The following is a 45,952-nucleotide window of genomic DNA, read 5'->3' as shown; positions in this document are numbered from 1 at the left end:
CGTTACTTTTTTAAATTATGTAAACAACTATTTTTATGCAGGCACGGGAGAAAACGGATACCTATTTAAGGTAGATAAAAAAGGCAAAGGAATATGCATACTTGATGCGAACGAAAAAGAAATCAAGGAAGTTGTTTCATTAGATACTTTGTTGTTGGTAGCAGCGACCGAAGACAGCGCAGGGGCTGTTTATTGCATATACAAGGATAATAAAGTCGAAAGATTGTGGTCGATTAGCGCTCCTATCCGTGGATTAGAATGGATTGCCAAAGATAAAAGTATGCTTGTTGCCGCCGGAAAAAGATTATATAAAATAAAATTAGACGGAACGGCGGTTGTTTTGAATGAGTTTCCTGCAAATATATCCTGCATTAAAGATAATTTTGTATGCACGTCCGAGATGGGGAAACTTTATTCCGTATCAGACGATTTTGCGGAAGAAGGGACTATTGAATCCGAAACTTATGACACTGATGGGATATCCGAATGGGGCAAACTTGATTTTTCTGCAGACAAACAAGTCAAGTTTTTTACCCGTTCAGGGAATTTAAACAATCCTGATAAAACATATAGCGAGTGGGAAGCTGTGGGAGAAGAGGGGGAGATAAATAGCCCGAACGCAAGATTTATACAATGGAAGGCAGAGTTACAAAACGATAATACGAAACTCACAAGCGTAAAGATAGCTTATCTCCCGCAAAACAGGAAACCGGAAATTATATCACTGAAAGTTACTCCGAAAATCGGGAGAGAAAATATACGAAAAATTGTATGGTCAACTAAAGACGCAAATAATGATAGTTTGGTGTTTGAAGTATATTTTAAGCTAACAGGGGAACAGAAGTGGTCTTTATTAAAAGCCGAACTCAGGGATACATTTTATTCTATAGACCCTCTGGTTTTCCCGGACGGGAAATACGAATTTAAAATGATATGTTCGGATATTATTTCCAATCCTAAAACAAAAGAATTGAAGAACGAAAAAGTTTCCCTACCTGAACTTATAGATAACACTGCTCCCGAAATCCGGAATATAAGAATGGAGGGGGATAAACTTGTATTTTCTGCAGTAGATGAACTTAATTATATAAAATCCTGTGAATATACTGTTGATGGAGGGGACTGGACTATTTTATTTCCAGTGGATAAAATATTTGATTCAAAAGAGGAAGCGTTTAGCGTTGACATTGGAACTGCCCGTAAAGTAGTTATAAGGGCAAAAGATTCATTTGACAATACGGGACTAAAAAGTAAAGTATTACGATAAATTATGGAACTTGAAGCGAATTTATATCTTGTAGCTACGCCAATAGGCAATCTTGAGGATATTACTTTTCGCGCCATAAATATATTTAAGGAAGTAGATTTCGTCATTGCCGAAGACAGCCGTCGCACGGGTTTATTATTACACCATTACGGGATAAAGAAACAGCTTATAATTTTCCACGACCACAATAGAGAGATGCGTACCGCTCAAATTATTGCCGAAATGAAATTAGGCAAGAAGTTTGCAATGGTATCGGATTCGGGAACACCCAGTATTTCCGACCCCGGATTTTACCTTGTAAGAGCCGCAATAGAATCGGGGTTTAAGGTGTCCCCCATACCGGGACCAAGCGCAGCGATTTCCGCGCTTATTATATCGGGTATGGCTACACATAATTTTGTTTTTGAAGGTTTTTTGCCGAATACGCAGTTGAAACGCCAGCATAAGCTGCAAACGCTCATCAATGAACAACGGACGATTATATTTTTTGAGTCACCGCATAGATTACTGAAAATGTTAGAGGATTGCAAAGAAATATTGGGAGACAGAAAGATAGCAGTCGCTCACGAATTGACCAAAAAATTCGAGTCCGTTATCAGGGGAAACGTTTCCGAATTAATATTGCATTACTCCTCTAATAATCCAAAAGGGGAATTTGTAGTAGTCATAGAAGGGAACAAACAAACAAATTGAATTTTTTATAAAAATCCGTTGACAAGCAATGATAATTAATTCATATCTATAATAATGTTTAGTAATCCAAATTATAAAAAGGGGGAAGTATGAAAAAGTTTATTTTGCCGTTTCTTTTTTTAGCAATTTCTTCTGTGGTTTCAGCTGAAGAAGAAATTGTTTATGATAACGATAAACCAACATACGCCGTTGTATATTGTCCTACCTGACATAAGCCCGGATTCTGGGCAGTGAGGTTCACTCCCACACAAAAAGGTGTTTGCAGAGTAAAAGGATTAAAAATTTTTTCCCGTGTTTTTGTAAATGCTCATAACCAAAAATGTTCTGCGTATGTAAAAGATGATTCTTCCGATTGCCCGGGAGCAACAAGAACAAGCACAACTTATACCCCATCAACTAGAGCGTGGGATAGAGTCGATTTTAATACTCCCGTAGATTATACCTCTGATTTCTGGTTAGCTATTTATTTACCTGAGGTAATAACTCCTACAGATAGCGTAGCGCTGGTAACGGATAATAATTTAGACTATCCCGGGAAGGTAAAAGCATTGGGCGTAGAATCGGGCAGTGGTTGGCAAGCTCCGCCAACACAGGCAGGCGATTTTATGATAAGAGCGATTGTTGATTATACGGGAGTTGAGGAAACATCTTCAAATCCGGTATTTGCTTTAAACCAGAATTATCCAAATCCCGTAATTAAAAGCACAAACATTTCTTATGCGTTACCGGCAGAGACAAAAGTAAAACTTGAAATCTATGATGCTATGGGAAGAATTGTTAAGACGCTTGCAAATGAAGTGCAATCATCCGGAAATAAAGTAATGGAATGGAATAAAAGGAATGCAACCGGAGAAATCGTAAGTTCGGGAATCTATTTTTACAGACTGACAACCGGCAGCAAAACCATTACGAAAACAATGATTGTTTTATAGAACAATCTTATAAACTAAAAGGAGGTATGTATGAAAAAGATGTTGTTTTTTGCTATGTTGATTTTATCAGCCTCTGCGCTCTTTGCCGCAGATAGCGAACTCTCTTTTGATGACGGGGCTTATTCGCATGCAATTTACTACTGCCCCAGTTGAGCAGGTGGGGGACCATATCCATATTGGGCCGTGAGGTTCACGCCCACAAAGACCTGTAACTTAAAATCCAGTAAAATTTATTCCCGCGCAGTAGCACGCCAGACCGATACAAGATGCACTATGTATGTCTGGGATGATGCAGGAGGAAATCCGGGAACATTAAGAGCACAAAAAGATTATATCCCTTCTACAAGAGATTGGGATGTCATAAATTTAGATTCTCCTATTCAATTTAGCAGCGATTTCTGGGTCGGATACAGAATACCAATGAGAGAACCGGGAGATAGCATATATGTAACGCTTGACACACAAAGCAATTACCCGGGTATCAATAAAGCCAGTGTAGATTTAAGCAGTTGGACAACTCCCACAAGTATGCCGGGAGACATTATGATAAGGGCAATAGTTGAATATCAGGCAGTGGAAGAAGAGGCTTCAAGTACTAAAGTCTTAACGCTTAACCAGAATTATCCAAATCCCGTAATTAAAAACACGAATATTTCTTATACATTGCCGTCAGAGACAAAAGTGAAACTTGAAATCTATGATGCTATGGGAAGAGTTGTTAAGACTCTTGCAAATGAAGTACAATCATCCGGAAATAAAGTAATGAAATGGAATAAAAGGAATGCAACCGGAGAAATCGTAAGTTCAGGAATCTATTTTTACAGACTGACAACCGGCAGCAAAACTATTACAAAAACGATGATTGTTTTATAGAAGATTGAAGAAAAATACTTTGTAGGGGCGAGTTTATAACTCGCCCTTTTTTATTATTAGCGGTTTGGTAGAGATTTGTTTTTTGGCGGAGGTGTGTAGGAATCGAACCTACCTACCTGACGCAGTCAGGAAAGCTGGATTTGAAGTCCAGTAGAGACACCAGCCCCTATCCACCTCCACCCCTTATTTATCAACTATTTTGAGGATTCTGAATTTACTGATTTTTCCTCGCGTGCCAAATTTGTGCCTTATTTTAGATTTTTGTCAAGAGAATTTACAGCATACTTAAAAATGTGAATTTCTTGTCTATATTACCAATAAAAAGAGTCCTTCAGGAAAACCTGAAGGACTCTTTTTATTACTTGCATTATTATTGCGATAGTATTCTGAATTCCATTCTTCTGTTCTGTTGACGTCCCGGTTCAGTTGCGTTGTCTGCAATTGGCTGAGTTATTCCGTATCCTTTTGCAGTAAGTTTATCTCCTAAAATTCCGGCAGTCATAAGATAACTTCTTACGGATTCTGCTCGTAATTGAGATAAAGTTAAATTGTGGGCTACGCCGCCTTCTGAGCTTGCGTGTCCGCCAATTTCTACTCTTACGTCAGGATGTTTCTTAAGCAATTCTGCCGCGTCATTGAGTACAGGGAAAGATTCAGGTCTAATTACTGCACTGTTAACTTTGAAAGTAATCCCGTGAAGCACTATTCTTTCGTCTTTCTTGAATAATTCAAAATCCTTTAGTAAAGTTGCATTTGGTTCACATACGATTACTACGCCTTCAGTAACGTATTTATCCGCTTCTATTTTCACGGTATAAGTTCCTGCCGGGATTTTTGCTTTGTAAGTTCCGGTCGAGGCATCCGTCATAATAGAGGGTAATTGTGTCGATGGGAAACTAATTTTAGCGTTTCCTATCCCTGCGCGAGAAGCATAATCCAATACTTTGCCGGCAATAGTTGTTGACTGAGAAGACGGAGAAAGTTCTATGTTTAATACTGTAGTTTCTCCTGCTTTACAGGTTACCGGTTGCGCCCATGATATGTAACCATCTTTTTCTGCTTTTAAAACATACGTACCTGCAGATATTTCTACCCTGTATATTCCCTCATTATTAGTTATTGTTGATAACTCTTTAGTCTCAGGTAGAGAGATATTTGCAACACAAAGTTTACGAGAAACTTTGTCCGTAATCTTTCCCGTAATAATAGCGGGTTTTTCTATGGGTTTGCTTTCCAATCTAAAATTCACAACCTGTTTTTTCCCTTCCGTTATTAAAACAGTCTGGTCCTCTGACGGTTTGTATTTTCCTTTTTCAACGGGAGATGCGCTTACAACCGTTTTACCCGCAGAAAGTGTAACTTCATAACGGCCATCTTCATCCGTAGTTACCGTACTATCATTTAAAGAAATAACCGCTCTAACTCCTTTTTCATCTTCTTTGTCCATGACTTTTCCGACAAGTGTCCCGGTAGAACAAACTGCAACCGGTTTTATAAAGCTGAATCCGTGAGCGAAAAGTAAATTGACTTTCCATGGAGGAGTTGCTCCAAATCCGTCCAATTCGTATCTGGTATTAAAGCTGCCTTCCGGTAAATTGTTGGCAAAATCCCATGAACTCTCATCATTTCCCGTTACTTTGAAATCCACCGAAAGTGTAACCCAATTGTTTGGCATCATTTCAAATCTTAACCCGGGAGTAACAAACATCCCACCATCATTGTATTTTTGTTGATCCTCAGGAACTATTCTATCTTCACCATACATTTCAATAAATGGGGAGAATGCGCCGTACTGTCCTTCCACACCAAAGCCATAAGTGTACTTGCTGTCTCCATAAGGATAATGCATATATCCTACATTAAGGTGCGCTATAAGGGCTGCCGGAGCCTTAACCATTACATTACTGATTAATAATTTTCCTCCGTAAGATACTCCATCGTTGGTATAAAATCTATGAATACCGCCGTCACTTTTTCTACAGGCATAGCCTAATACCGTATCCTGACCACATACTTCCGGAATCGCTGATTTTAACGCTCCCGTCGGGAATACGATTAAAGGGTAAATACCAATATTGAAGCTTTTTGCGGCTTCAGAAGAAAATAGCTGTGGTAGTTGAGTTGGAGTAAATTTTACACCTACTTCAGTATCACTAAATCCATAACTTACGCAACCCGAACCTGTTTCATCATCTGCAAGACTTGCGCCCTGCTCGTTCATTAAATCCATAAGAAATGAAGCACCAACGTTTACTTCAAAACAATTACTAACAGAAAACCCTAATCCAAAAGGTATGTCCGCTGTTCCACAATTTCCTTTTGTTATGTTGTATGTAGTATCAGAACCGGTAGATATAGATGTCAAAGATATGATCTCCGAACTTCTATCCTGACTCAATTTTCCACCCCATACAAAATAAAGTTTGCCTATATGTCCAGGCGTAGCAGATAACACTCTGTTTAGTCCACTTACTCCTGTCGAAGTAGGCACTGCGAATAAATGCGAGCACATTAAAATCGCACTTATTATTATTCCAAGTTTCTTCATCTTACCTCCTTTAGGTAACATTTTTGTTTAGTCCCTCTAATCACGGCTGATAGGTACGAACATATAAAAATCGCACCTGTTGTTATTCCCACTTTCTCCCTCCTTTGTTCGAACTTTTTTCGAACGATAAAAAATTATTTGTTCTTTCCGTGGTTCCCTTTAGCTTGGCCCGGAGAATACTTCCCCCTATACTCCGAATGTCTAAGCCACGGTTTATTCGTCTCGGATTCAATAACTACATACGAGCCAAGTGCCCTTCCCGGAGCGTTTACAACAACCCAGTTGCCGCCATCAATTACCGCATATGTTCTGGATTCCGATAAATAGTAAACTTCCTCGTTAGGGTAATACCAACAAGTATGTTTAGCGCGATATCCATAAGCCTTAGCGTGAGAAGGTGGCCCGGAATTCGCGGGGACAAAAACGCACCCGGTAATAAAACCAAGCATAATAAATAGAACTGCCGTCTTCTTCATTTTTACCTCCATCCTAAAAAAATTATTCTTCATTGCAATTTTTTGTGAAATAATCTACTTCAAATAATAGTGCATTCCTACTATAGGCGCAAAGCCGAATCCAAATTCCCCAACTACTAAACCTATCCCTAACTCAAAAGAAAGGGGAGCAGGATTAATAAAAAACTCGCATTCATAAAAACCTTCTCCTAAAACATAAGCGCCTGATTCATAGTATATGTCATGATGCCAAGAATGATTGTAACTATGGACACCGGCACCTACACCTAAAAAATGGGTATATTGAACTGAATTTGAATTTCCACCACTGCTTATTCCAAAAAGCGCCCTGCCACCCAGCGCCATTTCACTTGTGTATCTATCATAGTAACTGCCCCAGCCACCAAACCCTGCCGTGATCTGAAAAACTGTTATTGGAGCAGAGTGAAACTTGAGACTAAGTGTTCCATTAGGATAACTTCCCACGCCAATCCCCAAACTATGGGAAGTATTTAAAAGCATTAAAAGTATCAACATTCGTCCCTCCCTCGAAAAATCATTCTGAGTAATGATTCTTATCAATCATTATCCTGATTCCTGCTAATAACGAGAACAACTGGAGTCTCCTTTTCCCTCAGAAATATACTTTTCAATTGTTTCCTTCATGTTAAACCGATTCTCCATTTTTGCTACCTTTCCGGCTAGTGTCGTTTCATTAAAAACATCTTTTATCCAATTTGAAAAATCGTTTCTTTCCGTAGTCACATGATGTTTAAATACAGAATTATCCATATTTCCCAGCGCATTTTGCAGTTCCATTATCGTCCCTAAACTCCTGCCATCATTCAAAAAGAATCTTTTGCCCGTAGATGCTTCAAGGGCTAAAGATTTATTCGTGTTCTTTGTTGCAGTTTCTCTCTCGTCCCTTGTTGCATTTCCTGTCGTGTTTCTTGATACAGTATCCGTCATTTTTCTTACTGTAGCATCTTTCATATTCCTTGCTGCAGTTTCTTTTATGTTTCTTGCTACAATTCCTTTTTCCATATTTCCCCCTTTTCTATTTACGAAATTTCACCTTATTAAAATCTGAAAGTCTTATCCTATTACCGATACCACTACTACAACGATAGCAACAAGTCCTATAAGCGCTAAAAGTGACATATCCCCTCCTTTTTCCTTTTTAAGAAAACTTACCTTTTAAAATATTACTGCTATTACTGCCTTGGTTACAATAACAACGACAGCTCCTAAAAGTGCCAAAACTGACATATCCCCTCCTTAGAAACTCTTTCCCGCCATGGCGGGATTAGAGATTCCTATCCAGCTCAGCTGGGTTTTTAACATACGCCTACTTCTAAACCGGCCAATCTATTATATATATTTATACATTCTGAAGCAGGTTTTTCCCAGGTTAAACCTTTTGCTTCTTTATAACCATTATTCGATAGCTCTTCTTTGAGAGGTCTGTATTCAAGAACCTCCAGTATCATTCCTGCCAATGCTTTTACATCCCAGAAATTTACTTTCAGGCAGTGATTTAAAACCTCGGAAACTCCCGTTTGTTTTGATATTATTGTGGGCACTCCCTTTCTTTGTGCTTCAAGCGGTGTTATCCCGAAAGGCTCAGATACGGAGGGCATAACAAAAACATCTGCCATGCCAAATAGTTTCTCTGCTTCCTTCCGTGTGTAAAAACCGGTAAATACAAATTTATCTCCTATACCGCATGCTGCTGTTTTCTCTATTATTTTTGGAAGCATATCTCCTGTTCCTGCCATTACAAATAAAACTTCAGGATTCTTTGTTAACACTATTTTAGCTGCTTCAACAAAATAATCAGGTCCTTTTTGTAGGGTCATCCTGCCTGCAAAAAGTACTATCTTCCGTTTTCTTGAAGATGCTTTCTTCACAACAAATTTAGACATTCTGGGCGAAACAGCCGCATTATATACTACGGAAATCTTATCCGCCGAAATATAATATTTGTCCACACACATCTGTTTTACTCTATTGCTAACTGCTATAACGGCATCCGCAGCTTCCATTCCCTCACGCTCTATACGGTATATATCCGGGTTTGCATGCAACCCTCCGGATTTGTCAAATTCCGTTATGTGCATATGTGCCACTAATGGTTTCTTAAATATATTTTTTAGTTCCCTACTTGCCGGAAACGTAGTCCAATCATGCGCGTGTATTACGTCGAATTTTTCTTTTTTCCCAACTTCTACAATCCTCGCGGCAAAATTATAAACCTCTCCCATCAAGTTCCTGCCATATAATTCTCCCGTATTTTTTCCAATCACTTTCTCTGCTTCAGTATATTGTTTTTCATATTCTCCTACCGTTACATAAGGAGTCAGGAGAGTTGATATTTTTTTAAACTTTATTTTTCCATCTATTCCCAATTTATCGGCTATTATCATTTTGAGATGTTCAGGTCTCAGTTCGGAAGGTCCCGAAGGCATAACAAACGTGATTTCTTCTCCCTTCTTAACAAGCGCTTTGCTCAATTCGTCGCATACTACTCCAACTCCGCCTGCATAAAGAGGAGGAAATTCCCAACCTAACATTAAGATTTTCATTATTAGACTTCCTTGTGAAACAATATCACTTTTACTTCAAGTTGCTCTTTGTATAGGTAGACACCTGTTATTTTAACAAACTCCTGGTCAATAATTTCTTTGAAGATGTAGCGAAATCTCCCAAACGTACTGGGGAAATATCACTTGATAACAGTTTCGCATTAGACTTCCATAAGCCATGAACATTGCAATACTCTCTTGCCTTTATTACGCTTACGCTAACGTTTATTTCAAGCAATGCTTCCGGTATCCCACCCGGTTTTAGAAACTGGCGATAACTTTTTCCGTTCGTTATTAACTGAACCCATTCAATATAATGTTCCTGTTCCATCGGATGAGGAGCGCTTCCAACTTTTATTTTGATGCCGTTGCTTGTTCTTTCAATAACAGGAACGTGTTTCTCTTGTGATGCATCTACTGCATTCTCTTCCATCGTTTTCATCGGCTTTTTACAGCACACTAATTCCCCAACACCTTCATGCAGAATTTCTACAACATTTCCGCATATTTCACATTTGTAAATCTGCAGTTTCTTTGTCACTTTGTTATCCTCCTCTTCTTTTAAATTTTGTTTCTTCTGATTTCTATACTATTATGTGAAGTTTGGAATTTGAAACAGCGCCAACGGTAAAACCCACTAAAGGACTTAAGAAAAAAGACAGAAAAAAACCGAGAACATAAGACAATCCTTTATTTTCCCAAAAAGATCCAACTAAAAAGCATAAAATAATCCATGTAATAGCAATACTACCACCTATTATCATCTTTTCCCCCTTCCCTATTTGTTAAATTAAATTCTCGAGTTTCTCTTGCAAATCTTCCATTTTCCACCTCTTCTACAACCCTTATAAGTTTAGGGGTTCTACTCTCTGCAAAATCTAAAAGCATGTTACGGACATCTTCTTTGCTCAAATTGTATTCCCTGCTCGTCCCATCAACTATTCTTCTTACCTCATTCCTGACATCATAATTGCTTAAACTTTTAATAATTTGAACCTTTCTCTGGATTTCCATCCATACACTATCAAAAACGTTTTCCATTTTATCTCCTTAAAGACTTAAGCTCTTTTTATTGTATGGGCTATTAATGAAATTATAAAAAGAACTACAAAAACCATTGCGAACCATCTTGCTATCGTAAATGAAGCTCCTGCAATATTTCCAAATCCAAATATTCCAGCAACTACGGCTACTATTAAAAATACTACTGCTAAACCCAACCAATTCATTTTATCCATCATTTTTTCTCCTATTATAATATTAAATTAAGACTTTTGCTCTATATAAACTTATTATACACAAGCAATTTCCGTGCCAAAGAAACCCAAAAATCTGTATAACCAATTCAATCAATGGAAATAAAGGTGCCGATACTTTTGCTCGTAGTTGCACACCACTGCCATTTTGGCAGGCAAAAAATATGCCGCTATTCGGGGAAACCCACTTAAAAAAGGAGAATAAGAGATATTATTATTTTGGCAGGACTTATGGCAGGTTGAAAGCTCGACAAAATTTTTAGTTGAATTGCTTCTTTTTCGGAGTTTACCCTGCCCTAAGCGGGGTGGTGAAATTCCAAGCCTGAGAAGTTAACTTATGTTATACTCTTTAATTTTTCGGTATAAGCTTCTTTCGGAAATACCGAGCGCATTTGCCGCTTGTTCACGGTTGTCGTTGTGTTCACGCAAGGCTTTTATTATTTGTTCTTTCTCTAATTCAGTCATAGAAAGAGATTTTTTAGATGAACCTGTCTTTATTCTCAAACTTTCAGGAGTAATTAATTTGTCTTTGGAAACAATTAACGCCTGCTCAATTACGTTTTGAAGTTCCCTCACATTGCCGGGCCAGTCATAATTCAGAAGAACCTTGGATGCTTCACTGCTTAATGATTTGTCTTTTCCTGACTCTCCGGTACTTAAAAAATGCTGGGCTAAAAGTAAAATATCTTCCTTCCGTTCCCTGAGAGGCGGTATGTATATGTTAAATACATTTAAACGATAAAGCAAATCTTTTCTGAATCCTGCGCCTTCAATATCCTTGTTAGTCGCAGAAATTAACCTTACATTAACTTTTATGTTGCTGTTCCCGCCAACTCTCCTGAACTCACCGCTCTCGGTAAACCTCAAAAGTTTTGCCTGGATGGCAGGACTAAGGTCTCCAACTTCATCAAGGAATAACGTCCCGCCGTTAACCATTTCCACCAGGCCATATTTCAAATTGCCCGCCCCTGTAAATGCTCCCTTTTCATATCCAAAAAGCTCACTCTCAAGAAGCGTATCCTGGAAAGCTGCGCAATTGGTAGTTATAAAAGGCTTACCTTTCCGAAGGCTACTCTTGTGAATTGCTTTAGCTATCAACTCTTTTCCTGTTCCGCTTTCCCCCTGTATCAAAACTGCAGAGTCACTCCCGGCAACTTGAGTTACGGAATTCATCACGGCATCTATTGCCTTACTTCTCCATATAATATTAGGAAACGACTGGTATTTATCCAACGCGCTTCTAAGAAGATTGTTCTCATATACGGTATTTACATACTCGGAAGCCCTTTTAATCAAAGATAAGAGCTCATTTAAATCGTAAGGTTTGGTTATATAATCATACGCGCCTAATTTCATTGCATCTATAGCAGTTTTTATCGTACCGTGAGCCGTAAGCATTATGACTTGTATTGAAGAATGGTTTTGCTTTATTAGCGTCAAAATCTCTATGCCGCCTAAGCCCGGTAAAATCATATCAAGAAGAACAATATGATAAGTTTTCTTTTCCAACAGCTTCAAAATTTTATTTCCATCAGGCGCAGTATCAACCAAATAGCCTTCGTCGCTTAAAAGGTTTTGAAGCCTTTCACGTTGATACTTTTCGTCTTCTACCACAAGAACGTTTATTTCCACAATTTACCCCTCTTTAAGATTCTTCTTCTATTGGTAACGTTACGGTAAATATAGCTCCTTTTTTACTGCTGCTAACTTCTATTTTACCGTTATGCGTTTCTATTATACTTTGAACCATACTTAGCCCTAAACCGGTTCCTTTTTCTTTGGTTGTAAAAAATGGCTTAAATAAATTTCCAAGTATTTCCTTTGGAATGCCGGGCCCCGTATCTGATATATATGCTTTTATTTCATTGTCGTTACACAACTCTGTGCCGTAAGTCAAAACTCCCTCGTTAGCCATTGCTTCTATGCCGTTTAACATTATATTCACAAAACAATTAAGAATTTGATGAAAATCAACTTCTACGTACGGAAGATTCGCAGTAAGGTGTTTTTCAAATTTTATACCATGTGTCTCGTAATTACTTAATATGGAATATGCCGTAAGAAGAATTTTGTTTATATCGATTTTTTCTTTCTTATTTCCCTCTAATCTGGCAAGCGAAAGCAAACTTTTTATACTATTGTTCATTAAATTCGTTTGAGTTAATAATCCCTCGGAATAAGAATATACTCTTGAATATGTAGAAGATAAAATTTTCTCTCTTTGCTCTGTGTATTTTTGTTTCATATCAAAGGTTTTATCCTCAAAAATCTTATTCAATTGCTCCGTATATTTTGACCTTATGGCTGAAAATTCTTTACTTATGGTCTTGTACCGTTCATATATTTCATCGGGGGAATATTTTTTTTCAAAGAGCGTATCAAGCTTCCGGATATATTTCAACTTGTCTATTTCTTCAATATTACCCGAAGAAGAAGCGATTAAATTGGTCATCATATTGCCGATTGTATGTGAAATGTCGGCCGTAAGTGCGCCAACGGTCGCCATTCTTTCCACCTGCACAAGCTTTTTGTGAGTCTCTTTCATATTGTTCAAATCATTCATAAGTCCTTCTACTTCTCGCATATCCCTTATCACGCCAACTAACCCTACTGTATTCCCGTCATCATCCGCCATAATCGAACCGCAGAAATTAACGGGGATAAACTCGCCTGTCTTTGTCTTGCAGGTCATATAATGGTCGGCAATATATCTTTTTTTCAGCAGTTCTTCTAACCCTTTTCCATGAAAAAACATTTCAATGTCAATGTTGAGCATTTTATCCACTTGTTTACCAATAAGTTCGTCTTCGCGATAGCCTAAAATATCTTCGGTCGCTTTGTTGACTGTCTGTATTGTGCCTTCGGGAGTTATTACAATCAACATATCTTTCATTGACTTGATAATATTTTCGGTATAATCTTTCAACACGATTGTCGCATTCCTTCTTTCCCTACGTTCTGTTATATCTTGTACGATTCCGAGCATCCGGATTACACGATTGTCTTTGCCTCGTATAACGTTACCGTTTTCAGAAACCCAGCGTACTGAACCGTTGGGCCAAACAATACGATGCTCAATGTCATATTTCTTGTCTCCCTGGATGCAAGCATTTAACAAGTCAACCACATACTTACGGTCTTCAGGATGAACACACTCAATAAAAGCTTCGTAAGTTTTTCGGAATTTACCCGGGGCAAACCCAAATAAAGATTCTATCTTATTAGACCAGTGTAATTCGCCTGTTAAAATGTTCCAATCCCAGCTGGCTATATTTGCAGACCTCTGGGCAAGATCACAATGTGCTTCGCTCCGCATTAACGCAAATTTATCTTCCGTATGTTCCGAAATCTCACCGATTAAACGTGCGGAAGTCCGTAAATTCCGTTTGGCTATATCTGTTATAAGAGGAAGATGCAACTCGTAAGATTGAGAAAGCTTGATAAGCTTATCCACGCTGACATTGTACCTGCTTGCAATTTCGGATAGCTCCCGGACATCTTTTGGAGGGGTGCCGTATCCAACATTTATTGCCCCCACTATTTTGTTCTCGGATTTTACGGGAACGGCATATATGTGAATTCCACCGGAACAGACACCCTCAAAAGGTTTGCCTGTTTCTATGGCAATTTGGGAAGCATTCGTCCAGCAGGACTCGTGACAAAGCCACTTGCCGCATTTCATAGCTTCCATACTGTCATCCGTCTTGCATAACTTGCGGGAAGCTTCATTTAAAAAACGACACCAATCGGAATTAAAGACAGCAAGGGCATACTCTCCGTTTTTTTCATAAATTGCAGCACACGTATCAAATAAATAAAGAGAGTCATATACAATCTCCAGAAGCGTATCCCTGCCTATAGAATGCAGTAAAACCCCGTCAGTATTATATTTTGTTATATCGCTGTCCGTTACTAAAACTTTATCTACAAGTAGTCTATCCCTCTTTTTCATAAGTTGCGCCTGTAGTTAAATCTAATTCGTAAGTGAGCATTTGTCAAGGCTAAGTTTTTGTCTGTTTTTGTTTACGTATCATTTGTAAAGTTATTTTTCAAAATATTCCGATTATATTATCGGGAATGAAAAACGCAGAAAAAACATTGACTTTTCTTGTCAATACTTTACAATGCGGATAGATATATGAACGAAAATTTACATCGTCCATTAACTCTACAAGAGCTAAAAAAGCTTAGCCCTCCGGCACGGAATGTCAACATTGAACACAAAGAAAAGCTTAGTCGTCTTGAAAAATTTGCCATCTGGATTACTAATCGTGTTGGGACAATGAGATTTTTCCTTATTATCTTCTGCTGGACATTAATTTAGTTCAGCTGGAATACCATCGGCCAAAAGACTTGAGATTTGACCCGTTCCCGGCTTTTGTTTTATGGCTTTTTATTTCCAATATGATTCAGATCTTTCTGATGCCTTTAATTATGGTAGGACAAAATCTTCAAGGCCGTCATGCCAGCAAAAGAGCAAAAGCAGACTTCAAAGTAAATACCAAAGCGGAAAGAGAAATAGAAACCATCCTTATGCATCTGGAAAACCAAAACGAACTCATTCTAAAAATATTAGACGATTTGGAAAAAGAAAAAACGAAATAAAGAAGTCCCTATCAGAACAATACCCTTACATCTCCGGTTCTTTTTGTGAATTTGATTTCGTCCAAATATTCTGCTACGGCAACGGTATGTTTTCGCGAAAGGCCAAAAAGTTTTTTTATGTCTCCAATAACCATTGACTTATTTGTTTCTATATGATTTTTTAGAACCTGTTTCCATCCTTCAAAAATATCCATATGAATAAAAAACTCATTTTTTACGTTTACTACCTTCTTCTCCTGCAATAATATATTTATTGTTTCCCTTTCAAATTCTGCTAAAGAACAAGGTCCCGAGCGGGAGAGTTGTTCCACTCTTTCCAATTCTTTTAGCTGAGTATCGCTCAATGTCAGCTTCCATGTTTTAAGTCTTAGTTTATCTTTTACGATTTCAATTTCAGGTAATTCATAAATAAGCGCATCAAAAAATTCCGCTTCCAAACGTAATTTTTTTCTTAATTCATCTTTTAAGATACCCAATTTTATAGCAGCGCTTGACTTGTAAAAACTTTCTAACTCTTGTAGAATGTCATTTTTTATTTTCGCAAAAGTCGATTCGTCAGTTAAATATTTTGAGATTAGTTTAACTTCACCCGAGTTTAACATTGTCTGCAATGTTTTATCAAATTCGTTATTCGGGGAAAACAAAGTTTTTTTCAGGTCTTCCATTTTCCAGTTTTTGTTTTTTATTTCTTCCAGTATTATTTCTTTCATATTATGGTTTTCCCTGATTTCAAGCAGTTTCACGACGTCACTGTCTTTTCTTTTATGCCTAACCGGGACAGGATTTAAAACCATTCCCCCGCCTATCAAGTATTCGGGAGAGTAATTTCTTATTATAACTTTATTTTTAAACCAGGTTACGGTTTCTCTTTCCAGTAGTATCTGGCAATATTTACCATCCCCGAGTAAAGCCACTCTCCCCAGAATTTCATCCGTAAGAATATGAACTTTTACCCGCATCCATTCTTTCAAGACTATTTTTGACTTTGGTTGTATTTTTACGTCAATTATTTTTGTAGGCAGGAAAGCATTCTCGTACGATATTATATCCCCTATGTTAATGTCTTCCGTTTTTATGTTAGCGGGATTTAATCCTACTCTATGTCCTGTATCCACTTCATTTTTCAAGTCATTATGAACCTGTATTTGTTTTACTTTTGAGACTAAGTTTCGCGGGTAGATAGAAATTTTATCACCAAGTTTTAATGTTCCGTTAATCAAAGTTCCGGTAGCAACTGCACCGACACCTTTAAGTGAAAATATCCTGTCAACGGGCAAAACAGGAATTCCGGTAACGTCTTTGGGGGGCATAGCAGAGATAGTTTTATCCAGTAATTGTTTTAGCTCGTCCAATCCCTGTCCGGTTTTAGAAGACACTTTAACGATTTCGCTATTTTCGTAAATGGTATTTTCAAATAAGGTCTGAACTTCAAAGATAGTTTCTTCTATCCTATTTTCGCTTGTTATGTCAACTTTAGTTAGGACTACTATTATTTTTTTAATTTCCGCAATACTAAGTATTTGGAAATGTTCTTCGGTCTGTGGCATAACGCCTTCATCCGCGGACACGACAAGCAAAGCGACATCTATTCCATAGACGCCGGTAATCATATTCTTCAGGAACTTTTCGTGTCCCGGAACGTCAACGATTCCAACCCTGCCGGAGACTGGCAAGTCCAGAAAAGCGAACCCCAGCACAATAGTCATTCCCCTGTCTTTTTCTTCGGGGAGTCTATCGGTATCAATACCGGTAAGGGCTTTTATAAGTTCTGTTTTGCCGTGGTCAACGTGTCCTGCAGTTCCGATAACTAAAGCCATTTTTTTGTTTCCCTGAGAATTAAATTAATATCTTCTTCGAAGATTGTTCTCAAGTCCAGCCAGACTTTATTATCCGTTATTCGTGAAATAACAGAGGGTTCGCATCTCCTTAAATTTTTACTTATAGCATTGGGAGATTCTTTTGTTGAAGTTATGGTTATGGCGATGCTTGGAATTTTCACACCGGGATAAGCGCCTCCGCCTATTTCGGATTCGGAATTTTCTATTTTAAGTTGATATTTCTTATCCAGTGTTTTTAATAATCCATTATGCAATTTTTTTGCGCGTAACTTCAAGGAACTTACCGGCTCTTTAATCATAGACAAAATAGGAATTTTAGAAACAGGGTCTTCGTCATACAAATAAGTTCTTAAAATAGATTCCAGACAAGACAGGGTAAGTTTTCCCACTCTTAATGCTCTAAATAATGGGTTCTTTTTAAGTTTTTCTACATAAATTTTCTTACCAACAATAACTCCGCACTGAGAGCCACCCAACAATTTATCCCCGCTAAAACTAACAATATCCACACCCGTATTTATTATTTCCTGAACGGTTGGCTCGTATGGTAAATCAAACTTAGTGAAATCGACAAACAACCCGCTGCCCACATCTTCAACAACTATGACATTGTTTTTATTTCCAAGCGTTACGAGTTCTTTTAATGAAGGATTATGGGCAAAGCCTAATATCTTGTAATTAGAAGTATGCGCTTTAAAAAGTAACGCAGTTTTTTTTGTGATTTTATTTTCAAAGTCTTCAATGTAAGTTCGGTTTGTCGTTCCGACTTCCACAAGTTTACAATCACTTTTTTTCAATATATCGGGCAGTCTGAAAGACCCGCCTATTTCTATTAATTCTCCTCTTGAAACGATAACTTCTTTATGTTTTGCAAAAGTATCAAGAATTAGAAGCACGGCAGCGGCATTATTATTGACAATGATTGCGTCTTCTGCGCCCGTAATATCTTTTAAAAGTTTCTCTATGGAGGAATGCCTGTCTCCCCTCTCCCCTGTTTCAATATCAAATTCCAGATTAGAATACCCTCCTCCCGTTTCAATAAGATTTTTCAAAACCGAAACCTGGACCGGGGCTCTACCGAGATTAGTGTTCAAGATAACGCCTGTAGCATTAATAACTTTTCTTAAGTTATTGGATTTAACTTTTTCCAATTCGACAAGAGTTTCTTTGATGATAACTTTTTCTATATCTATGTCGGTTTTCATATTGTGATTTATTATATCTTCCCGTATTTTATTTGTGGTAGAGCGCAGAGTCTGGATAACCAATTTATCCGGGTATTTTTTGAAGCAGGCATTTTTTACCATTTTATCAATGCCGGGAATTTCTCTAAGTAAATTTTTCATAATCTCAAATATACACCTGAAATTACTTGTAATGTCAAGATAAAGTTTGAGAAAAAAAGGACAGAGTTTAAAGCAGAGAGTTTAAAATAGACAGTAGCAAACTTTTACAAAATAAAACTTGATTTTTAGTAAAATGTATTTAGATTGGGTATCGTAATATTAAATTATGGATGTTTCACAGGCAATAAAAGAAAGAAGAAGTGTTAGGGCATACAACTCAAAAGAAATACCCGAAGAGGCGTTAAATAAATTATTAGAATCGGCTCGTCTTGCTCCTTCTGCATCAAACAGACAACAATGGAAGTTTATAGTTGTCCGCGACAAAGACACAAGAAAAGCTCTTTCCAATGCGGCATCCAATCAAAAATTCATTGCGGATGCTCCGGTTGTTATTGCAGCCGTCAGCACTAATCCCGAACGAATTATGAGTTGTGCTGTACCTGCTTATGCCGTAGACCTTGCAATAGCCGTTGACCATATTACATTACAGGCAACTGCATTAGGATTGGGCAGTTGTTGGATAGGCGCATTTTCGCAGGAAGAAGTAAAAAAAATACTGAACGTTCCCGATGAATATAAAGTTGTAAGTTTGTTACCTGTGGGGTATCCATCGGATTCGCCCGTTCCAAAGAGTCGCAAATTATTAAACGAAATAATAAGTTATGAGACTTTTTTTAAAAATAACCCAGCATAGCTGGATAAGTTGGTCTAATGCGACTGCGTCGCAAAGTCCAACTAATAAGTTATGAAACTTTTCCGAAAAATGGATAAGTTAGACTAATGCTTCCGCTTGAAGCGGATCGCAAAGTCTAACTAAAAAAAGGAGTTAAAATGCTTAAGAAGACTGCATTTTTCAATAAACATGTGGAAGCAGGTGGCAAAATTGTACCATTTGCAGGTTTTGAGATGCCAATTCAATACAAAGGAATAACTCAGGAAGTTAACCGAGTTAGGACGACGGTTGGCGTATTTGACGTAGCGCATATGGGAAGAGTTGAAATCAGCGGAGAAAAAGCATTAGATTTTATTAACGAGATTTCAACGAATGATGCAAGCAAGCTTGAACTTTTCCAGGCGCAATATTCTGCTATGTGTTATCCGGACGGTGGAATAGTAGACGATATATTAGTCTATAAATTAGAAGGCAAGTGGTGGATAGTAATAAATGCGGCAAACAAAGATAAAGACATAAAATGGATGTTAGAACATAAACCTGCAGATGTAAAGTTTGTAGATTTAAGCGATGAAATAACACAGCTTGCAATCCAGGGACCTAAGACAGAAGAAGTTCTTCAACCTCTTTCGAACATTGATTTGAGTAAAATCGGATATTACAGAAGCGCTCACGGAACAATAGCAGGGATACCGACATTTATTGCCCGCACAGGTTATACCGGGGAAGATGGTTTTGAGCTTTATTTTCCTGCAAATTTTGGGACAAAAATGTGGGATGAGCTTATGAAAGCCGGGAAAAAATTCGAAATTGAACCTATAGGTTTGGGCGCCAGAGACTTATTAAGGCTGGAAATGAAATATACTCTTTACGGGAATGATATAAGCCAGCACACCAATCCTCTTGAAGCGGGACTTGGTTGGATAACCAAGCTTGATAAGCCTAAGTTTGTAGGGAAAGAGGTACTTCTTGAGAAAAAGTCAAAAGGGTTAACCCAAAAACTAATAGCATTTACAATGACAGGGATTGCAATTCCGAGGCAACATTACAAAATAAGAACGCCAAACGGTGAAGAAATAGGGGAAGTAACCAGCGGCAATTTTTCACCTTCAATAAAGAAAGGAATCGGGCTCGGGTATATAAAACTGAATTATACTAATCCGGGGACTAAAATAGAGGTAGATTGTAGAGGGAAATTTGAGCCGGCAGAGGTTGTTGCTCCGCCATTTTACAAGAATGCGAGTCATAAATAAAACAACTATAAGGCAGTAAAGTAGTAAAAGTAGTAAAAATTTATTGACAATAGGTAATTAATTAGGATAATACTGATTATTATTAAGCGATATTTTTTGTTAAGGAGGTAAAATGGTAAGAGTAATTTTGTTACTGGGTGTCTTAATGGGCCCCGAGTTATTATTTGCAAGAGGTGCAATGAGAGAAGTTATTCAGGATAAGGGTGAGCGCACATTATACGTTCAGGATTTAAAATACGGCATTCCCAAGAAACGTTGGGAAGCGGCAGAAATACTTGGTGACGCGGGAGATTGTTTTGCAGTCCCCCATTTGATAACCGCATTGAAAGACGAAGTAGAAAAAGTTCGTGAAAACGTTTCGGAAGCGCTTGGAAAACTGGGAGACAGAAAAGCAGTAGCGCCGCTTAGAGAAAGATTAAAAGACCCTTATCCTTCTGTGCGTTACGCAGCAGGAGAAGCGCTTGCAAGGTTACACGATAGGAGCGGCGTTTCAATTATAGTACAAGCAATAAGAGATTCGACGGTTACTTTTCAAAGAAGATCAAGAATAGCCGAAGCACTTGCAATATTAGACGAAAAGCAAGCAATTCCTTCTCTTATAGCCGTGCTTGATGACCAGGCATCTCCAAAATTAAGAGAAGAAACTATTTATGCACTGGGTAGCCTCAAGGCAAAAGCAGCCGTAGAACCTATGACAAAAAGATTAAAACCGGAAATAGAAGATGACCCAAAGTGTCGTGTAGCATTAACACAAGCATTAATGGAAATAGCAGATAAACCGGGAGCAATGCCAACACTGGTAAGAGCACTAAAAGATCCTGATGCTGCAGTCAGAAAAGGCGCTTCAGATGCACTTGGCACGCTTGTAGGCAATGATAGAGGAACGATACCCATACTTATTGAGCTGTTAGAGCCTGACGACACGCGTGAATATGCAACTATGACATTAGATTCTTTCCTTAACAGGAATGACGAAATTGATTTATTAGCAAAAGTAGTAGGAGCTATAGGAGATTCGAAAAAACCGGCTCGCTTGTATGCAATACAAAGGATAGAAAAAACAAAAGATGGAAGAGGCGTAAGATGTCTTGTAGAAGTTCTTGAAGACCCGGACTCAACTATCAGGGCAAGATCATCGGTCGCGTTAGGGGTAATAAAAGACGTTTCTGCTGTTCCGGCTCTTATAGAATTTGTTGATGACACAAGTCTATTGGTATCAAAAGCTATGGTAGTAGCCCTTGGCAACATTGGGGATCCTTTATGCGATACAACTTTATTTCGCATAGTAAAAAACAAAAATAAAGACTGGGGATTACGAACATTAGCAGCTGTATCTCTGGGACAATTACCATTTAGAACAGTGTTTGACCCATTATTAAAAGGTTTGCGTGATGCAGATAATGATCTTCGTTACCTTGCTGCAGTTTCTTTTGGTGAACTCGGAAGGAGAGAAGCCCTGACATCTCTAGATTATACAGCTCAACACGACATAGACTTAAAAACAAGAGAAGCGGCAAGACTTGCTGCAAGTAAAATCAGGGAAAAACCCGGCAATAGGTCATATTAGTTTTAGTTTATGAAATTAAAGACCTATCAAAAGATAGAGGGCATAAAATCTCCAATTATGCTTGCTGCTTGGCCTGGGGTAGGCAATGTTGGGATTAGGGCAGTAGATTATCTCCGGAGGAAACTAAAATTAGAACCTTTAGCCGAGATAGAAGCTCCGGAATTTACGATTCCTGAAGCTGTTATAGTAGATAAAGGACAGGTTCAATTGCCTCTTATGCCACGAAATATGTTTTATTACAAAAAAAGCACTTCTTTTAACCTTATTGTTTTTGAAGGCGAAGTTCAATTAAGACCTAAACCAACTCTATTATTAATAGATTCCATTCTAAAATTTGCAAAGGATTTAGGGGTAAAAACTATTTTTACTGCAGCTGCATTCCCGGTGCCGATGAGGCTTGAAGAACCTCCAAAAGTTTACAGCGCAGGAACTACAAAAAAATTAAGAGACCTTATGTTAAATGAGTACCATTTAAAACCTCTGGATATGGGAGAAATAGTAGGAGCAAATGGACTATTGGTAGGACAATCGGAACAATACGACATTCCTGCTGCTTGTTTATTATCTACCATACCTGCTTATGCCATAGGATTTCCAAATCCTCAGGCTTCAAGAGCAATAGTAAAGGTTTTTGAGCAGATATTGAAAATAAAAGTAAATCTGAGCGAAATAGACTTACAAATTCAAGAACTCGTAAAGGATTTATCGGAAATCAGAAAACATATTAAGGAACAATTCTATGATATAGGACAGGAAGAAACGATAAATGACAAAGAAGAAGAGGTCATTCCTTTTGTTGTCCGGAAAAAAATCGAGCAATTATTCTACGAAGCCAAAAATGACAAAAAGAAAGCATATATGTTAAAAGAAGAACTGGATAAATGGAATTTATTTAATCTTTACGAAGACAGATTTCTTGATTTATTTAAAACAAAATAAGTTATTGATATTATTTAAACCTTTAATATTAGCAAGCAAGACGCTTGCATTACAATCTATTACCAAGGAGGTAAGATGAAGAAATTGGGCTTTATAATAGGTGCGATTTTTATATGTTCGTACCTATCGGCTGTGCCAGCTCCAACAGGAGTCAGCGGACTAAACAAAGTACTTTCTGCTTCACCCGAACATATGGGCAGGCTTTATTTTATATGGGGTGGAAAAGCAAGTCAAGACAGGAGTGACGATAGCATATCGCTAACATCTATAGGAAAAATTCCTTTTTCCGTGCCTACTGCTTATGATACATCATATGCTGCACAAAGAGGAAATTGTGTTATGGTTGATATTCCTTTTGCATTAGGATTTTCTATAACTAATTGTCTTGAAGTAAATATTAATTCGGCTTTTCTTGCAGATGCAATGGAAGATAGTGTTACTGCCCTTGCAAATGCAACAGGTTCAGGGTGCGTAAGTTATGGATTTAGTGATACCGAATTAGGAGTAAAATTTACACCCACTCAACTTCCACAACTTTTTCCTACAGAACTTGCAAAAAAATTTAATGTAGGGCTTTATCCCTTACTGTCATTTCCCACAGGAGCAAAAAAAACAGCCATTCCGAAAACATGCGGGCTGGATACGGTATTTGGCTATCCCTGCAGAAAAAGTGACGGGGGTATTCATAGATTTTTTACTAACGATGGCGTATCTTATGGAGGGAAATTATTAATAAGCGGAGTACTAGTTGCTGACCCTGCTCTTATCGCCCATCTTAATCTTGGGTATATGAAATATCCTTACGGAGACAGCAAATACACATACGGTTTTGGCGTAGAAGGACAATATCAATTCTTCTCTCCATTTATTGAATTATATGGCGAACATAGACTGGTACCTGAGGATGAAAATGAGTTAGATGATGGCGGGATTTATATTACACCCGGATTAAGATTTGAAACACTTGCAAACAGCTGGATTACTATTGCGGTAGACTTCAAAATTTCAGGTTATGACGACGCTAGCTGGGATTTTTCAAACAATTTACCCGATAATAAAGAAAGATACGAACTAAATGGGTTTGGCGGGACTCCTCCATGGAGAGCTAATTTGATTTTCTCCCATGGATTCAATTATATGAAACCACCAGCACCCCTTTCTACCGGAATACTTGCCGGTAAAGTCATGGACAAAGAAGACGAGAAAGGAGTAAAAGCGGTTATTTCTTTCCCCACTTTCGATACTACAATAACTACAAATGAAGATGGCAGCTATGCAATTACCTTCTCTGCAGGCAAAACTATCGTAAGCGCATCTCCTATTGAAAAAGGCAAATACAAATCATCGGAAGAACAGACTGTTTTAATAACCGCAGGAGAAAAACAGATTTTGAATTTTAGATTGGAGAGAAAACCTATAGAAAAACCTGCTATTCTTACGGGAAAAATTACAGACAGAGTTTCTCGTATGCTTTGCATTGCAAATATATCTTTCCCTGAAACCCAGATTTCGCCAGTAATAAGCGATACTTCAGGTATATACAGAGTAGAGATATCCGCAGGCACTTATGTTCTGAAAGCAGAAAAGAGCGGTTATATACCATGGACACAACCGGTAACCTGTAAAGCAGGCGAAACCACCATATTGAACATAGAGCTTTCCCCGGCCGCACAGATGGCAACTATTGCCGGTAAAGTATTGGATTACGCTTCTCGTGCAGGCATAGGAAATGCTAAAATTAGTTTCCCTACAACACAATTGCCTGATGTGATAACAGATGCTGCAACCGGAACTTATAAAGCACAGATTCCTGCAGGAACTTATACCGTAAAAATAGAAGCAGATAAATACGTTCCTGAGGGTGTAGTAATCGTATGCGAACCAAACGCCACCCTGTTAAAAGATTTTGAATTGTTCAAAAAAGAAGAAAAGATAGTGCTTCACGGAATTAATTTCAAAGTTAACAGCGCTGAAATTAAACCTGAATCATACCCAATGCTTAATAATGCCGCAGAATTACTTAAGAAGCATCCGGATGTGAGAGTAGAAATCTCCGGACATGCAAGCGCAGAAGGGAATGCTTCCCGTAATTTAACGCTATCTCAATTACGAGCTGAGTCCGTAAGAAACTATCTTGTAACTGCCGGAATTTCATCAGATAAGCTTACTGCAAGAGGTTATGGGATAACTCAACCAATCGCAGATAATGGCACTGAACCGGGCAGACAACAGAACAGAAGAATAGAATTTAGAATACTATCGCAATAAAGAAGCAAACAAAAAAAGCCCTTCAGGTTTTCCTGAAGGGCTTTTTTTGTTTGAAAAAATGTTTGCAAATTAAAGAGAATAAAGAAAAACATATTACCTAACGACGTATATTAAATTATTTGACACTTGACGAAAAAGAAATTTATGTTAATTATAGTTAATAGATATTATTAACATAAATTTTTAAAGGAGGAAAAATGTTATTGCTTTTACTGTTGTTAAACACGTCTCATACTTTAGGGATTGGTGCAGGAATTTATCCTAATGGAACGCTTAGTATCAAGTTTTGCTCTGCTCCAACGACAGTTTTTCAACTTACGGCAGGTTTTGGTGGTTTGGGGGGGTATTATGGTGATATGGCATTAGGCGGCAGAGCGCTTTTTGGGATGAGCAGTGGGGGAAATTCAGTTCAATATACTCATTTTTTAGGCGTAGGAGCAGGTATTCATACCTGGAATAATTCCTCGTATCACGGGATATATCACGAATCAGGAGCCTGGATTTTGGGAGAAGGATTTTACGAGTGTGAACTTTTTTTTAGCCCTGAAGTTCCTCTTTCCGTTGAGATAGGAATAGGCTTAGACCTCGTATTAGCTAACGGATTTGGGTTAGGCTGGGGGCCCTTATTAGGAATACATTACTATTTAAAGTAATTTTTATTCCATAAAGAATTGCTTTAAGAGATATTCTTTCAACATATAAGTTTCCATTTACGTATCTATAATACAAGTAAAGATAAATCGTTTATAGTAAAAAATAATACCTCTCCCGACAACTAAAAGCTTACAAGTTAAAGTTTGACAATTCTCAATTTTGTTAAAACATTCTAACCAATGAATCTTTTTACTATTTTCATTACCTCTTTATTTATAGGGTTATCGGGTGCCGTTATGCCGGGACCTTTATTATCCTTAAATATATACAATACAATTCAAAAAGGTATTAAGGGCGGATTAATAATAATTATAGGGCACAGTATAGTAGAAGCCATTATAGTAATACTTCTGCTTTCAGGGGTAAAACAATTATTTCTGCGGGAAGGTGTCCAGGGAATTATCGCTATAACCGGTGGATTTGTTTTAGTATGGATGGGAATTAATATGTTGAAATCCGTTAAAAAAATAAATATTCAATTTATAAATCCGGCAGAGAATTCATATTCATCAAAACAAAACTCCGGTATTTTCCAGGGAATTCTTGCAACTCTTTCAAACCCATACTGGTATATCTGGTGGGCAACAGTGGGATTAAATTATATACTCCTATCAAAAAAAACCGGTATTTATGGACCTTTTGCTTTCTATTTCGGACATATATCGTCAGATTTCTTGTGGTATGGAGTTATTGCCGTATTAACTGCAAAAGGGATACAAAAAATAAAGCCCTCAATTTATGGATCTATTGTCCTTATATTAGGTGTTTTTTTAATTTTTATGGGCATCAATTTTATTATCTTCGGGGGAAATAAATTAACTAGTTAGTATGTTATGTTCAAAAAAGAAGAAAAGAGAGTGCTCAATTATTTTTTGGGGAAAAGTACAGCGATTGCTTCTATTGATTCTTTCTTAAGTTGTTTAAGCATGGGTTCAAGCATATCTATTTTTAAGTTTAATATTTCCCATGCTTTTTCATTTAATATGGGAACTTTATAATCAAGTTCCAGTGAATGGCTTAAGACATTTGCGGTATGGACTATGGAAACTTCCGTTAAGCTATCAATTGCTTTATCCGGAATATGATGAAGTCTAACACAATCAATAATTCTCGGGGACAAATTCCAGTGTACTCCAAGCATTTTACCAACATCCGTATGTGAATATTTTAAAACTTCTTCTTCGGCATCTTTCATAGATATTTCTTTACTATTAATAACATTTATAATTTTTTTGAAATCTTCAGGCATATATTGTATTTCTACGATTTTCCCAATATCGTGTAATAATCCGCTTACGAACATTTCTTCGGGATTTTTATATCTAATGCTTTGTGCTATTATTTTACTTGCAACAGCACAGGTTATAGAATGTTTCCAGAAACCTCTTACGGTAAGTTTTAAGGATTCCTCAAAAGTATGAAACAGGTCAAATATTGACACGGAAAGGACAAGATTTTTAGTTGCATTAAAACCTAATAAAGCAACAGCAAAAGTTATAGAAGTAACTTTTTCCGGGGATGCTTTATAAAAAGGTGAGTTTGCCACTCTCAAAAGCTTCGCAACAAGTGTTTCATCCCTTGAGATAACGCTTGCTAAATTTGCAGCCGACGTTTTGGGATCATTTATCATATCACTTACCCTGTCATATATTTCGGGAAGAGTAGAAAGGCTATTCATCTTCTTTATTTTATACCAGAGCGTATCTTTATCCATTCCCATGTTTCTTTTCCTCTAACAAACTTTCTACTTTTATCGCTTTAACTATTTTTTTTATTTCCATCATTATATTATTATCTTTAGGGATAGAAGAGAATTTTGTTTCTATTTCTGCCTCTATTTTATCAAGTTCTTCTTTCTCCAATTGATCGGAAACCACTTTATCTTTGTCTTCCGAAGATTCTATTCCTTCTACATCAACTTCCTTTATTTTCCATGATTCGAGAATTAATAATTCTCTCTCTGTAAGTTTTTTGCCTTCTTTCAATAAAAGCGCTCCCATGTGACTATATACCGGTTTAGCCAATACCATCCCGGGTTCTATTTTATCTAATTCAATAAGTCCCATATATGTCAAAACTCACAGGATACCCAGCATAGCTGGTAATCAGTGATGCGCCAAAATTTCTTCTATTCTTTCTACCAATCTTGATAAACTAAATGGTTTTGGTATATAGCCATCTGCGCCTGCTTTTATAGCAGATTCTATATCTTCTCTTTTCCCTTTTGCCGTTACCATCATAACAGGAATGGATAATAAATCGGGATCTGTTTTCAAGTGCTTACAAGCCGTAATTCCATCCATATCGGGGAGCATAATATCCAGAAGTATAATATCAGGTTTTTCTTCTTTCAATATTTTAAACATTTGTGCGCAATTTTCGGCAATTCTCACGGAATACTCGCCATAAGTTAAATAAAAAGTAACCGTTTCTATTAAATCCTTATCGTCATCCACAATTAAAACTTTTTTCATAGTACGCCTCCTTATTTATATTCAAATCGGTAAAAAGACATTAAAGGTACTGCCTTTATTAAGTTCGCTTTCTACTTCTATTTTTCCATTATGCATTGTAACTAATTTTTTAGTAATCGTCAAGCCTAATCCTACGCCTTTTGAACTTAGGCTGGTAGACTCTCTGATTTGGAAGAACTTATCAAAAATCTTATCTATATTTTCAGGAGGAATTCCGGCTCCCGTATCTTTAATTGATACTTTTATATATTCTTTTTCTTCTGTTGCTGTAATAGTAACACTACCTTTGCCTGTAAATTTTATAGCATTGCCCACTATATTTGTAAATATCTGGATTAATCTTTGAAAATCCCCATTCACCTTGATAATTTTCTCCGGCAAAGATTTTATAATATCTATACCTTTTTCGTTTGCGTCCCTTTCCAGCGAAATCACAACATCGCTGATTACTTCTTTTATATCTACAGGAGCAAATTCTATTCTTATCTGGCCCGAATCAATACGGGAAATATCAAGAATATCTTCAATTATAAAATTCAACCTGTTAATATTTTTGTTTGCTATTCCAAGAAGATGTTTTTGAGTATCCGTTATTTCACCGGCCATACCATCGGAAAGTATCTCAATTGCATTTTTTACTGTTGCGAGAGGAGAGCGAAGTTCGTGGGATACTACATAAATAAAATCTGTCTTTGACAAATCATTTTCTTCTTTTTTACTCTGTGATTTTTTCATTTCAATCAACTATTCTATATTTCATTAAAGTCCATAAAGCTTTAATGCCATCTTTCCATGTTAATTTTTTACCATCTTCTCTGCTTCTTGCATTATAACTTATTGGTATTTCATATATTTCATAACCTTTTTTTATAACTTTTGCCGTAAACTCAGGCTCAAAATCAAACCTTTTTGCACACAAACACATATCTTTGACTACTTCTCTGGTAAACATTTTATAACAGGTTTCCATATCTGTTAACTGCGTATCATAAAGTATGTTTGTTATTTCTGTAAGAACTTCATTGCCAAAGTAATATACCCATGAATAAGATTTGTTTTTTCGTAGATTACGACTACCATAAACCACATTTGTTTTTCCCTCTAAAATGGGGGCTAAAAGGATTTTATAATCTTCCGGATTATACTCCAAATCTGCATCCTGTATCACGATAACATCCCCGGTCGCCATATCTATAGCCGTTTTAATCGCGCTGCCTTTACCTTTATTAACATTATGCTTTTTGAATTTCGTATCCGGGTTTTGGGATACGTATTTTTCAATCCATTCTCCTGTCCCATCCTTAGACGCATCATCCACAATTACTATTTCTTTAACTATATCCGGCAAATTTACTTTTTTAACTGCTTCAATTATTTTAGGCAAAAATTCCATCTCGTTGTACACGGGTATTATTATAGATAATTTCATATGTTTCCTGTATTAAGTAATCTGTTTGTTTTCGGATAAAAAAGAAAACGTATCTATTATTAATTCAAGTTGTTGGAGAAACTTCCATTTTTTATAACCTGGCGCAAATATATGCATATCAATCGTATAAAGCCTGCCCTCTGCCGATATAAAATATGTTTTGAAAGGACCGCCCATTACTTGTTCATCATTCTGCCATATTCCATCAAGTTTTCCCGCTAAGGAATTATGAAAGTTTACCTGATAAAACTTTGCGAATGTAGTATCTACATAATCTCCATCGTAATATTTAACTCCTATTTTATTTCTAAATTCAATTGCAGCATTAAGATTAAGTTCCGTAGTTGCGTTTAATGGTGTAGTTTCCCAGCAAATTGATATAAATCTATCCGGTGAATGTCTTGCAAGTTCTACAAATCCGATTTTTTCTTCCACGACCTTCCAACCACGAGGAACAGAAATCGTAAATCCATAATCTTTAAGTAACTTTTCGGATACGGTTTTCTGATAACCATCTTTATACAAATCGTTTTTTATTGTTTTTGCAACATTTTCTACAAAATAATTAAAAACTACATCGCTTTTATTTTCTATTATCTCTTTTAATTTGTAAATCGTAGGCGCTGCTATAATAAGAAAAAACTGTCCTTTAACAAAGAAGTCCTGCCCTCCGAACATATATTCTTCGCCTGCCAACAATTTTTTCATTGCACTTTTTGCAAGTAAAGAATCAATGATTTCATCGCCTACAATTCCTAAAACAAGACAGTTTTTACGATATTTATATTTATTGATTTCTGACGGGAGAACTTTTTTTATATCAAAAACCTTTTCCGTAGTAGGTGTATATATTTCTCTTTCCAGAACTTTTGGTATCAAGTCGCTTATTTCTGTCCAGTTTGCATCATTACAAAGCACAATAACTTCGGTGGTTTTACCGGCAGCAGCAGGAGGTTTATATTGAGTTATACATCCGGCAAAAATAAAAAAACATAAAACTAAAAGGTAATTAAGTTTTTGCATATTTGTCTTTAACAGCAAGAGTAAACATATAAAGACTTAATAGTATTGTCAAGTTTTTGAAAAAAATTGTTACCTGCGTTGGGATTAAGCGAGGAAACAGGAAATTTGCACCACAGAGACTTAGGGGACAGGGGTCTACCACAGGCACGAAAAACAAAAAAAGGAAACATATAATATTTTAGACCTGCCAAACAGAACGGCAGGCAGGCAGGATTTACAGTATAAGAAAGCATAGAGATTCTTTTCCACCTTCCTCCAAACAAAAAGCGGACAGGGATGACAAATAGTAAGCAGGTACGATTACAGATATTGAGGAACTTATTGACCGAAGGCTTTATCTATTTTTTCTTCCGGCAGTATTGTCAATGCAAGAGCGGCTGACATACTTGTCGTGGGGCTTACTCTTACGCCAAGGTCAGCATGCAGTAATTTGAATTTCGTCCCTATTCCAATACCTATCCATAAATTGGATTTTGAAATAGCTTTTACGAGTCCAACTCCCGTTCTAAAAACCACTGCTTTATATGGGATTTCCGCACCCATTCCAAACCACTGCGGGTATCCTATTTCCGCAGCTACATTCATAGTCTTTTTATTGATACTGCATCCAAGTTTTACGCTCATATCTTCTTTTGTAGAAAAAGACCGCCCTGTAATAGTTGTTGTATCCCACTTAACGCTTGTATTGGGATCAAAATGTTCAAGGTCTGTCGGTTTTACGGTAAATGTTAAAGAATCTATTGCAGGATTTTCGAGCCATTCCATTCCGGATAGAATATTTATTACAGATATTCCCATATTATAATCTTCGTTAAAATATAGTGCACCGATATCTATTCCGAACCCGGTGCCACCTTCCGCATATCTTAGAACAGCGCTACCATTACCGGATATTATAGTCGATGAGGCAGGATCATCATCAAAAGTAGTTTTAAGTCCTCCATCCAATTTTGCATCCATATAAGAAAAACCTTCCAGATATTTAATCGTCGCACCTATAGAAAAATTATCGCTTGCTATTAATTGAGCTGCGGATACACCGATATCAAGAGCTATTTCGCTTACACCCTGTGTTCCATCAAAACTATATACGGAATCTGTTTCAGGCATATTTCCCCAAAAAATCATTTTAGTAAAATCCGAAGGTATCTCACCTGCATTTTTAGTAACAAGGCAACTTGTAAATGCAATATTTTTCCAGGAGAAAGAAATAGCCTGTGCCCCACCACAAGCACCAAAAGACAAACCATTCTGAAAAATCTTCTTATCTTCATCATTAAAATATCCGTGACTAGCTAATTTTATCCAATCGCCTACGCTTAAATTGGAAGAATACTCCATTCCTATACTTAATATATTGAACGAAAATTTCGGTGATAGTATGAGATTTGCAGGATTCCATCCTACTGCATCAAATCCATTTGCAAAAACAGAATAAGTGCGGGATAATCCTTCTCCCCTGCCACTAAAATTTAGCATAGCATATGCAGAGTTATTTAAAAGCATAACCGTGCATAACAAACAAACTATCCCACCAAGTCGGGATGATAAAATTTTAGATTTCTTACCCATTATTTTTTCCCTACCCTTACTTTAACTTTCAGCAGTGATTTTATTGCAAATCTATCTTTTGGCAAAATAGCTATCGTATCCGGCTTTGTATTTGAAAAGATATTAACAACTATCCTGGGCCAGAGTCTTTCGTATTTAAGATATTCTTTGATTGCTACGGGAGAACGAGTAGTATATACCCCCCTCGGGTTAGCCGCACAAGCAGGTTCAAACGGCAATGTATATATACATTCTCCATAGGAAATTGAGTCAGTTGACATATACACCTTTATGTTTCCCTGCAAAGGAGTAGGATTTGCATATTGAATTTTCAAACTTGTACTTTCTATAGGAGCATCTTTTACTTGTTTTGGAATGTTAATCCCGATTACCGTATCAGGGTCAATTTTAAGCGTATCACTTAGTATAATTCTTGCCGGCATTTCAAAACCAACTTCTCCCGATATAAAATCTGCAGAAGTTACGCCTATATCACCACTTAATCTGACTTCCCCTGTTACGCTGATAGATTCGGGAAAAAGATTAATAAAGTTTACAACAGAGTCTCCACCTATTCTGAAAGAATTTGAATCCGGAGCTATCGTATCTATTATTGTAAGAGTTCTGGTAGAGTCGGCCCTTCTTCCTGTTACGTTGAGAATTATTTCCGGATTTGCATCTATTCCATTATACATATTTATAAAGAACCATACGTTATCAAGTTTTATTACCGTTGGGTCAATATTGTAATAATCTATCGTTTTACTATATGTAGGTATAGTAGTAACTATCGTGCTATCAAAGTGTGCATTGATCTGGGAGACACAAATATTATACAATTTAATTCTAATGCTAAAAGTATCATTCTCATCAAGAGTATCCGTTACGCTTCCGGCCGTAGGATAAAACCAGGTACTCAATCTTAAAGAATCTGGGGTTATAGGATTAATAGTTCCATTTCTTATTATTATAGTGGTATCATTATCTCCATTTATGACAGTTTTATGGATATTAAGAAAATTGCACTCTGCAATATCTTCAACAAAGAAATCAAACTGCCCATGAATAGGATTTACAAAATGAAATTCACAATACCCACTATCAATTTGCGCAGAATTAATAGCATACGGTTTTAAAGCTAAAGGAGTTACTATATTTGATGTGCAGGGAGGGAATTTGCCACTCATTGCAGAAAGTGTTCTAACAAATAATTCCATAGATGTTTCTACATTAACCGCAGTATCTATCACTGTAGGAGTTGTTTTTTCCCGTGTCCAGATATGCATTTCATAATTCATTGGATTTTGAACTTTTTTTCCACTCAGGTTACAACCATTAATTGCCGAGTCACCCGGATTAATTGAATAATAATAAAGATTTAGCGTTTCCGAAATAATAAGACTAACGCGTACAGAATCTAATACAATGGGGAGATTATTTTTAAAACCAATGCTAAGATACCCGGAATCTACGTCTATATATTCAAAATCCATTGGCAAATGAAAGGAATCACCCAAGGTCGAATCTTGAGCAGGAATAGTATCTATCAACTGCCCCTGAAAAGCTCTTATTTCCGGCATAACATCACCGAGAGTAAAAGATACGGTATCTTTAGATGAGAGATTAAATTTAATATCCGTAAATGCAAGGGATGTATCCTGACAAATAGAATCCAGTACTAAAATATCTTTTACCCATATAGGATCAATATTAAAACTTTTCTCAAATAAGGAAACGGAATCAATAGAATCTTTACATACATCACGCATAAGGATATTTCTAGACGCTATTGGCAAGTTAATTTCCGTATCCCAGGAAGGAGGAATAGGGTTTTGCATACAACTACAAAAAAGTAAAACAAAAATCCCGGATATAATCTTTTTCATATAGACACCTTCTACTTCTATCATATTTAGATATTATCAATAACAGTGCTTGTCAATAAATTTCTAAAATATAATAAATAAAGATTAGTTAATATCGAAACCTTCAAGTTAAAACAAAGGATACAGCGTAAATAGAAACAACACTCTTAATCATTCAGAAGTTTACTAATAGTATTGGGATAAATCCTCTTTCTAATTAATATTTGATAGTTAATTTTCATGTATTGCTATTCTCACTTGACAAAAATGAAAAACTTTTTTATTGTAAGAAAACAATGAGGATTATATTTTGCTTGATATTTGTTTTTATAGCCGAAATTTCTGAGGCGCAACAAATAATCCCGCCTGTAACAAAGAAACTCAGATATGTATCCTTATGTTCGTCTCTTACCGCTATCGCATCCGATTGGTTCGTTGAATATTATTACACTAAATACAAAGAAGTGGAAGATCCCGATGATTGCGAAAAATATCGTGAAAACACCAAACTATGCGAAAACATTAGGGATATATCTATGTGGACTGCGGGTATAAGTATAGCAGCTTCCATCATTTCAGAAAAACTTGCAAAACAGCCCAAAACGCAGGGTTCTATACAAAAACTCCATATTAATTTAGGCAATAAAGAACTGGAAGTAACGCCGGGACTGACTTTCAGCCCGGCTAAAAAAGGAATAGGATTGTCTATATTTTGTAAACGCAGTTAAAATAGCAACTATCAACAATTTAAAAATTAAGAGAAATTTATTATGAAATATAAACTCGTTATAATATGTTTGTTCTTCTTAGCCTGTAACCGTAAACAATTTACAAACCCAAATGATTTAATTAATACTCCTCCTCCACCTAAACTAACCTATCCAATAGGAGATACTCTTATGTATAACAATCCTTCTATTTTAGAGTGGGAAGCCATAGATGACGACACGTTATACCCTTCAGGTAGAGTTTATGAAATCCTTTACTCATCGGACAGCAACTTCACTTCTACAATATCTATAATCACAAGCTACTCTCATACCTCTCCTTCTAAATTGTTCGAAGAGCATTGTTTCTGGAAAGTAAGAGCAAGGAGAGAAGAAGCTTCTGAAAAATCATGGGGGGAATGGTCTGATGTTGCGTCATTCAGGGAACGTTTTCCTCTTGTTACCGAATACAACAGTATTCCGGGAGGCAGCCAAATTATTATAAAGGATAATTATGCATATATCAGAGGCTACAAATCCTATTATTCAACATCAAATTCTTTTTATATCCTGAGTTTAAGTAATCCGGCTAATCCTGCATTTATTTCATCTTTTACGGACAGTAGTGTAAACTACTTCTATGGAATGGAGAAATCAGGAAATTATCTTTTCTTTCTTGCAAGAGATGATTCCGGCTATTATGTTATTAGAACTTACTCAATAGCTACCCTTTCTTCTCCCAAATTATCAGGCTCCTGCAGAGTATCGTATAGCTCTTCATCATACACCTATAACATACTCGCAGTATCCTATCCTGCGGTGTATCTAAAAACTTCCTCTTATTATGTATCCATAATTAATGCTTCCCAACCGGACCATCCTTTTGTCACGGATTCAATAAGATGCGAAGATTATTCTTTACGGAATGTTGCAACCGTTGGAAACTATCTCTTGTTATTCGGCGATTATAAGATATATGTATATGATATTTCAGACCCACTTCATCCTTCAATAGCTAATAGTTATAACTGCAATTCTTTCATAAACAACCTTTGCATCTCCGGAGACACATTGTTTACAGTAGATAATTCTTACAGTTACCCGATAATTACTATTTTTGATATTTCGGCACTACCGACAATTAATAAATTGGGTACCCTATCGACCTCCTCTTATGGTTTTTCAGGATCATTTTTATTCTCCAATAATTGCCTTGTATCGCTTTCCGGTGGGATTCTTGAACTAAATGGGATTAATAATCCTTTGGAAGGAAGCATTAACCATTCATTTTCTATCTATGATATAGCTGCAAATAAAGATTATTTATATCAGCTTTCTTCATCCGATGGAATATCTATAATAAAACTATGCAAAGAAAAATAACTATTTTACTTTTTATCTTTTGTATAGGCTGCGACTTCGGTCTCAATGCGCCAAAGGAAGATGCTAATGGAATTTACCTGAACTTATTATCAAATACAACATTGAGCATTGAGGGTATCCTTAGGATATACAACAACAAAGCTTATATAATAGGAGATTACAACTTACAAGTGGTGAACATCTCTGACAAGGTTAGGCCAAAATCGTCTGATTGTTATTTTGTCGTGGGGCAGGAAATAAAAGATGCCTTTATAAACGACCCCTATTTCTACATCATCTCCCCCGATACGCTTTTTATCAAGAATATTAATTCTCTTTCCCAAATCGTTGGAAAATTAGCCCTTAATACTACTGTCGAAAATATAAAAATAAATGGAAATTATGCTTATATCAAAACAAGCGTCGGCAACTTATTAATAATAAATATATCATCCCCGTCTAATCCTGTGCTTCTTGGAACAGTAGGTTTTGGGAAAAAAATCGAAGATTATATTATTGAAGACAAAATTGGATATCTGCTGTTCTATAATTCTCTTTTGGTTTACGACTTTTCAAACCCCACCCAACCCTTACCCATAGACATTTCTGAAATAACAACATATGATGGGACGGGGCTCAAAAAGAATGGCGAATATTTATATCGCAGAGGAAGTTTTTGGGGAATATATATTACAAAAACTAAGGGACAAGCGCTTGAGTCCATCCGCTTTCTTGAATTTCCAAGAGAAATACTGGATTTCGATTTTGACAAATACGGAATAGCCACAGACACTTCTACATTATACCTGTTGAATGCACAAACTCCTTCTTATCTTTGTGTAATTGAGAAAATGCTGGGAAGAGGTTATTCTTTAAAAACAGAGGGCGATTATATATATTATCTTCAAAACAAGTCTTTAATTATTCTTAAAGTTGAAAAATTACGATGATTCTGCTTGCCTTTTTTATTACTGCCGCATCTATTTCAGGAGTCGTTTATGATGCTGAAACCCTTAACCCAGTTCCCTTTGTCAGCTTATTTATAAACAATGGAGCTTATGGTGCAATTACCGACTCTTCGGGCAAATTCTATACCCAACTCAAGGCAGGAAATTACAAAATAAAAACATCTCATGTCGGATACATAGGTAAAACCATAAACGTAAAACTTTCCCCCAAACAAGAATTAGAGTTATCTATCCCGGTAGAAAAAAAAACTTTTAAACTCGAAGAAGTCAGGGTGCTTGGAGAACGTATTCTTGAACCATCTTTCAGAGGAATAGATGTAAAAGAACTAAAAAAACTCCCTTTCGCAGAATTGGATTTTTTTAGGACTCTACAGTCTTTTCCGGGTGTCTATTCGGTATCTGACCTTGTTGGGTGGCTTTATGTTCGTGGCAGCACTCCCGACGAAAACCTTTACCTGATGGATGGAGGCGAAATTGCTTGTCCACAACACTATTTCGGAGCCGTGTCGGCTTTTAACGTAAATTTACTTAAAGATGTAAGATTCTCCTGCGGCGGATTCCCGGCATCATACGGAGACAGATTATCCGCAGTCCTTGATGTCACAACAAGAGAAGGATCTTCTGAAAAAAGAGTAACAAAAATAAACGCAGATTTGTTGGAAGCCGGAATTGAAACAGAATTTCCTCTTTCAAATAATTGTTCTTATATTTTCTCTGCAAGAAAAAATTATTTTAAAGCCATCGCCCCTCTTGTAGGAATAGAAGATTCGACTATGATTTTGCCCGCCTATCAGAATTTCCAGAATAAATTATCCTTTTCTCTTGGTAAAAATAATAAAATATCGTTAAGCAGTTTATTGATGGAGGATGCAGCATCCGTATCCGGTAGTATTATAGAAGATAACGGCGTGAATATTAACTGGAATAATGTAAGTAATACTTATGTCTTAAATTATTACACTACTATGCTAAACCAACCTCTCAGAACGGTAATTTACCATACTTATCTTTCCAGGTATGCCAACTGGATTGATTCAACCGTAAAAAATAAAAATAAGCTCTTAAAAAAAACCGGGATAACCCAAACCGGCGAATTCAAATTTCTCAAAGACAAATCTCTTGAGTGGGGAATTTCTTCTTCGTACCTCGATTATTCTATAGACGATGACTTGCCTGTTGAATTTATGGGACTTGAAAAATGGAATATACCTATACGTTTGTTTGCAGACACCTCCACAACCCAATATGGCGCTTACTTAACTTTAAATACTCCCGTCACAAGTAAAATTACTCTATCATCAGGCTCAAGATTTGATTATAGTTCATTAATTGACCGGGCTATTATGAGTCCCAGGCTCAGATTAACATATTTCTACAATCCTAAAACTTCTTTTTCTATTGCCTGGGGATATTACCAGCAATTCCAGGCACCTGAGGTGTTGATACTTGCGCCGGGAATTACGCCTGCGAAGTCCAATCACTATTTAATAGGAATAGAGAGAGAAATATCTAAAGACATTTTCGGAAAAATTGAATTCTATGAAAATAAAATCAGTAATTTGGGATATATATTTGTTGATGAAAAGAATATGAGCATATCTTCAAATTGCAGCGGGTATGGGTTTGCAAGAGGAATAGAAACGTTTGTTAAAAAATCATTTACAAATAATTTCTTTGGCTGGGGCTCCTGTTCGTTTTCTAAAACAAGAAGGACAAGCTTATTTAACAAGAACCTTACGGATTTTGACGCAGACCAGCCTGTTTCTTTGAATTTAATAGGTGTTTATACTTTCGGTAAATATGCAATAAGCACTACTTACAGGCATTCTTCAGGCAGACCCTTTACCCCGATCGCAGGTTGGTGGTGGAATAACCGGCTTGGCAAATGGATTATGTTCAAGGGACCCAAAAACTCGGAACGCTACCCGTCTTATGACAGATTGGACATAAAAATTGAAAGAGAATTTCACATATCTAAAACAACCGGAAATATATATTTCACTATCCTTAATGTATTTCAACATAGGAATGTTCAATTTTATGATTATATTGAAACCCAACGGCAACCTATCTATATGCTGCCAAGACTTGCTTTCTTAGGCGTAGATTTTACAATTTTTTAGATAAACAAGAGGAGAATGATGAAAAAAATTATAATTATGTTATTACTCATTCCTACTTTTCTTAAGGGAACAATAAGGGATGTGTTCGTCTCGGATAGTGCACAGGGAATCCAGGACTCAATAAATGTAAGTTCTTCTTATGATACTGTTATGGTTCATAATGGAACTTATTATGCAGGAGAAGTAAGTTTATACTATGGGATTAGAATGAAAAAAAACGTAACTTTCATGAGCGCTAATGGCGCTCAATCTTGCACATTGAGCGGATTTAACAGCGCTGCCGCCTGCTCATCTTACCATGTAATATATTGTTATAATTTTGGGTCAGATACGTCTTCACACACAACCGTAATAAAAGGCTTCACAATAAAAGATGGAAATGCAAAAGGGAGTTCCTCGGAAGATAACTCCGGGGGGGGGATTTACTGCTACTATGCTTCTCCAACCATAGATTCCTGCATTATAACAAATAACTTTGCTGGTTATGGCGGGGGGATAGGTCTTAGATCCAGCTATTCGGCACCGATAATAAAAAACTGCGTACTAAAGAGCAACATTGCCACTTATGGCGGCGGAATAATCAATAATGCTACCTATGGCAGTTTTCTATCCCTTGAAAACAATATAATAAAAGATAATTTTGCCACTTATGGCGGGGGTATTTATAGCCAATACACAAGTTCAATTACCCAGAATACAATAACAAACAACTCGGCTGATTATGGCGGAGGGATTTATGTTAGCGGATACCCCAATTCAATTACTCAGAACACGATAACGAACAACTCAGCTGATTATGGTGGAGGTATTTACATTAGCCAGTGCACCGACTCAATCACCCACAACACAATAACAAACAACTCAGCTAAATATAATGGCGCCGGAATTTATATGTATCATTCTACGTCTACGATTACAAATAATATGATAGCAGGCAATTACACTAATTATGGATGCGGCGGAGGATTTTTTATTGATAATTATTATAATTCAATTAAAACTAAAATCAAAAATTGTGTCATTGCCTTGAATAGAAGTAAAAGAGGAAGTGCTGTTTTCAATATGAATAGCGGCAAAGCTTTTTTTGACAGTTGTTTTATAGTGGATAACGGCGATATTGCAAGCACAGGAATCGGTGCTGTTTACCTGACGGCAGACGCAGATACAACCACAATTTCTTACTCAAATCTGTATTACAATACCTTACAATCGGAAATTGAAATTTTCAATAACACAATCCTTCCGCTTCCTTTGAAAAATAATTTTTGGTGGGACACCGCTACGACAGAAATCGCAAAACATATACAGGGACAAAGTGTATATACACCCGGTATGTATAATTTTGTATCGGGAGCGCCCGGTGAACCTATCACAATAGACTCTATTCGCAATTATGACAGCACTTATTCATTTGTAATAGATTCTCTTGAAAATAATCCTGATACGCTATATCTCAGAATATACGGGCAAGATAGAAATGCGAAACTCAGAGAAGCAGCCGTTGCAATTATCAAAACAAATTGTTATCCAACAGGCATTGCAACAGCATTGCTCGAAACGGATACGAATTCCGGGATATACCAGGGGGAAGTAATTGTAAAAATTTCCGCCGGAAACGATACTATTCGGCTTGATGATATTTACAACATAGTAAAAGCAGATACCGGAGGTTCCATCGTAATCATTACTGCAAACACAGATACTTCGCAAAAATTACTGGTTTTTTATAAAGGAAATTATGGGATAGAAGAACCATCCATTTCGGATTTTGGATTTCGGAATATGGATTTAAAAATAGGACAAAACCCATTTTCCCACTCAACAGTTATCACTTATCAATTGCCAAAACTCTCTACTCTGAGCTCTCAACTTTTAACTCTCAAGATTTATGACATCACCGGCAGGCCCGTAAAAACTCTTGTAAACGAACAAAAACCCGCCGGAACTTATAGCATAACTTTCTCCGGAAAAGATTTGTCATCGGGAATTTATTTTGCAAAACTGGTAGTAGGTAATTTAAAAACAACAACAAAACTAGTGTTGATGAAATAATTTGGAAAATTTATAAAGGAGAGGAATGAAAACTTTTAGATTTTTGACAATATTAAACTTTCTCTTTATTCTTATATTTATGGGATGTGGCGTTCCGATGGAAACCGAGTTTCTAATGTTTGACCATAATTATATTCCCAAGCATAAGCTACCCGAAGAAATAGAAGTTTACTTTGAAGGAGCTCAGCCTGACAAACCATATAGTATAATTGGAATTATAGAGACTTCCCCCAATTCCGATTACTGGATTAATAAAAAAGGCCCAAAACTTGAAGACTATATAAAAGACATGAAAAAGAAAGCAGCTAAACTAGGGGCGGATGGCATAATCGGCATATATTCTCCAATGGAACTTACGGTCGAGAGCCAACAAACAAAGGCATCTACAAATGGCATAAGCATTTCTAATTCCCAAGAGTATTCTACAATAAAGGGACAGGCATTTGTGTATACAAAATAAAACGTTATTCTTTTCCTGTCAAATTTTTTCATTTTTGTCTTTCTTTTATTCCATTTTGTTCTCTACCCACTGTTGTCTAACGTGTTTTTATATATTTCCATTCTTTGTATTTGTTTTTTAGAAGAAGTTTTTCTTGCAAAAATGGAAACCCGGGATATCATAGAAGTGGTAAGGTTATTAAAAAGGGAGTTTAAATGGAAGTATTGTATTATGTTTTTATAAAAACAACCGCAGGAAAGACCGTGCAGGCTTTAACAGAAATAAGGAAACTCCCCGAAATAAAAGAAGCTCATATGGTTACTGGCAATTGTGATATAATTGCATTTCTTAAATCAAATAATGTTAAAGAGCTTGGCAATATGGTTGCCGGGAAAATACATAAGATGGATAGCGTAAGTTCTACTACTACCTGTATTGTAGTCGAATAAAAGCCCTTATTAAAATAAATTATTTTCCTTTTATAAGACGCATATCCGGATGGTTTTTCTATCTTTTTTATTCTCGTTAATTTTTTACAATAGATTTTTCTTGCCAAAAAGAAAGAACAGGGATATTAGTCTACTTTAATAATATAAGTCATAGAGGAGGAAAATATGGATGACCAAATAAACCGTTCAAGAATGAAAACGTATATGCCAATAATTCCGGGAATGGATACGACGCCTTCACAGGTAAATAATCTCGCAAGCACTTTTGTAGAGCGATTAGAAAAATGGATACGGGAAGCCGAAAATAGTCTGAACCCGGATGAAAGACTGGTTTTAAAAGTAATTCTTCATAATGACCGGGAGCACCAGATTAGTAATATTAGTTATCAAAATCCAAATTTAATTGCATTTCATTGTATTGATGACCTGGTTACCGAAAAAACTATTCTTGTTCATCAAAGTTCCGTCCAGTTAGTATATAGCGTAGAAAAAATCGATAGGGACACCGAAAAGGGACAAATAGGATTTATACACCAAGCATAGAAAATTAAATATTAAAAAATTAATACCCAAAATAAGTATCTACGAGTTTTGTTTTCCGCAGTTTGAAGCAGATATTTTAGATTGCCTTTCTTGCTGCAGTATAATTTTTCACAATTTGGGAAATAGTCTAATGAAAAAATGTTATCTGTGGAATTGACCTAACGGTATTATATTTTCATCAAGCATTGTAGGGAACAGGCATGCCTGTTCCCTACATAATTACATTAAAAATTATTACTGAAATTAAGACGAAAAAAATGGAAGAATTTTGAATTAAGTTAAGTAAGTAAAAGCCTCTTATTTTCCGTCAAGAGCCAGTTTCTTCTTAATTATGTTCGTTTGAATAACAGAGAACGTATTATAAATGAACCAATAAATTACAAGCCCGGAAGGGAAGTTTAAGAATATTACCGTAAACATAATTGGCATAAAATACATCATTCGTCTCTGCATCGGGTCACTTATCTGTGAAGATTGCATTTTCTGTTGGATAAACATCATAATCCCCATAGCAATCGGTAAAATAAAGAACGGGTCAGGTTCTGAAAGATTTTCTATCCAGTGAGGAATAAAGATCGCATTTCTCAACACTATTGAAGTATCAAGAATTGCATACAAGGCAAAAAATATTGGCATCTGGATTAAAAGAGGCAAACATCCGGACACCGGGCTTACGCCTTCTTTCCTGTAAAGATCCATTACTTCCTGGTTCATTTTCTTTGGGTCGCCCTTATATTTCGTCTGCAAGCTCTTGAGTTTCGGCTGCATTCTTTGCATAGCAATTGCCGATTTCTGGCTCATAGCAGTCAGCGGGAAAAATATTATCGTCATCAGTAAAGAGAATATTATAATTATTATTCCATAATTGGATATTCCCTTATGCAAGAACAGGAAAAACTTCAAGAAAAACCTGGAAATGGGTCTTATCCATTTAAATCCGAAATAGCAGGATTCCCCGAGAGTAGAATGCATTTTATTCATAAGTTCATAATCAAGGGGCCCGGCATATAGTTTATAATTATATTCTCCCGTAGATGTTTTCGTAGTCAAAGATACTCCTACTCTTGTCGCTTCGGGGTCTTTTGGTGCGGTTGCGCATCCACCGCCCATCATACAACCGCCGCCAACAGCGCCTTTTGCAAACCTGCGCATAGAATAAGATTCAGTCTCTCCCAGCGGTATTAATGCAATAAGAAAATATTTATTTTTTAATCCCACCCAGTCTATAGTTCCCTGTTCCGTAAAATATGCAGTATCAAGTTGTGTCAAAGTTTTTGAAATCACTTCTTTCCCGGCATTTGCGGCTCCTCCGAAATATCTTAATTCCAGATCAAGCTTTTTTTCAGTAGACGCTATCCCTGCATCCCAACGAACCGTATGACGATAGGTATTAGGAAATGTATATTCAAGACCTATACTATATGATGAATCCGAAAAACTATATATTTTACGACCTGTTTCTCCTGATGGGAGTGTGGTTTCGTATACCAATTTATTAGGAGTGTTTTCTACTAATCGGAATATTAAATTACTAAGGTCAATTTTTTCGTTTTTATTAGTTTCTATTATATCTTTTATTCCACTATTTCCGGAAGGAACGAGTTCCGTTCCTTTCTTATGATGGCTTTCGTATTGAGATAAATTAATAGATACGATACTTGCGCCAACGGGGTCAATTATAACCTTAAGCGAAGAAGTAATTATGGTGTCAAGTTTCACGACGACGGTATCTTCGAGAGTATCCGTAGAAGCAGCAATTACATCCTTAGATGTGGCGCTAATGGCGGGTAAACCCACCGGATTCGTAGTCGTTGCAGTATCCGTCTGTTTTACCGGAGCAGTAACTTGTTTCGGGCTTCGCTTTATGATTAGGGTTTGCCACCCTATAAGAACCAAAAATATAAGAACTATTCCGATAATTGGTCTTTTATCCATTTAAAGTGTTTATTATGGGGTAAAACTCGTAATTGTCAACACAAATATTTGGAACTGTCTTCTCTTTTAAACGACATTTTCTCTCTTGTCTTGACAAATGGGAAGCATATTAATATTATCAACATCATTAATAGTAGGTTTTCAGAATAAACTAATTGTTGCTCTATACAAACTAAAGAATAATATGTACAGGAGGGAAAATGGGAGAATATAAATTCGTGAAAAGAACTCTAACAATTCTTATATGCTTACTTGGATTAATTAGCAATACATTTGCGAATACGCATTATGTTTCTACAACCGGCGCAGATACGGGGAACGGGACTTTTGCTGCGCCATGGGCAACTCCGGGATACGGGTCAAAAGAAATGTTAGGCGGGGATACTTTAATAATAAGAGGCGGGCAATACACGCTTTCTACATACTGGGATGATATGATAACTCCACCATCGGGAACAATAAATAATTGGACGGTAATCAAGGGAGATAGCGGTGTGATCCTACAGGGCAGGAATAATCTTTCTTCGGCAATAGAAATAACCGATAAAAGTTACATTGTTATAGAAAACCTTGAGATAACAAATTTAGGGGGGCAGAATTTCAGAGAAGGGGTTAATTGCTATGGTTTGATAGCGCATTGCGTATTAAGGAATCTTTATATTCATCATCTGGATGAATTCGGGATGGACATTCAGGATGCCAGTGATTTGAATATAACAAATTGTACTATTAGTTACTGTGGATTTGGAAGTATTGGAGGACCAACGGGAGTGCAAGGTGGCTGGAGAAATGTAGTAGTAGAGAGTTGCACGTTGAGTTACAGCGGGCATTATTACCAAGGTGGGCCGGGGCCATCGCCATATGATAGGCCTGATGGTTTTGGGATAGAGCCGAGTTCCGGGCCAATAGAGATTGCAAATACAGTTTCAATGCATAACAGGGGAGACGGGTTGGATTCCAAAGTAGAAAGCACGTATATACATAATTGTATAGTAGCGAATAATTCTTGTGATGGCTTAAAGCTCTGGGGTACCGGCACGAGAGTAGAGAATGTTTTAGTGTATGGGCGTGGCGACGGCAATGCAACCCAGACACCGTGGACATCACTTGTGATAGCGGATATGCCTGATTCCGGAGCGAGGTTTGAGCTAGTAAATGTAACCATTCACGACGTTAACGTTGATGGAAGTTACCCCTCATATATGGGGTATGAGCAAACAGTGCCGATGGAAATAATGTTACGGAATGTTATAATAGAGGGGAATGGGAGTCCGGTATTT

The 45,952-nt window shown here is 36.8% G+C and carries 44 protein-coding genes, 1 tRNA gene and 1 pseudogene (1 of these 46 running past the window's edge); 23 read left to right on the top strand and 23 right to left on the bottom strand.

Annotated elements, in window-relative coordinates:
- The 5 genes from WC614_10415 to WC614_10395 form a co-directional block, all read left to right on the top strand.
- The coding region (locus WC614_10415) for a hypothetical protein (protein ID MFA5033419.1) at nt 1-1,267 on the top strand (1,267 nt) is incomplete at its 5' end.
- A gap of 3 nt (nt 1,268-1,270) precedes the next feature.
- Nucleotides 1,271-1,960, top strand: a complete 690-nt coding sequence (gene rsmI / locus WC614_10410; protein MFA5033418.1) for a 16S rRNA (cytidine(1402)-2'-O)-methyltransferase — start codon at nt 1,271-1,273, stop codon at nt 1,958-1,960.
- Nucleotides 1,961-2,190: 230 nt separating this feature from the next.
- Nucleotides 2,191-2,892, top strand: a complete 702-nt coding sequence (locus WC614_10405) for a T9SS type A sorting domain-containing protein (GenBank protein MFA5033417.1) — start codon at nt 2,191-2,193, stop codon at nt 2,890-2,892.
- A gap of 30 nt (nt 2,893-2,922) precedes the next feature.
- Nucleotides 2,923-3,045: a hypothetical protein gene (locus tag WC614_10400; protein MFA5033416.1), complete on the top strand. Its 123-nt coding sequence runs from the start codon at nt 2,923-2,925 to the stop codon at nt 3,043-3,045.
- Nucleotides 3,046-3,075: 30 nt separating this feature from the next.
- The gene (locus WC614_10395) at nt 3,076-3,765 is read left to right on the top strand and encodes a T9SS type A sorting domain-containing protein (protein MFA5033415.1); all 690 of its coding nucleotides are present in this window, start codon (nt 3,076-3,078) and stop codon (nt 3,763-3,765) included.
- Nucleotides 3,766-3,848: 83 nt separating this feature from the next.
- Here WC614_10395 and WC614_10390 read toward each other — a convergent pair.
- The 12 genes and pseudogenes from WC614_10390 to WC614_10335 form a co-directional block, all read right to left on the bottom strand.
- Nucleotides 3,849-3,943 (bottom strand) — tRNA-Sec (locus tag WC614_10390).
- A 192-nt stretch (nt 3,944-4,135) separates the two neighbouring features.
- Nucleotides 4,136-6,313: a carboxypeptidase regulatory-like domain-containing protein gene (locus WC614_10385; protein MFA5033414.1), complete on the bottom strand. Its 2,178-nt coding sequence runs from the start codon at nt 6,311-6,313 to the stop codon at nt 4,136-4,138.
- 134 nt (nt 6,314-6,447) lie between these two features.
- Nucleotides 6,448-6,789 carry a hypothetical protein gene (locus WC614_10380; GenBank protein ID MFA5033413.1) on the bottom strand — a complete coding sequence of 114 codons (342 nt, stop codon included), beginning with the start codon at nt 6,787-6,789 and terminating at the stop codon, nt 6,448-6,450.
- A gap of 54 nt (nt 6,790-6,843) precedes the next feature.
- Nucleotides 6,844-7,305: a hypothetical protein gene (locus WC614_10375; protein MFA5033412.1), complete on the bottom strand. Its 462-nt coding sequence runs from the start codon at nt 7,303-7,305 to the stop codon at nt 6,844-6,846.
- A gap of 63 nt (nt 7,306-7,368) precedes the next feature.
- Entirely contained in the window at nt 7,369-7,812 is a 444-nt protein-coding gene (locus WC614_10370) for a hypothetical protein (protein ID MFA5033411.1), read from the bottom strand.
- 293 nt (nt 7,813-8,105) lie between these two features.
- Entirely contained in the window at nt 8,106-9,353 is a 1,248-nt protein-coding gene (locus tag WC614_10365) for a glycosyltransferase family 4 protein (GenBank protein ID MFA5033410.1), read from the bottom strand.
- Between the two features lie 160 nt (nt 9,354-9,513).
- Nucleotides 9,514-9,894: pseudogene (locus WC614_10360) on the bottom strand (desulfoferrodoxin).
- Between the two features lie 43 nt (nt 9,895-9,937).
- Nucleotides 9,938-10,117, bottom strand: coding sequence for a hypothetical protein (locus WC614_10355; protein MFA5033409.1), 180 nt, complete (start codon nt 10,115-10,117; stop codon nt 9,938-9,940).
- Nucleotides 10,101-10,394 (bottom strand): hypothetical protein, encoded by a 294-nt coding sequence (locus tag WC614_10350; GenBank protein MFA5033408.1) that lies wholly within the window; start codon nt 10,392-10,394, stop codon nt 10,101-10,103. Before WC614_10350 ends, WC614_10355 begins: the two co-directional genes overlap by 17 nt.
- 17 nt (nt 10,395-10,411) lie before the next feature.
- Nucleotides 10,412-10,591 carry a DUF1328 domain-containing protein gene (locus WC614_10345; protein ID MFA5033407.1) on the bottom strand — a complete coding sequence of 60 codons (180 nt, stop codon included), beginning with the start codon at nt 10,589-10,591 and terminating at the stop codon, nt 10,412-10,414.
- A 348-nt stretch (nt 10,592-10,939) separates the two neighbouring features.
- Complete coding sequence (locus WC614_10340) at nt 10,940-12,241, bottom strand: sigma-54 dependent transcriptional regulator (GenBank protein MFA5033406.1); 1,302 nt, start codon at nt 12,239-12,241, stop codon at nt 10,940-10,942.
- A 13-nt stretch (nt 12,242-12,254) separates the two neighbouring features.
- Nucleotides 12,255-14,561: a PAS domain-containing protein gene (locus WC614_10335; GenBank protein ID MFA5033405.1), complete on the bottom strand. Its 2,307-nt coding sequence runs from the start codon at nt 14,559-14,561 to the stop codon at nt 12,255-12,257.
- A 186-nt stretch (nt 14,562-14,747) separates the two neighbouring features.
- Here WC614_10335 and WC614_10330 point away from each other — a divergent pair, with 186 nt between their 5' ends.
- Together WC614_10330 and WC614_10325 are read left to right on the top strand one after the other, a co-directional pair.
- Nucleotides 14,748-14,933, top strand: a complete 186-nt coding sequence (locus WC614_10330) for a hypothetical protein (protein ID MFA5033404.1) — start codon at nt 14,748-14,750, stop codon at nt 14,931-14,933.
- Nucleotides 14,934-15,013: 80 nt separating this feature from the next.
- Nucleotides 15,014-15,214, top strand: a complete 201-nt coding sequence (locus WC614_10325; GenBank protein MFA5033403.1) for a DUF1003 domain-containing protein — start codon at nt 15,014-15,016, stop codon at nt 15,212-15,214.
- A gap of 11 nt (nt 15,215-15,225) precedes the next feature.
- Here WC614_10325 and selB read toward each other — a convergent pair whose 3' ends face one another.
- Nucleotides 15,226-17,031 (bottom strand): selenocysteine-specific translation elongation factor, encoded by a 1,806-nt coding sequence (gene selB, locus WC614_10320; GenBank protein ID MFA5033402.1) that lies wholly within the window; start codon nt 17,029-17,031, stop codon nt 15,226-15,228.
- Nucleotides 17,022-18,398, bottom strand: coding sequence for an L-seryl-tRNA(Sec) selenium transferase (gene selA / locus WC614_10315; GenBank protein MFA5033401.1), 1,377 nt, complete (start codon nt 18,396-18,398; stop codon nt 17,022-17,024). The genes selB and selA overlap by 10 nt, the downstream gene beginning before the upstream one ends.
- A 166-nt stretch (nt 18,399-18,564) precedes the next feature.
- Here selA and WC614_10310 point away from each other — a divergent pair, with 166 nt between their 5' ends.
- From WC614_10310 to WC614_10280, 7 genes are all read left to right on the top strand, one after another.
- Entirely contained in the window at nt 18,565-19,092 is a 528-nt protein-coding gene (locus tag WC614_10310) for a nitroreductase family protein (GenBank protein ID MFA5033400.1), read from the top strand.
- 137 nt (nt 19,093-19,229) lie between these two features.
- Entirely contained in the window at nt 19,230-20,324 is a 1,095-nt protein-coding gene (gcvT, locus tag WC614_10305; GenBank protein ID MFA5033399.1) for a glycine cleavage system aminomethyltransferase GcvT, read from the top strand.
- Nucleotides 20,325-20,436: 112 nt separating this feature from the next.
- Complete coding sequence (locus tag WC614_10300; protein MFA5033398.1) at nt 20,437-21,891, top strand: HEAT repeat domain-containing protein; 1,455 nt, start codon at nt 20,437-20,439, stop codon at nt 21,889-21,891.
- A 9-nt stretch (nt 21,892-21,900) separates the two neighbouring features.
- A complete protein-coding gene (locus WC614_10295) occupies nt 21,901-22,830 on the top strand; it encodes a PAC2 family protein (protein ID MFA5033397.1) in 930 nt (309 codons plus the stop codon).
- A 75-nt stretch (nt 22,831-22,905) separates the two neighbouring features.
- A complete protein-coding gene (locus WC614_10290) occupies nt 22,906-25,098 on the top strand; it encodes a carboxypeptidase regulatory-like domain-containing protein (GenBank protein MFA5033396.1) in 2,193 nt (730 codons plus the stop codon).
- 197 nt (nt 25,099-25,295) lie between these two features.
- Complete coding sequence (locus WC614_10285) at nt 25,296-25,751, top strand: hypothetical protein (GenBank protein ID MFA5033395.1); 456 nt, start codon at nt 25,296-25,298, stop codon at nt 25,749-25,751.
- Between the two features lie 180 nt (nt 25,752-25,931).
- On the top strand, nt 25,932-26,579 hold the full coding sequence (locus WC614_10280) for a LysE family transporter (protein ID MFA5033394.1): 648 nt from the start codon (nt 25,932-25,934) through the stop codon (nt 26,577-26,579).
- A gap of 38 nt (nt 26,580-26,617) precedes the next feature.
- Here the strand turns inward: WC614_10280 and WC614_10275 are convergent, their stop codons facing one another.
- The 8 genes from WC614_10275 to WC614_10240 form a co-directional block, all read right to left on the bottom strand.
- Nucleotides 26,618-27,472: an HDOD domain-containing protein gene (locus WC614_10275; GenBank protein MFA5033393.1), complete on the bottom strand. Its 855-nt coding sequence runs from the start codon at nt 27,470-27,472 to the stop codon at nt 26,618-26,620.
- Nucleotides 27,459-27,818 (bottom strand): hypothetical protein, encoded by a 360-nt coding sequence (locus WC614_10270; GenBank protein ID MFA5033392.1) that lies wholly within the window; start codon nt 27,816-27,818, stop codon nt 27,459-27,461. Before WC614_10270 ends, WC614_10275 begins: the two co-directional genes overlap by 14 nt.
- Before the next feature lie 39 nt (nt 27,819-27,857).
- Complete coding sequence (locus WC614_10265; protein MFA5033391.1) at nt 27,858-28,226, bottom strand: response regulator; 369 nt, start codon at nt 28,224-28,226, stop codon at nt 27,858-27,860.
- Between the two features lie 21 nt (nt 28,227-28,247).
- Nucleotides 28,248-28,961 (bottom strand): HAMP domain-containing sensor histidine kinase, encoded by a 714-nt coding sequence (locus WC614_10260; GenBank protein MFA5033390.1) that lies wholly within the window; start codon nt 28,959-28,961, stop codon nt 28,248-28,250.
- Between the two features lies 1 nt (nt 28,962).
- Entirely contained in the window at nt 28,963-29,655 is a 693-nt protein-coding gene (locus tag WC614_10255; GenBank protein ID MFA5033389.1) for a glycosyltransferase family 2 protein, read from the bottom strand.
- A 12-nt stretch (nt 29,656-29,667) separates the two neighbouring features.
- Nucleotides 29,668-30,678: a DUF4837 family protein gene (locus tag WC614_10250; protein MFA5033388.1), complete on the bottom strand. Its 1,011-nt coding sequence runs from the start codon at nt 30,676-30,678 to the stop codon at nt 29,668-29,670.
- 318 nt (nt 30,679-30,996) lie between these two features.
- Nucleotides 30,997-32,250, bottom strand: a complete 1,254-nt coding sequence (locus WC614_10245; GenBank protein ID MFA5033387.1) for a DUF5723 family protein — start codon at nt 32,248-32,250, stop codon at nt 30,997-30,999.
- Entirely contained in the window at nt 32,250-34,115 is a 1,866-nt protein-coding gene (locus WC614_10240) for a hypothetical protein (GenBank protein MFA5033386.1), read from the bottom strand. Before WC614_10240 ends, WC614_10245 begins: the two co-directional genes overlap by 1 nt.
- Before the next feature lie 275 nt (nt 34,116-34,390).
- Between WC614_10240 and WC614_10235 the strand changes: the two genes are divergently transcribed.
- From WC614_10235 to WC614_10200, 8 genes are all read left to right on the top strand, one after another.
- Entirely contained in the window at nt 34,391-34,822 is a 432-nt protein-coding gene (locus tag WC614_10235) for a hypothetical protein (protein MFA5033385.1), read from the top strand.
- A 42-nt stretch (nt 34,823-34,864) separates the two neighbouring features.
- A complete protein-coding gene (locus tag WC614_10230) occupies nt 34,865-36,184 on the top strand; it encodes a hypothetical protein (GenBank protein ID MFA5033384.1) in 1,320 nt (439 codons plus the stop codon).
- A complete protein-coding gene (locus WC614_10225; GenBank protein ID MFA5033383.1) occupies nt 36,169-37,113 on the top strand; it encodes a hypothetical protein in 945 nt (314 codons plus the stop codon). The genes WC614_10230 and WC614_10225 overlap by 16 nt, the downstream gene beginning before the upstream one ends.
- Nucleotides 37,110-39,254, top strand: coding sequence for a TonB-dependent receptor (locus WC614_10220; protein MFA5033382.1), 2,145 nt, complete (start codon nt 37,110-37,112; stop codon nt 39,252-39,254). The genes WC614_10225 and WC614_10220 overlap by 4 nt, the downstream gene beginning before the upstream one ends.
- A gap of 15 nt (nt 39,255-39,269) precedes the next feature.
- Nucleotides 39,270-41,306, top strand: a complete 2,037-nt coding sequence (locus WC614_10215) for a right-handed parallel beta-helix repeat-containing protein (protein MFA5033381.1) — start codon at nt 39,270-39,272, stop codon at nt 41,304-41,306.
- A 25-nt stretch (nt 41,307-41,331) separates the two neighbouring features.
- Entirely contained in the window at nt 41,332-41,766 is a 435-nt protein-coding gene (locus WC614_10210; protein MFA5033380.1) for a hypothetical protein, read from the top strand.
- A gap of 194 nt (nt 41,767-41,960) precedes the next feature.
- Nucleotides 41,961-42,194, top strand: a complete 234-nt coding sequence (locus tag WC614_10205; protein MFA5033379.1) for an Lrp/AsnC ligand binding domain-containing protein — start codon at nt 41,961-41,963, stop codon at nt 42,192-42,194.
- A gap of 165 nt (nt 42,195-42,359) precedes the next feature.
- Entirely contained in the window at nt 42,360-42,737 is a 378-nt protein-coding gene (locus tag WC614_10200; GenBank protein ID MFA5033378.1) for a hypothetical protein, read from the top strand.
- Between the two features lie 297 nt (nt 42,738-43,034).
- On the opposite strand, the gene yidC is transcribed toward WC614_10200, so the two are convergent.
- Nucleotides 43,035-44,672 carry a membrane protein insertase YidC gene (gene yidC, locus WC614_10195; GenBank protein ID MFA5033377.1) on the bottom strand — a complete coding sequence of 546 codons (1,638 nt, stop codon included), beginning with the start codon at nt 44,670-44,672 and terminating at the stop codon, nt 43,035-43,037.
- 200 nt (nt 44,673-44,872) lie between these two features.
- Here yidC and WC614_10190 point away from each other — a divergent pair, with 200 nt between their 5' ends.
- On the top strand, nt 44,873-45,952 hold the 5' portion of the coding sequence (locus WC614_10190; protein MFA5033376.1) for a right-handed parallel beta-helix repeat-containing protein. It continues 606 nt past the right edge of the window; 1,080 of the gene's 1,686 nt are visible here — the first part of the coding sequence; its start codon is at nt 44,873-44,875; its stop codon lies off the right edge, out of view.

It is taken from the genome of bacterium (assembly GCA_041649255.1).
GTDB lineage: Bacteria > Hydrothermota > UBA3073 > JACQXS01 > JAQTXJ01 > JAQTXJ01.
This window is presented reverse-complemented; position numbering and strand designations above follow the sequence as displayed.

Excerpts from the sequence above, each read along its gene's own strand:
- gcvT (MFA5033399.1), top strand. The coding sequence starts at position 19,230 with ATGCTTAAGAAGACTGCATTTTTCAATAAACATGTGGAAGCAGGTGGC.
- WC614_10220 (MFA5033382.1), top strand. The coding sequence starts at position 37,110 with ATGATTCTGCTTGCCTTTTTTATTACTGCCGCATCTATTTCAGGAGTC.
- WC614_10350 (MFA5033408.1), bottom strand. The coding sequence starts at position 10,394 with ATGGAAAACGTTTTTGATAGTGTATGGATGGAAATCCAGAGAAAGGTT.
- WC614_10295 (MFA5033397.1), top strand. The coding sequence starts at position 21,901 with ATGAAATTAAAGACCTATCAAAAGATAGAGGGCATAAAATCTCCAATT.
- WC614_10345 (MFA5033407.1), bottom strand. The coding sequence starts at position 10,591 with ATGGATAAAATGAATTGGTTGGGTTTAGCAGTAGTATTTTTAATAGTA.
- WC614_10380 (MFA5033413.1), bottom strand. The coding sequence starts at position 6,789 with ATGAAGAAGACGGCAGTTCTATTTATTATGCTTGGTTTTATTACCGGG.
- WC614_10280 (MFA5033394.1), top strand. The coding sequence starts at position 25,932 with ATGAATCTTTTTACTATTTTCATTACCTCTTTATTTATAGGGTTATCG.
- WC614_10255 (MFA5033389.1), bottom strand. The coding sequence starts at position 29,655 with ATGAAATTATCTATAATAATACCCGTGTACAACGAGATGGAATTTTTG.
- WC614_10335 (MFA5033405.1), bottom strand. The coding sequence starts at position 14,561 with ATGAAAAAGAGGGATAGACTACTTGTAGATAAAGTTTTAGTAACGGAC.
- WC614_10215 (MFA5033381.1), top strand. The coding sequence starts at position 39,270 with ATGATGAAAAAAATTATAATTATGTTATTACTCATTCCTACTTTTCTT.
- WC614_10240 (MFA5033386.1), bottom strand. The coding sequence starts at position 34,115 with ATGAAAAAGATTATATCCGGGATTTTTGTTTTACTTTTTTGTAGTTGT.
- WC614_10260 (MFA5033390.1), bottom strand. The coding sequence starts at position 28,961 with ATGAAAAAATCACAGAGTAAAAAAGAAGAAAATGATTTGTCAAAGACA.
- WC614_10265 (MFA5033391.1), bottom strand. The coding sequence starts at position 28,226 with ATGAAAAAAGTTTTAATTGTGGATGACGATAAGGATTTAATAGAAACG.
- WC614_10250 (MFA5033388.1), bottom strand. The coding sequence starts at position 30,678 with ATGCAAAAACTTAATTACCTTTTAGTTTTATGTTTTTTTATTTTTGCC.
- selB (MFA5033402.1), bottom strand. The coding sequence starts at position 17,031 with ATGGCTTTAGTTATCGGAACTGCAGGACACGTTGACCACGGCAAAACA.
- WC614_10285 (MFA5033395.1), top strand. The coding sequence starts at position 25,296 with ATGTTATTGCTTTTACTGTTGTTAAACACGTCTCATACTTTAGGGATT.
- WC614_10310 (MFA5033400.1), top strand. The coding sequence starts at position 18,565 with ATGGATGTTTCACAGGCAATAAAAGAAAGAAGAAGTGTTAGGGCATAC.
- WC614_10325 (MFA5033403.1), top strand. The coding sequence starts at position 15,014 with ATGATTCAGATCTTTCTGATGCCTTTAATTATGGTAGGACAAAATCTT.
- selA (MFA5033401.1), bottom strand. The coding sequence starts at position 18,398 with ATGAAAAATTTACTTAGAGAAATTCCCGGCATTGATAAAATGGTAAAA.
- WC614_10205 (MFA5033379.1), top strand. The coding sequence starts at position 41,961 with ATGGAAGTATTGTATTATGTTTTTATAAAAACAACCGCAGGAAAGACC.
- yidC (MFA5033377.1), bottom strand. The coding sequence starts at position 44,672 with ATGGATAAAAGACCAATTATCGGAATAGTTCTTATATTTTTGGTTCTT.
- WC614_10375 (MFA5033412.1), bottom strand. The coding sequence starts at position 7,305 with ATGTTGATACTTTTAATGCTTTTAAATACTTCCCATAGTTTGGGGATT.
- WC614_10290 (MFA5033396.1), top strand. The coding sequence starts at position 22,906 with ATGAAGAAATTGGGCTTTATAATAGGTGCGATTTTTATATGTTCGTAC.
- WC614_10230 (MFA5033384.1), top strand. The coding sequence starts at position 34,865 with ATGAAATATAAACTCGTTATAATATGTTTGTTCTTCTTAGCCTGTAAC.
- WC614_10210 (MFA5033380.1), top strand. The coding sequence starts at position 41,332 with ATGAAAACTTTTAGATTTTTGACAATATTAAACTTTCTCTTTATTCTT.
- WC614_10300 (MFA5033398.1), top strand. The coding sequence starts at position 20,437 with ATGGTAAGAGTAATTTTGTTACTGGGTGTCTTAATGGGCCCCGAGTTA.
- WC614_10225 (MFA5033383.1), top strand. The coding sequence starts at position 36,169 with ATGCAAAGAAAAATAACTATTTTACTTTTTATCTTTTGTATAGGCTGC.
- WC614_10330 (MFA5033404.1), top strand. The coding sequence starts at position 14,748 with ATGAACGAAAATTTACATCGTCCATTAACTCTACAAGAGCTAAAAAAG.
- WC614_10245 (MFA5033387.1), bottom strand. The coding sequence starts at position 32,250 with ATGGGTAAGAAATCTAAAATTTTATCATCCCGACTTGGTGGGATAGTT.
- WC614_10200 (MFA5033378.1), top strand. The coding sequence starts at position 42,360 with ATGGATGACCAAATAAACCGTTCAAGAATGAAAACGTATATGCCAATA.
- WC614_10400 (MFA5033416.1), top strand. The coding sequence starts at position 2,923 with ATGAAAAAGATGTTGTTTTTTGCTATGTTGATTTTATCAGCCTCTGCG.
- WC614_10365 (MFA5033410.1), bottom strand. The coding sequence starts at position 9,353 with ATGAAAATCTTAATGTTAGGTTGGGAATTTCCTCCTCTTTATGCAGGC.
- WC614_10275 (MFA5033393.1), bottom strand. The coding sequence starts at position 27,472 with ATGGGAATGGATAAAGATACGCTCTGGTATAAAATAAAGAAGATGAAT.
- WC614_10355 (MFA5033409.1), bottom strand. The coding sequence starts at position 10,117 with ATGATAATAGGTGGTAGTATTGCTATTACATGGATTATTTTATGCTTT.
- WC614_10370 (MFA5033411.1), bottom strand. The coding sequence starts at position 7,812 with ATGGAAAAAGGAATTGTAGCAAGAAACATAAAAGAAACTGCAGCAAGG.
- WC614_10270 (MFA5033392.1), bottom strand. The coding sequence starts at position 27,818 with ATGGGACTTATTGAATTAGATAAAATAGAACCCGGGATGGTATTGGCT.
- rsmI (MFA5033418.1), top strand. The coding sequence starts at position 1,271 with ATGGAACTTGAAGCGAATTTATATCTTGTAGCTACGCCAATAGGCAAT.
- WC614_10385 (MFA5033414.1), bottom strand. The coding sequence starts at position 6,313 with ATGAAGAAACTTGGAATAATAATAAGTGCGATTTTAATGTGCTCGCAT.
- WC614_10235 (MFA5033385.1), top strand. The coding sequence starts at position 34,391 with ATGAGGATTATATTTTGCTTGATATTTGTTTTTATAGCCGAAATTTCT.